Source organism: Mesorhizobium sp. LSJC285A00, assembly GCF_000503155.1.
Lineage (GTDB): Bacteria > Pseudomonadota > Alphaproteobacteria > Rhizobiales > Rhizobiaceae > Mesorhizobium.
Map to the genome: position 1 here is coordinate 1 of NZ_AYVK01000039.1, position 55,499 is coordinate 55,499.

55 protein-coding genes (1 of these 55 running past the window's edge) are annotated in these 55,499 nt (G+C 63.9%); 31 read left to right on the forward strand and 24 right to left on the reverse strand.

Translation table 11 applies throughout. From position 1 onward, the window contains the following. Positions 1-648: lytic transglycosylase domain-containing protein (locus X726_RS143820; protein WP_023672413.1), on the forward strand; the 648-nt coding region annotated here is incomplete at its 5' end. A 5-nt stretch (positions 649-653) separates the two neighbouring features. After that, the gene (locus X726_RS143815) at positions 654-1,055 is read left to right on the forward strand and encodes a GNAT family N-acetyltransferase (RefSeq protein ID WP_023672414.1); all 402 of its coding nucleotides are present in this window, start codon (positions 654-656) and stop codon (positions 1,053-1,055) included. 287 nt (positions 1,056-1,342) lie between these two features. Here the strand turns inward: X726_RS143815 and X726_RS143810 are convergent, their stop codons facing one another. After that, a complete protein-coding gene (locus tag X726_RS143810) occupies positions 1,343-1,681 on the reverse strand; it encodes a hypothetical protein (protein WP_023672415.1) in 339 nt (112 codons plus the stop codon). 329 nt (positions 1,682-2,010) lie between these two features. Between X726_RS143810 and X726_RS143805 the strand changes: the two genes are divergently transcribed. The 3 genes from X726_RS143805 (at position 2,011) to X726_RS143795 (ending at position 3,960) form a co-directional block, all read left to right on the forward strand. Then, positions 2,011-2,562 carry a DUF4142 domain-containing protein gene (locus X726_RS143805; RefSeq protein WP_023672417.1) on the forward strand — a complete coding sequence of 184 codons (552 nt, stop codon included), beginning with the start codon at positions 2,011-2,013 and terminating at the stop codon, positions 2,560-2,562. A gap of 302 nt (positions 2,563-2,864) precedes the next feature. Continuing rightward, positions 2,865-3,329, forward strand: a complete 465-nt coding sequence (locus tag X726_RS143800; RefSeq protein WP_023672418.1) for a cupin domain-containing protein — start codon at positions 2,865-2,867, stop codon at positions 3,327-3,329. Positions 3,330-3,567: 238 nt separating this feature from the next. Further along, on the forward strand, positions 3,568-3,960 hold the full coding sequence (locus X726_RS143795; protein ID WP_023672419.1) for a RidA family protein: 393 nt from the start codon (positions 3,568-3,570) through the stop codon (positions 3,958-3,960). Between the two features lie 332 nt (positions 3,961-4,292). Here X726_RS143795 and carB read toward each other — a convergent pair whose 3' ends face one another. The 3 genes from carB to X726_RS143780 all read right to left on the reverse strand — a co-directional run bounded on the left by carB (position 4,293) and on the right by X726_RS143780 (position 10,106). Further along, entirely contained in the window at positions 4,293-7,796 is a 3,504-nt protein-coding gene (carB, locus tag X726_RS143790; protein WP_023672420.1) for a carbamoyl-phosphate synthase large subunit, read from the reverse strand. Positions 7,797-8,031: 235 nt separating this feature from the next. After that, the gene (locus X726_RS143785; RefSeq protein WP_245272157.1) at positions 8,032-9,114 is read right to left on the reverse strand and encodes an SH3 domain-containing protein; all 1,083 of its coding nucleotides are present in this window, start codon (positions 9,112-9,114) and stop codon (positions 8,032-8,034) included. Between the two features lie 215 nt (positions 9,115-9,329). Further along, a complete protein-coding gene (locus X726_RS143780; protein ID WP_023672422.1) occupies positions 9,330-10,106 on the reverse strand; it encodes a metallophosphoesterase family protein in 777 nt (258 codons plus the stop codon). A gap of 179 nt (positions 10,107-10,285) precedes the next feature. Between X726_RS143780 and X726_RS143775 the strand changes: the two genes are divergently transcribed. Then, a complete protein-coding gene (locus X726_RS143775; protein ID WP_023672423.1) occupies positions 10,286-10,756 on the forward strand; it encodes a nucleoside deaminase in 471 nt (156 codons plus the stop codon). Positions 10,757-10,779: 23 nt separating this feature from the next. On the opposite strand, the gene X726_RS143770 is transcribed toward X726_RS143775, so the two are convergent. Next, positions 10,780-11,136 carry a helix-turn-helix transcriptional regulator gene (locus X726_RS143770; protein ID WP_023672424.1) on the reverse strand — a complete coding sequence of 119 codons (357 nt, stop codon included), beginning with the start codon at positions 11,134-11,136 and terminating at the stop codon, positions 10,780-10,782. A gap of 199 nt (positions 11,137-11,335) precedes the next feature. On the opposite strand from X726_RS143770, the gene X726_RS143765 reads away from it, so the two are divergent. Further along, positions 11,336-12,535, forward strand: coding sequence for an MFS transporter (locus tag X726_RS143765; protein ID WP_023672425.1), 1,200 nt, complete (start codon positions 11,336-11,338; stop codon positions 12,533-12,535). A gap of 28 nt (positions 12,536-12,563) precedes the next feature. Here the strand turns inward: X726_RS143765 and X726_RS143760 are convergent, their stop codons facing one another. Continuing rightward, a complete protein-coding gene (locus X726_RS143760) occupies positions 12,564-13,028 on the reverse strand; it encodes a MarR family winged helix-turn-helix transcriptional regulator (protein ID WP_023672426.1) in 465 nt (154 codons plus the stop codon). A gap of 181 nt (positions 13,029-13,209) precedes the next feature. On the opposite strand from X726_RS143760, the gene X726_RS143755 reads away from it, so the two are divergent. Further along, positions 13,210-14,004 (forward strand): SDR family oxidoreductase, encoded by a 795-nt coding sequence (locus X726_RS143755; RefSeq protein WP_023672427.1) that lies wholly within the window; start codon positions 13,210-13,212, stop codon positions 14,002-14,004. Between the two features lie 160 nt (positions 14,005-14,164). Here the strand turns inward: X726_RS143755 and X726_RS143750 are convergent, their stop codons facing one another. Next, positions 14,165-14,764, reverse strand: a complete 600-nt coding sequence (locus tag X726_RS143750) for a LysE family translocator (RefSeq protein ID WP_023672428.1) — start codon at positions 14,762-14,764, stop codon at positions 14,165-14,167. A 96-nt stretch (positions 14,765-14,860) separates the two neighbouring features. Here X726_RS143750 and X726_RS143745 point away from each other — a divergent pair, with 96 nt between their 5' ends. Next, entirely contained in the window at positions 14,861-15,730 is an 870-nt protein-coding gene (locus tag X726_RS143745; protein ID WP_023672429.1) for a LysR family transcriptional regulator, read from the forward strand. Between the two features lie 191 nt (positions 15,731-15,921). Here the strand turns inward: X726_RS143745 and X726_RS143740 are convergent, their stop codons facing one another. From X726_RS143740 to X726_RS143730, 3 genes are all read right to left on the reverse strand, one after another. After that, positions 15,922-16,572 carry a dihydrofolate reductase family protein gene (locus X726_RS143740; protein WP_023672430.1) on the reverse strand — a complete coding sequence of 217 codons (651 nt, stop codon included), beginning with the start codon at positions 16,570-16,572 and terminating at the stop codon, positions 15,922-15,924. A 117-nt stretch (positions 16,573-16,689) separates the two neighbouring features. After that, complete coding sequence (locus X726_RS143735) at positions 16,690-17,547, reverse strand: protein-L-isoaspartate O-methyltransferase (protein WP_023672431.1); 858 nt, start codon at positions 17,545-17,547, stop codon at positions 16,690-16,692. Positions 17,548-17,600: 53 nt separating this feature from the next. Continuing rightward, positions 17,601-18,959 carry an Nramp family divalent metal transporter gene (locus X726_RS143730; protein ID WP_023672432.1) on the reverse strand — a complete coding sequence of 453 codons (1,359 nt, stop codon included), beginning with the start codon at positions 18,957-18,959 and terminating at the stop codon, positions 17,601-17,603. Between the two features lie 257 nt (positions 18,960-19,216). Here X726_RS143730 and mntR point away from each other — a divergent pair, with 257 nt between their 5' ends. Continuing rightward, on the forward strand, positions 19,217-19,672 hold the full coding sequence (gene mntR, locus X726_RS143725; protein ID WP_023672433.1) for a manganese-binding transcriptional regulator MntR: 456 nt from the start codon (positions 19,217-19,219) through the stop codon (positions 19,670-19,672). A 91-nt stretch (positions 19,673-19,763) separates the two neighbouring features. Then, positions 19,764-19,952, forward strand: a complete 189-nt coding sequence (locus X726_RS143720) for a hypothetical protein (RefSeq protein WP_023672434.1) — start codon at positions 19,764-19,766, stop codon at positions 19,950-19,952. A gap of 28 nt (positions 19,953-19,980) precedes the next feature. Here X726_RS143720 and X726_RS143715 read toward each other — a convergent pair whose 3' ends face one another. Next, positions 19,981-22,047 (reverse strand): hypothetical protein, encoded by a 2,067-nt coding sequence (locus X726_RS143715; RefSeq protein WP_031215366.1) that lies wholly within the window; start codon positions 22,045-22,047, stop codon positions 19,981-19,983. A gap of 186 nt (positions 22,048-22,233) precedes the next feature. Between X726_RS143715 and X726_RS143710 the strand changes: the two genes are divergently transcribed. The 3 genes from X726_RS143710 (at position 22,234) to X726_RS143700 (ending at position 25,528) form a co-directional block, all read left to right on the forward strand. Beyond that, positions 22,234-23,169: a neutral zinc metallopeptidase gene (locus X726_RS143710; protein ID WP_023672436.1), complete on the forward strand. Its 936-nt coding sequence runs from the start codon at positions 22,234-22,236 to the stop codon at positions 23,167-23,169. 176 nt (positions 23,170-23,345) lie between these two features. Continuing rightward, positions 23,346-24,611 carry a tetracycline resistance MFS efflux pump gene (locus X726_RS143705; RefSeq protein WP_023672437.1) on the forward strand — a complete coding sequence of 422 codons (1,266 nt, stop codon included), beginning with the start codon at positions 23,346-23,348 and terminating at the stop codon, positions 24,609-24,611. Then, the gene (locus tag X726_RS143700) at positions 24,608-25,528 is read left to right on the forward strand and encodes an aldo/keto reductase (protein ID WP_023672438.1); all 921 of its coding nucleotides are present in this window, start codon (positions 24,608-24,610) and stop codon (positions 25,526-25,528) included. The genes X726_RS143705 and X726_RS143700 overlap by 4 nt, the downstream gene beginning before the upstream one ends. A gap of 9 nt (positions 25,529-25,537) precedes the next feature. On the opposite strand, the gene X726_RS1000000172490 is transcribed toward X726_RS143700, so the two are convergent. The 3 genes from X726_RS1000000172490 to carA all read right to left on the reverse strand — a co-directional run bounded on the left by X726_RS1000000172490 (position 25,538) and on the right by carA (position 27,465). Continuing rightward, entirely contained in the window at positions 25,538-25,735 is a 198-nt protein-coding gene (locus X726_RS1000000172490) for a helix-turn-helix transcriptional regulator (RefSeq protein ID WP_348524580.1), read from the reverse strand. Next, a complete protein-coding gene (locus tag X726_RS01000000167445; RefSeq protein ID WP_245260143.1) occupies positions 25,662-25,922 on the reverse strand; it encodes a hypothetical protein in 261 nt (86 codons plus the stop codon). The genes X726_RS1000000172490 and X726_RS01000000167445 overlap by 74 nt, the downstream gene beginning before the upstream one ends. A 325-nt stretch (positions 25,923-26,247) precedes the next feature. Then, entirely contained in the window at positions 26,248-27,465 is a 1,218-nt protein-coding gene (gene carA, locus X726_RS143695; protein WP_081726027.1) for a glutamine-hydrolyzing carbamoyl-phosphate synthase small subunit, read from the reverse strand. A gap of 260 nt (positions 27,466-27,725) precedes the next feature. On the opposite strand from carA, the gene X726_RS143690 reads away from it, so the two are divergent. Further along, positions 27,726-28,175, forward strand: coding sequence for a GatB/YqeY domain-containing protein (locus X726_RS143690; protein ID WP_031193012.1), 450 nt, complete (start codon positions 27,726-27,728; stop codon positions 28,173-28,175). A 110-nt stretch (positions 28,176-28,285) separates the two neighbouring features. Beyond that, positions 28,286-28,843, forward strand: coding sequence for a GNAT family N-acetyltransferase (locus X726_RS143685; RefSeq protein ID WP_023672441.1), 558 nt, complete (start codon positions 28,286-28,288; stop codon positions 28,841-28,843). 7 nt (positions 28,844-28,850) lie between these two features. On the opposite strand, the gene X726_RS143680 is transcribed toward X726_RS143685, so the two are convergent. Beyond that, a complete protein-coding gene (locus X726_RS143680) occupies positions 28,851-30,032 on the reverse strand; it encodes an MFS transporter (protein WP_023672442.1) in 1,182 nt (393 codons plus the stop codon). 95 nt (positions 30,033-30,127) lie between these two features. Next, positions 30,128-31,792 carry a Na/Pi cotransporter family protein gene (locus X726_RS143675; protein ID WP_023672443.1) on the reverse strand — a complete coding sequence of 555 codons (1,665 nt, stop codon included), beginning with the start codon at positions 31,790-31,792 and terminating at the stop codon, positions 30,128-30,130. A 388-nt stretch (positions 31,793-32,180) separates the two neighbouring features. On the opposite strand from X726_RS143675, the gene X726_RS143670 reads away from it, so the two are divergent. From X726_RS143670 to X726_RS143650, 5 genes are all read left to right on the forward strand, one after another. Further along, entirely contained in the window at positions 32,181-32,549 is a 369-nt protein-coding gene (locus X726_RS143670) for an RcnB family protein (RefSeq protein ID WP_023672444.1), read from the forward strand. A 170-nt stretch (positions 32,550-32,719) separates the two neighbouring features. After that, positions 32,720-34,660, forward strand: coding sequence for a DNA primase (dnaG, locus tag X726_RS143665; protein WP_023672445.1), 1,941 nt, complete (start codon positions 32,720-32,722; stop codon positions 34,658-34,660). Between the two features lie 412 nt (positions 34,661-35,072). After that, the gene (gene rpoD, locus X726_RS143660) at positions 35,073-37,097 is read left to right on the forward strand and encodes an RNA polymerase sigma factor RpoD (protein WP_023672446.1); all 2,025 of its coding nucleotides are present in this window, start codon (positions 35,073-35,075) and stop codon (positions 37,095-37,097) included. Positions 37,098-37,287: 190 nt separating this feature from the next. Continuing rightward, on the forward strand, positions 37,288-37,581 hold the full coding sequence (locus X726_RS143655) for a GYD domain-containing protein (RefSeq protein WP_023672447.1): 294 nt from the start codon (positions 37,288-37,290) through the stop codon (positions 37,579-37,581). A 69-nt stretch (positions 37,582-37,650) separates the two neighbouring features. Next, positions 37,651-38,031, forward strand: a complete 381-nt coding sequence (locus X726_RS143650; protein ID WP_023672448.1) for a DCC1-like thiol-disulfide oxidoreductase family protein — start codon at positions 37,651-37,653, stop codon at positions 38,029-38,031. A 45-nt stretch (positions 38,032-38,076) separates the two neighbouring features. Here the strand turns inward: X726_RS143650 and X726_RS143645 are convergent, their stop codons facing one another. Continuing rightward, positions 38,077-38,334 carry a DUF2798 domain-containing protein gene (locus X726_RS143645; RefSeq protein WP_023672449.1) on the reverse strand — a complete coding sequence of 86 codons (258 nt, stop codon included), beginning with the start codon at positions 38,332-38,334 and terminating at the stop codon, positions 38,077-38,079. A 272-nt stretch (positions 38,335-38,606) separates the two neighbouring features. On the opposite strand from X726_RS143645, the gene X726_RS143640 reads away from it, so the two are divergent. Beyond that, the gene (locus tag X726_RS143640; RefSeq protein ID WP_023672450.1) at positions 38,607-39,284 is read left to right on the forward strand and encodes a PadR family transcriptional regulator; all 678 of its coding nucleotides are present in this window, start codon (positions 38,607-38,609) and stop codon (positions 39,282-39,284) included. 101 nt (positions 39,285-39,385) lie between these two features. Further along, complete coding sequence (locus X726_RS143635; RefSeq protein WP_023672451.1) at positions 39,386-39,679, forward strand: HlyU family transcriptional regulator; 294 nt, start codon at positions 39,386-39,388, stop codon at positions 39,677-39,679. Position 39,680: 1 nt separating this feature from the next. On the opposite strand, the gene X726_RS143630 is transcribed toward X726_RS143635, so the two are convergent. The 3 genes from X726_RS143630 to X726_RS143620 all read right to left on the reverse strand — a co-directional run bounded on the left by X726_RS143630 (position 39,681) and on the right by X726_RS143620 (position 44,433). Next, positions 39,681-42,257, reverse strand: a complete 2,577-nt coding sequence (locus X726_RS143630; protein ID WP_023672452.1) for a polynucleotide kinase-phosphatase — start codon at positions 42,255-42,257, stop codon at positions 39,681-39,683. Further along, positions 42,254-43,687, reverse strand: a complete 1,434-nt coding sequence (locus tag X726_RS143625; RefSeq protein ID WP_245272158.1) for a 3' terminal RNA ribose 2'-O-methyltransferase Hen1 — start codon at positions 43,685-43,687, stop codon at positions 42,254-42,256. Before X726_RS143625 ends, X726_RS143630 begins: the two co-directional genes overlap by 4 nt. Before the next feature lie 110 nt (positions 43,688-43,797). Further along, on the reverse strand, positions 43,798-44,433 hold the full coding sequence (locus tag X726_RS143620; RefSeq protein WP_023672454.1) for an FMN-dependent NADH-azoreductase: 636 nt from the start codon (positions 44,431-44,433) through the stop codon (positions 43,798-43,800). A gap of 109 nt (positions 44,434-44,542) precedes the next feature. Here X726_RS143620 and X726_RS143615 point away from each other — a divergent pair, with 109 nt between their 5' ends. Further along, on the forward strand, positions 44,543-45,499 hold the full coding sequence (locus tag X726_RS143615) for a LysR family transcriptional regulator (protein ID WP_023672455.1): 957 nt from the start codon (positions 44,543-44,545) through the stop codon (positions 45,497-45,499). On the opposite strand, the gene X726_RS143610 is transcribed toward X726_RS143615, so the two are convergent. Further along, complete coding sequence (locus X726_RS143610) at positions 45,432-46,058, reverse strand: TetR/AcrR family transcriptional regulator (protein ID WP_023672456.1); 627 nt, start codon at positions 46,056-46,058, stop codon at positions 45,432-45,434. The genes X726_RS143615 and X726_RS143610 overlap by 68 nt on opposite strands. A 66-nt stretch (positions 46,059-46,124) precedes the next feature. Between X726_RS143610 and X726_RS143605 the strand changes: the two genes are divergently transcribed. Together X726_RS143605 and X726_RS143600 are read left to right on the forward strand one after the other, a co-directional pair. Further along, positions 46,125-46,550 carry a VOC family protein gene (locus X726_RS143605; RefSeq protein ID WP_023672457.1) on the forward strand — a complete coding sequence of 142 codons (426 nt, stop codon included), beginning with the start codon at positions 46,125-46,127 and terminating at the stop codon, positions 46,548-46,550. 94 nt (positions 46,551-46,644) lie between these two features. Next, a complete protein-coding gene (locus X726_RS143600) occupies positions 46,645-47,556 on the forward strand; it encodes an arginase family protein (protein ID WP_023672458.1) in 912 nt (303 codons plus the stop codon). A gap of 4 nt (positions 47,557-47,560) precedes the next feature. Here X726_RS143600 and X726_RS143595 read toward each other — a convergent pair whose 3' ends face one another. After that, entirely contained in the window at positions 47,561-48,511 is a 951-nt protein-coding gene (locus tag X726_RS143595) for a trypsin-like peptidase domain-containing protein (RefSeq protein ID WP_023672459.1), read from the reverse strand. A 169-nt stretch (positions 48,512-48,680) separates the two neighbouring features. On the opposite strand from X726_RS143595, the gene X726_RS143590 reads away from it, so the two are divergent. From X726_RS143590 to X726_RS143585, 3 genes are all read left to right on the forward strand, one after another. Beyond that, positions 48,681-49,535: a S1C family serine protease gene (locus tag X726_RS143590; RefSeq protein WP_023672460.1), complete on the forward strand. Its 855-nt coding sequence runs from the start codon at positions 48,681-48,683 to the stop codon at positions 49,533-49,535. 8 nt (positions 49,536-49,543) lie between these two features. Continuing rightward, positions 49,544-50,251 (forward strand): helix-turn-helix transcriptional regulator, encoded by a 708-nt coding sequence (locus X726_RS1000000170765; RefSeq protein ID WP_156933719.1) that lies wholly within the window; start codon positions 49,544-49,546, stop codon positions 50,249-50,251. 119 nt (positions 50,252-50,370) lie between these two features. Continuing rightward, positions 50,371-51,237 carry an NAD(P)-dependent oxidoreductase gene (locus X726_RS143585; RefSeq protein ID WP_023672462.1) on the forward strand — a complete coding sequence of 289 codons (867 nt, stop codon included), beginning with the start codon at positions 50,371-50,373 and terminating at the stop codon, positions 51,235-51,237. Between the two features lie 130 nt (positions 51,238-51,367). Here X726_RS143585 and X726_RS143580 read toward each other — a convergent pair whose 3' ends face one another. Both X726_RS143580 and X726_RS143575 read right to left on the reverse strand, forming a co-directional pair. Further along, positions 51,368-51,883, reverse strand: coding sequence for a TIGR00645 family protein (locus tag X726_RS143580; RefSeq protein WP_023672463.1), 516 nt, complete (start codon positions 51,881-51,883; stop codon positions 51,368-51,370). Positions 51,884-52,209: 326 nt separating this feature from the next. After that, positions 52,210-54,405 carry an OmpA family protein gene (locus X726_RS143575; RefSeq protein ID WP_023672464.1) on the reverse strand — a complete coding sequence of 732 codons (2,196 nt, stop codon included), beginning with the start codon at positions 54,403-54,405 and terminating at the stop codon, positions 52,210-52,212. Positions 54,406-54,607: 202 nt separating this feature from the next. On the opposite strand from X726_RS143575, the gene X726_RS143570 reads away from it, so the two are divergent. Further along, a complete protein-coding gene (locus X726_RS143570; RefSeq protein ID WP_023672465.1) occupies positions 54,608-55,054 on the forward strand; it encodes a YcgN family cysteine cluster protein in 447 nt (148 codons plus the stop codon). A gap of 220 nt (positions 55,055-55,274) precedes the next feature. Continuing rightward, a protein-coding gene (locus X726_RS01000000167450) for a hypothetical protein (RefSeq protein WP_023672466.1) crosses the window boundary here: on the forward strand, positions 55,275-55,499 show its 5' portion. The gene runs 120 nt beyond the window's last position; only the first 225 of its 345 coding nucleotides appear in the window; its start codon is at positions 55,275-55,277; its stop codon lies off the right edge, out of view.

The window sequence follows — 55,499 nt, forward strand, 5'->3', positions numbered from 1 at the left end:
GCGACGCCCACGGCCCCGGCCGTGCCTGCGGTGATGGCCGCCAATGCTTGGCAGGCGCCTGCGCCCGCCAACGCCGGACAGCCGGTCGCGGCGCAATATACGACCGCCAGCCTTGTCATGCCGGCGACCGCCAAGGGCGGCCAGAACGCCATGCCCGGCGTGCAGCAGGTAGCCTATGTCGTGCCGCAGAACCCGGCTTCCTTGGGCCTGTTCCCCGCCGCGCCGCTCGGTCTCCCGGAAGAAGAGCATGCGACCGGCATGCGCGGCGACGTCGACCGGCTGATCCAGAAATACGCCGCTCTCTACGAGGTGCCGGTCGATCTGGTGCGCCACGTCGTCAACCGCGAAAGCACCTACAATCCGAAGGCTTACAATAACGGCCATTGGGGCCTGATGCAGATCAAGCACGCGACGGCGCGCGGCATGGGCTATGACGGGCCGGCCAAGGGCTTGTTCGACGCCGAAACCAATCTGAAATACGCGGTCAAATATCTGCGTGGCGCCTGGCTGGTGGCGGGTGGCAACGCCAAGAAGGCCGATTGGCTCTACCAGACCGGCTATTATTTCGACGCCAAGCGCAAAGGCCTGCTCGAGGCCACCGGCCTCGGTGTCGACCGCAAGCGCCGCCGGCTGCAGCCCGACGCCTGAGCGCGATGCCTGAACCGCGCCCGCCGGCTCCAAACGACATCCGGCTGCGCAAGATCCGCGACGAGACGCTCGTTGCGCCGCACTGGCCGGACGGCTTTGCCATGCGCTGCTTCGAACATGGTGACGCGCAGCCCCTGCACGCGCTTTTGACCGAGGTGTTCGACGACGGCACCGACGGCCCGTTCGACGAATGGTGGCCGCGCATATCCAGCGATGCCGAATTCGACCCGGCGCTGTGTTTCCTGGTCATCGACGCCAAGGGACGGCTGGCGGCGGCAGCGCTGTGCTGGACGAGGGCCTTCGTCAAGGACCTCGCGGTCCATCCCGGAGCGCGCGGCAAAGAGAACGCCGCCGCGCTCCGGCTCTACGAGCGGCTGGGAATGATGCCTGTCGCCTGGGAAGGGTAAGGGCTTCTTTCTTGCCGCAATTCCCTGGGGAAAACGCTACGCGCTTTTCCCGGGAAAACCGGTTCCCACCTTTCCTGGAATTGCTCGAGCGCTGTTGAAAACCTCCGGATTGTGAACTGCTTCACATTGGCCGCCGCAACCGGATGCTACCTCACCATCCATGCCTTTCGACCGATGGCGGATCGACGACTGGCAGATGTGGAGGGGCTGCACCGGCATGTGTTCAGCCGCTCCTTGGCGGGTCCCAGGCGGGGGTTTGGGGCCCGCCAGTCGTTTTACGGTCGCCCTCAGATATCGGGCGCATTGCCGATCTTCTTTTTGAGCTCAATCGCCCAGGCGCGGCCCTCGTCGCCGCCCCACAACAGCCAGGCGATATGGCCGGCCGAAGGATTGTCTTCATTGCCGTAATTCTTGCCGCGCTTGTCGACCTCGTGGCGGGCGAAGTAGCTGACCATGCGGCGGATGGTGGATGGCGCCAGCTTTTCGCGGTTCTTGAGTTCCGTCGCCCGCGCGACGCCGATCTCGGTGCCGCCACGGCCGAACTGCTTGCGCAGCCTCAACCCCTTGGCGGCATTGTCGGCCACCACTTGCGGGCAGCGCAGATCGATCTCTTCATCCTCTTGCATGTGTCTCCCCAGCTCCGGAAGCCTAGCCTGCGGACCCAATGCGGGAAAAGCAACCGGTTCCCAATGCCGCGCCGTCCATCAGGACCAGGATCCGCGCGCCATCGGCGCGTGCGAGATCCTGTGGAACCTTATGGATGTCACGCCTGAGGTCGGCCGAACTGGACCGAACAGCTGCAATATGGCGAGGCGTGCTGTCCTGAGGTTTGTCCGCCAGGGGCTCGGGACGGCTCTTCGGCAGATGGTCGCTGACGAATAGTTCTCCGGACGCAACCCTGCCGCCAATGCCGCGTTTGATTAGCCGAGGGAAATTTTCAAATCGGAGAACTCAGATGAAAACGCTTCTCACCATTGCCGCCGTCGCCTTGTTCGCCGGTGCCCCTGCCGCCTTTGCGGCCAACTCGACTGCGGTCGCGCCTGCCATGGCCGCCAGCAAGGTCGATACCCCAACCTTCGTCAAGACGGTGCCTAGCTCCAACGAATTCGAAATCCAGTCGAGCAAGCTCGCCGAGGAAAAATCCAAGGCGGCTGACGTCAGGAAATTCGCCAAGCAGATGGTCAAGGACCACACCAAAGCCGGCAAGGAGTTCAAGGCGGCGCTGAGCCAGGGCCAGACCACCGGTTCGACCAAAGCCGCGGGCCCGGCCCTGCAGCCGAAGGAGCAGGCAATGCTCGACGAGTTGAAGAGCGCAAGCGGCAAGGATTTTGACGCCAAGTACATCCAGATGCAGACGGACGCGCACAAGGAGGCCGTAGCCCTGTTCAGCAGCTATGCCAACTCGGGCGACGACCCGGCGATGAAGGAATTCGCCAAGAAGACGCTGCCGACGCTGCAGATGCACGAGAAGCACGTGAAGGAACTCGCGGCCGCGCATCAGGGTTGAGGACGGGTGACTGGCCAGCAATAGCATTCTACGGCGCCCCCCTCTGTCCTGCCGGACATCTCCCCCACGAGTGGGGAGATCAGCAGCGTCGGCGCCGTGCTTTTCTTGCGACGGTGAAAATTGGCGAAGGCTGAGGCGACAGCCAATCTCCCTTCTTGTGGGGGAGATGTCCGGCAGGACAGAGGGGGGCGCCGTAGAGTGCGACGGCCGATGCCTGCCGTTGGCAAGGCATTGCGGCAAAGTGGCTCTGTGGCTGCGCCGGCAGTGACATACACTGCCGCCACCAATTCAATGGAGCTCCCATGCCCAAGATCGACCTGTCCACCGTGCCTGTCCGCAAGGGCTCCGGCTACCCCGCGCCCTTCGACGCCCCTTGCGCCGAGCGCACACGCCACCGCCTCGGCGATGCCGGCGGCCTCACCGATTTCGGCGTCAACCTGATGACATTGCCATCAGGCGGCTGGTCCAGCCAGCGCCACTGGCACAGCCATGAGGACGAGCTCGTCTATGTGCTGGAAGGCGAACTGGTGCTGGTCGAGGATGGCGGCGAGACGCTGCTCAAGGCCGGCGACTGCGCGACCTTTGCCAAGAACAGCGGCAACGGCCACCACATGATCAACCGCTCGTCCACAACGGCGCGCTATCTCGAAGTCGGCTCGCGCAATCCGGATGATCTCATCACTTGCTCCGACATCGACATGATGAGCCCGAGTTCGGATGGCAGGTTCCTGCACAAGGACGGCATGCCCTATCCGGGGCAGGGGTGAGGGCTGGACCATGGTTCGGCGCTGGCGTTCGCTGGGCGGGGGGATAAGCTCCTCACGATTAAAGGTGGCGCAGGCCCCCTCATCCGACCGCTTCGCGCCCACCTTCTCCCCGCTGGGGAGAAGAGGGAAGCGCTGGCGCTGACCGGCTCCTCTCCCCTCGGGGAGAGGTCAGCCGAGCGAAGCGGAGGCTGGGTGAGGGGGCCTTGGCGCCAGCTTGGCAAACAAGGGGAAGATCACAGTGAAAAAAGAAGTCATCGAAGTGCCCGTCATGTCGGCCAAGGTGCGGGCGCTCGGGCTGCCTTGCTCGACGGCAGTAAGGGCCAATGGCTTCGTGTTCATCTCGGCGACGCCGCCGGTGGACATGGTGACCGGCGAGATGGTGCGCGGCGACATCGAAACCCAGACCGAGGCGTCGCTGAAGGCGCTGAAACACTGTCTGGAAGCGGCGGGAACCTCGCTCGACAACGTGGTGATGGTGCGCATCTACGCCGTCAATTCCGGCTTCTACAACGCCATCAACCGGGTCTATGCTAGGTATTTCAGCGTCAACCCGCCGGCGCGGAGTTTCGTGCCGGTGGCGTCATGGCCGATGGAGTTCGACATCGAGATCGAGTGTGTGGCAGTGGGGTGAGTTTTCCTCCTCCCTTGTGAGGGAAGCTGGATCGGCGCATCGTCAGCCTTTGCCTTCCGCCGCCCTCATCAAGCCAACTGGGGTCGCTGTACAGAAATCGGTCCCAAATTTTGTAGGTGTTATTGAATCACTTAAGCAAATTCACCAGCCTACATTTTTGGAGTTTTCTAAGCAGGTTGAAATTGTAGGTTGATCTGGAGAATCAGGTGTTGCCAGGCGCCGATGGACGCGTGGGCTGGGCGCAAGGTTTCCACAGAGGCGCGATGTTTGCTGGACCTGTGCCGTCCTTCGGCCACCTTTTGTCTCCTCACAGTGAGAGATAGGCATATCGCCTACGCAAAATACTCCTGCAGCGGCCTGACCTCCAGGCTCCCCGCCTTCAACGCCGCAATCGCTTCCGCCACCGCAGCCGCCCCCGACAGCGTCGTGTAATACGGCACCTTCTGCATCAGCGTGGCGCGGCGCAGCGACTTGGAGTCCGACACCGCCTTCTGGCCGTCCGTGGTATTGAAGACGATCTGGACCTGGCGGTTGCGGATGGCGTCTTCGATGTGGGGGCGTCCCTCAAGCACCTTGTTGATCTTCTGGGCGTCGACGCCGTTTTCGGCGAGGAAGCGGGCGGTGCCGGATGTGGCGAGCACCTTGAAGCCCTGACCGGCGAGGCGCTTGACCGCCGGCAGGATGCCGGCCTTGTCCTCGTCGCGCACCGAGACGAACAGCGTGCCGGAGCGTGGCAGGTCGACGCCGGCGCCGAGCTGGCTCTTGGCGAAGGCGAGCGCAAAATCGCGGTCGAGGCCCATGACCTCGCCGGTCGAGCGCATTTCCGGGCCGAGCAGGATGTCGACGCCGGGGAAGCGGGCGAAGGGGAAGACGGCTTCCTTGACCGCGATATGGCCGGGGTTTCTCGGGTCAGGCATGGCGCCGTAATGGGCGAAGGCGTCTTCCAGTTTTTCGCCGGCCATGATGCGGGCGGCGATCTTGGCGATGGGACGGCCGATGGTCTTGGCCACGAATGGCACGGTGCGCGATGCCCGCGGATTGACCTCCAGCACATAGACCGTGCCGTCCTTGATCGCATACTGCACGTTCATCAGGCCGCCGACGTTGAGCGCGCGGGCAAGCGCCGCCGTCTGGCGCTCCAGCTCGTCGACCAGTTCGGAAGGCAGCGAGTGAACGGGGAGCGAGCAGGCACTGTCGCCCGAATGGATGCCGGCCTCTTCAATGTGTTCGAGAATGCCTGAGACGAAGGTCGACGTGCCGTCGCACAGGCAGTCGACATCGACCTCGATGGCGCCCGAGAGATAGGTGTCGAACAGCAGCGGGTTCTTGCCCAGCAGCGTGTTGATCTGGCCGGTCTTGTCGTTGGGGTATTTCTGCTTGATGTCCTCCGGCACCAGGCCGGGCACGGTGTCGAGCAGGTAGCTCTGCAGCATGCCCTCGTCATGGATGATCTGCATGGCGCGGCCGCCGAGCACATAGGAGGGGCGCACCACCAGCGGGAAGCCGAGTTCGCCGGCCACAAGGCGGGCCTGCTCGACAGAATAGGCGATGCCGTTCTTCGGCTGGCTGAGGTTGAGCTTGTGAAGCAGCTTCTGGAAGCGGTCGCGGTCTTCGGCGAGATCGATCATGTCGGGTGACGTGCCGAGGATCGGGATGCCGGCCTTCTCCAGCGCGTCGGCCAGCTTCAGCGGCGTCTGGCCGCCGAACTGGACGATGACGCCGACCAGTTCGCCCGAGGCCTGTTCGGCGCGCAGGATCTCCAGCACGTCCTCGGCCGTCAACGGCTCGAAGTAGAGCCGGTCCGACGTGTCGTAGTCGGTCGACACTGTCTCGGGATTGCAGTTGATCATGATCGCTTCATAGCCGGCGTCGCGCAGTGCGAAGGCGGCATGGCAGCAGCAATAGTCGAACTCGATGCCCTGGCCGATGCGGTTGGGACCGCCGCCGAGGATGACGACTTTTTTTCGCGACGACACTTGCGCTTCATTGGCCAGCGCGCCGGCGAAGGGCACTTCATAGGTCGAGTACATGTAGGCGGTGGGCGAGGCGAACTCGGCGGCGCACGTGTCGATGCGTTTATAAACCGGATGAACGTCGAGCTTTTCACGAATCTTCGCAATCACTTCGGCGTCGGTCTTCGTCAGCGACGCGAGGCGGGCGTCGGAGAAGCCCATCGCCTTCAGCATGCGCAGATTGACGGCGTCTTGCGGAATGCCGTGCTCGCGGATGCGGGCTTCCATGGAAACGATGCCGGCGATCTGTTCGAGGAACCACGGGTCGATCTTGCACATGGCGTGCACGTCTTCCAGCGAGGTGCCCATGCGGATCGCCTGCGCCACCATGCGCAGCCGGTCGGGCGTCGGCGTGCCGAGCGCGGCGCGGATGGCGTTGCGGTCGTCGGCGTGGTTGGCAGCCACGGCACCGTGGCCGAGGCCGGGGATTTCGATCTCGTCGAGGCCGGTCAGGCCGGTTTCCAGTCCACGCAGCGCCTTTTGCAAGGACTCCTGGAACGTGCGGCCGATGGCCATGACTTCACCGACCGACTTCATGGCGGTGGTCAGCACCGGCTCCGCGCCGGGAAATTTCTCGAAGGCAAAGCGCGGGATTTTGGTGACGACGTAATCGATGCTTGGCTCGAAGGAGGCGGGCGTGGCGCCGCCGGTGATGTCGTTCTCCAGCTCGTCCAGCGTGTAGCCGACGGCAAGCTTGGCCGCGATCTTGGCGATGGGGAAGCCGGTCGCCTTCGAAGCCAAGGCGGAACTGCGCGAGACGCGCGGGTTCATCTCGATGACGACGAGGCGGCCATCGGCCGGATTGACGGCGAACTGCACATTGGAGCCGCCGGTCTCGACGCCGATCTCGCGCAGCACCGCGATCGAGGCGTTGCGCATCATCTGGTATTCCTTGTCGGTCAGCGTCAGGGCAGGGGCGACGGTGATGGAATCGCCGGTGTGCACGCCCATCGGGTCGATGTTCTCGATCGAGCAGACGATGATGCAATTGTCCGCCTTGTCGCGGACGACCTCCATCTCATACTCCTTCCAGCCGAGCACGCTCTCCTCGATCAGCACTTCGGTGGTCGGCGAGGCGTCGAGGCCGGACTGGACAATGTCGTAGAATTCGGCGCGGTTGTAGGCGATGCCGCCGCCGGTGCCGCCCATGGTGAAGGACGGGCGGATGATGGCGGGCAGGCCGACATGGTCGAGCGCCTGCGCGGCGATCGCCATGCCATGGCTGATGTAGCGCTGCTTGCGGTCGCCTTCGCCGAGGTTCCAGCGGGTTTCCAGCGCGTCGAGCGCGGCATCGAGGTCGGCAGGCGCCTCGGCCTTGACGGCGGCGCGCTCGGCCTCGTGCGTCTTGCGGTCGGCATTCTTGACATCGGTGGCATTGGCCAGCATCGACTTCGGCGTTTCCAGGCCGATCTTCTTCATCGCCTCGCGAAACAGCGCCCGGTCCTCAGCCTTGTCGATCGCCGTGGCGTCGGCGCCGATCATCTCGACATTGTAGCGCTCGAGCACGCCCATGCGGCGCAGCGACAGAGCGGTGTTTAGCGCGGTCTGGCCGCCCATGGTCGGCAGCAGCGCGTCGGGCCGCTCCTTGGCGATGATCTTGGCGACGACTTCAGGCGTGATCGGCTCGATATAGGTGGCGTCGGCCAGTTCCGGGTCGGTCATTATGGTGGCCGGGTTGGAATTGACCAGGATGACGCGAAAGCCCTCCTCCTTCAGCGCCTTGCAGGCCTGTGTGCCGGAATAATCGAACTCGCAGGCCTGGCCGATGACGATGGGGCCGGCCCCGATGATCAGGATCGACTTGATGTCGGTGCGTCTTGGCATCGTTGTGAGTTCCGTTCGGCGAGCGGCTTGCACGAAAAACCGGGACGGGAAGACCCGGCCGGTTGTGCTTGCGATTCTGGTATCAGGCTAGGAGGGCCTTATAGGGAAGAGTTTTGGGAGATGTAACCCCGAAAATGAGGCTAGGCAGTAGGGATTAAGCAGTAGGGATCAGGCAGTGGGGATTAGGCAGGAGCGAGGTTAAGGCGCCTATTGCCCATTCCCTACTGCCTGACACCTAATCCCCCAGCGCGAGCTGATCCGTAATCTCAAACCGCTCTGATACCCCGACGCGGATCATGTTGAGGGCGCCTTCCCTTGTGAAGCGGAACTCGCTGGGCGAATCCGAGTTGGCCGGCATCCCGGCAGAGAAGGAGATGACGCGGGTGCCGCCGTCGGGCCAGGTCACGGTGATATCGGCCTTGTCAGTGCCCTTGTGGACGATGTTGACGGCGCAGCGGGTCATCGGCTGGCCGACATAGCGCGCGCAGGGGATGTCGGCGGTGGCGCCGGGGGCGGGCGGGGGTTCCAGCCGTGCAACGGTTTGCGTAGCGGTCGCAGCTTTGGCCTGGTCTGGCCGTGGCGTCGGGGATGGTACCCCCGGCGCGGACGCTGTATCCGGCGCTGCTCCCGCAGACGCGGCGGCGGCGAGTTCCGGCGTCCCTGTGGCCTCCGTTGCCGGAGCCTCTGTGGCAGGGATTTCGTCCGTCGGCGGACTTTCATTCGCTGCGAAGGCAAGGCCGTAAGCATCCTGCATGGCGGTCCTGCCGATCTCGGCGGCGGACTTCGGCGCGCCTGGATCCGTACCGCCAAGGCGCTCCGTCAGGTCGAGTGGAGCCGGCGCGGGTGCAGCCGGGGTGGGTGGAGCCTGAGTGGGTGCAGCCGGAGCGGCAGAGGCGGCAGGTGCAGTTGCTGGGGGTGTTGCGGCCACGTCGGCCGGCTGCGTCGACATGTCGGGCGCGAGCGTCGGGCCGCCGGCTTCAGCGCTGGCGGTCACCTGGGGCGGCGCGGCGTCAACTTCGACCACGGTCGGGTTGTCGGGGATAAGATAGCGCGCGGGCGCCCAGCCTTTGACCAGTGGATTGTCGATCTCCTCGACCTTGCACCAGCGGTGGCCGTCCACTTCGCTGCAGCCGAAATTCCTGACGCTCGAGCCGATCGGCAGGCGCGCCTGGGTTCTGCCGACCGGCGACGGCGTGGCGCGGATGTTGAGGAGATCGCCTGGGCCGAGCTCGGTCACTATGGAAACGATGTCGGCAGGCGCGTCCTCGGCATTCGCCGGCATGCTCACCAGCAACGGGCCCATGAGCAACAGCCCCATGAGCAACGGGGCCCGCAGGAGCGGAGCGCCAGTCAGTCGATGCAAAATGGTTCGGATTGTGCGCCTCATCATTTGGCCGTGCGCCGATTACCCTTGCGGCAGCAGTCCTGCCGTATGCCAAGGCGGTTTTATAAGGGACGATACGCGGCCATGTAAGTCTGAAAATGCGTCCGATGTTTGGTGCCGCGAGGCGGAAGCAGGGCGCAGCCGTGCGGTCAAGCGGAGCCTTGCCAAGAGGGTTTGGGCATGAAGCCGGTCCTCAGCGCATGCGCCCATTCCGGTCGGCCCGCCTGTGCGGCCTGTCTCGCCGCCGCTTCGTGGTCGTAGTCGACGGCGATGGTCTCGAAACGGTCTGGACCATCGCCATCCAAGGTGAGGATGCCGTAGCGCGCATGCGGGCTGCCTTGCTCCGAAACATGCGCCGGGGGCGTGTCATCTTCATAGGCGGGGGCGCCGACGCTGCCGGGATTGAAGAGCAAGGGGCCGCCGGGGATACGGACCAGTTCCGCGCGGTGGCTGTGGCCGCACAGCACGATGCGGCAGGCCGGGTCCAGCGCCTGCAACCGCCGCTGAATAGCGGCAAGCGGCGCGCGCACCAGTTGGCCATCGACGATCGCGTCGAGCAGGTATTTCTCGTCATGGTCGGGCCGCGCATGGAAAGCGACCACGCCGGGAACAATCTCCAGCGTGAAGGGCAGGGCGAGCAGGGCTTCGCGCTGCGCTGATGTCAGCCGTTCCTGCGCATAGCGGTCTGAAGCCCACATCATATCGTCGGCCGGATCGACCGCGACCCGGCGGTCATGGTTGCCGCGCACCGTCGGCAGGTCGAGCGCTTCGAGCCGCTCGAACGTCTCGCGCGGCCAGAGCGGGCCGGAGACACAGTCGCCAAGGTTGACGGTGAGATCGGCGCCGCCGCGCCGCGCTAGATCGGCGAGCACGGCATCCAGCGCCAGCACATTGCCATGGATGTCGGCGAGAACGGCAATGCGCATGCGGCGGGCTCCTTGGTGCAGCCCGTTGAGGCTTGCGGCCCGTCTTCGTTATCAAGCCCCTGCCTTCATTATCAAGCCCTTGAGATCGTTCGAGACAGCCGGGAGCCCCGCCTATCGCGGAAGCACTCCATCTGCTAGCGTCCATGCCGTTCCGAAGTTCATCCGGGGGAAGACAGGCGATGACCCGCGACCAGATGGTTGCCCACCTTCGCGCCGCCAATGATGTCGCGCGCGAGACTGCCGCGCACGGGCACCATCCTTTCGGCTGCGTGCTCGTCGGCCCCGACGATCGCATCCTGATGCGGCAAGGCAACATCAACACCGTGCGCCACGCCGAAACCGAGCTCTCCCGGCGTGCCGCCGACACCTATCCGCCGGATTTCCTCTGGTCCTGCACGCTGGTCACAACCGGCGAGCCCTGTGCGATGTGCACGGGAACGCTGTACTGGGCGAATATCGGCCGGCTGGTCTACGGCTTCGAGGAAACCAAGCTTCTCGCGCTGACCGGCAATCACGCAGAGAACCCGACGATGAACCTCTCGTCGCGCACAGTCCTCGGCTCCGGGCAGAAGCCGGTCGAGGTCCACGGCCCTTTCCCCGAGATGGACGAGGAACTCCTCGCCCCGCATATCGGTTTTTGGCAGCGCTAGGAGCGGCCTGACTTCGGCACCAGCTACGCCGGAATTTCGATGTCGTGGCCGCCGACGATGGGTAGAGCCGGGTCATCTCCGGCCGCCGCAATCACGCTGTCGAGCAGGCCGGGGAAGCGGGCGTCGAGGTCGGCGCGGCGCAGCGTGATCATCCGGTTGGTGCCGGCCACTTCGGCGCGGGTGACGCCGGCCTCGCGCAGTTTGGCCAGGTGATAGCTGAGATTGGTCTTGGAGCCGAGGTCGAGGAACCGGCTGCAGTTCAGCGGCACGCCTTCCTTGCTGGCGAGATAGCGCACGATGGCGAGTCGGGTCGGGTCGCCAAGCACGCCGAGCACGACCGGCAGGCTGATCTGGTCTGTATTGGGGTGCGGCAAAGTCATGGCCCGAAACTAAGCACAGTCGGTGGCGATTTCAACGCGTCCATGTTTCGCGGGCATGCACAGTCCGCTTCGCGATTGGCCCAATGGCTGTCCTGACACAGGGCTGTCAGCAGGCTTCAGCTATTTTCGTCTGGCTTCATTGACATCACGCCCTGTTATGTCCAATTGTTCAATAACTTTTGAACTAAGGACACGCCCTATGGACAAGCGCCTCTTTTGGCTTGCGCTCGGATCGTTCACGATCTCGACCGAAGGCTTCGTCATCTCCAGCCTGCTGCCTGACATCGCCACCGACGCCCGCATTTCCATTCCGCTCGCCGGCACGCTGATCACCGCCTTCGCGCTGGCTTACGCCATCGGCACGCCGATCCTGGCAACGCTGACCGGCGAATGGGACCGGCGCCGCGTCATCTTGTGGACGCTGGCGTTCTTCGTCATCGGCAATGTGGTGGCGGCGCTGAGCTCGTCCTTCGAGCTGCTGCTCATTGCCCGCATCATCATGGCGCTGTCGTCAGGCCTGTTTGCCGCTACCGCTCAAGGCACGGCGGTGGCGCTGGTCGATGACCACCACCGGGCGCGGGCCATTGCCGTCGTCGTCGGCGGAACCACGGTGGCGGTTGCGCTCGGTGCACCGCTCGGCGCGCTGGTTGCCACGATAGCCGGCTGGCGCGGGACCTTCTTTGCCATTGCCGGGCTCGGCGCGCTGGTCGGCGCCATCCTGTGGTACCGGCTGCCGCGCGGCATTGTCGGTACCAAGCTGCCGCTCAGTCGGCGGCTGGCTGCGGCGCTGCGCCCCGGCGTCATGCCGATCCTGCTGACCACCGCTCTTGCCCTGATCGGCNCCGCTCTTGCCCTGATCGGCGCCTTCTCGGTGTTTTCCTATATCGCGCCGCTGGCCATCCAGAGCGGCGGCCTCAGGCCGATTGCGCTCCCCGGCATGCTGCTCGCCTTCGGTGTCGGCGCCGTCATCGGCAACATAGCCGGCGGCCAGGCGGCCGACCGTTTTGGTGCGACGCGCACCGTCGGCTGGTCTCTGGCGCTGAGCGCCGTCATGCTGGTGATGCTCTCGGTCATCCCGACCTTCCTGCCGCAGCATCTCGCCGGGCCGGCATTGATGGCCATGATGGTGCCGTGGGGCATGGTCGGCTGGGCATTTCCGCCGGCGCAGGCCAGCCGCATCATCAAGCTGGCGCCCGACGCCGCCCCGATCGTGCTGTCGCTCAACGCTTCGGCCCTCTATCTCGGCGTGGCGCTGGGTGCTGTGGTCGGCGGCGCCGTGCTGCGCTACGGCGTGCCGGCCGATCTCGGCCTGGTCGCCGCCATCTTCCCGCTGATCGGGCTTGGCGTGGTGCTGGCCGGCCGCTGGGCGGCCCGGCCGGTCGCCATGCCGGCGGAATAGACCTTTGCAGTGACTGGCGGCCGCTCTTTCAGCTTGAAGGGGCGGCCGCGGGCACGTCGTAGTCCAGCGCCGCGACTTCATCCAGCATAGCGCGCAGATCTGCCGCTCGTTGCGGGCCGACCAGCGCCTCGAAGCGCTGCTGGGCAATGGTCCACAATTTCGTCGTCTCCTCGAGCTTGGCCAGGCCTTGGTCGGTCAGCCGCACCCGCTTGACGCGGCGATCGTCCTTGTCAGCGAAGGTGTCGACATAGCCGTCGCGGATCAGCGGCTTCAGCGTGTGGCCGAGCGCCGAGAGATCCATGACCATCGCTTCGGCTATCGTGCCCATCGCCGGCTCGTTGCTGACATGGATCTGGTAGAGCAGGCCGTACTGCGTGCCCTTCAGACCCGAAGGCGAGATTACATCGTCATAGAAGCGGCCGAGCTTGCGCGCGGCCCGCCGCAGCGTGGCGTTGTTGCAAAGGCTAAATCCCGGCAGCGCGGTCTTGCTCATCACGACTCCTTGCCGGCAAAACCGCTGCCGGCCTGCCGCAGAAATAGTTTCTGCCGCCTCCGTTGACAAGATGGTGGTATATGCCTACTTCCCGGAAAGTGGTATATGCCACTAATTGGAGATCAGGGCGGGATGAGGGTTCATCGACCTGTCTCGCCGGGCAGAAAAAAGGAACAGGACAATGAGTGGACAGGACAACAAGGGTACCGCAGTCGTCACCGGCGCATCGGCCGGCATAGGTGCTGTCTATGCCGACCGGCTGGCCGGGCAGGGCTACGATCTGGTGCTGGTGGCGCGGCGCGCCGACCGGCTGCAGGAACTGGCTGAAAAGCTGCGATATGCTTACAAGCGCAAGGTCAGCGTGATATCAGCCGATCTTGCCGAGGACAATGATGTGCGCCGCGTCGAGCAAGCGATCGCAGCCGACGACAGCGTCACGCTGCTGGTCAACAATGCCGGCATTGGTGGCCAGGCCGTGGTGGCAACGGCCGACGCCGACGAGGCCGAGCGCATGATCAAGGTCAACGTCATCGCCTTGACCCGCCTGACCCGCGCCGTTCTGCCGGGGCTTCTTGCGCGCAACCGCGGCGCCATCGTCAACATCGCCTCTGTGCTCGCCTATGATACCTCGTTCGGCGGCATCTACAGCGGCACCAAGGCCTATGTCGTCAACTTCACCGAGGCCCTGCACCGCGAAGTCGCCGGCACCAATGTGAAGGTGCAGGCGGTGCTGCCGGGCGCGACCCGCACCGATTTCTGGGAGCTTGCCGGCGGCGACATCGACAATCTGCCGAAGGAGATCATCATGTCCGCCGACGATATGGTCGATGCCGCGCTTGTGGGCCTATCCAGGGGCGAAGCCGTCACCGTGCCGGCACTTGCCGATGCGACCAAGCTCGACACCTTCCTCGGCGCAAGGCAAGTCTTCTACGGCAGCCTGCACGCCGACAAGCCTGCTGCCCGCTATGCTGCTTGAGAGTAGCTGGTTCGCTTCGCGAACCAGGACCCCCACCCCGCTCACTTCGTTCGCGGCCCTCCCCACAAGGGGGAGGGTAAAGTGCGCGCTCCCCTACCTCCCCTTTGTGGGGAGGTCGGACCGCAGGTCCGGGTGGGGGTACTGGCGCCGACCTCTGCGTTTACGCTCCCCGCCACATCGGTATGATCGATGCAGCCAGCACCAGCGCCAGCACGATGTTGAGCGCGCGCCATTGCCATTCGGTCTCGAGCAGCCGTGCCAGCACCATGCCCGCCACGCACCAGATCGACAGCGAGACGGCTGCAGTGAGGCCGAAGGTCGAGCCGAGCAGCAGCGCGAGTTGTCCCGGCCCGTCGGCAAGGGCTGCGAACGAGGCCGCCGCCCCCAGTCCCATCGCCCAGCCCTTCGGGTTCATCCATTGAATGCCGGCGCCGCCGAAGAAGCTGTTGGGTTTTGCCATCGCCACATCGAGATTAGGCGGCCCGGCGCGGCCGATCTTGATTGCCAGCCAGATGAGATAGAGCGAGCCGATGATTTTCATCGCCAGTTGCAGCGAAGGCATAGCCAGCAGCAGACCGGCGAGCCCGGCGGCGGCAGCAGCGGTCACGGTGGCGAGGCCGGCAGCGCTGCCGATCAATAGGGGAACGGAACGGCGAAAGCCGAACTGCGCACCTGAAGCAGTCGACAGGGTGGTGGCGATTCCCGGCGTGACGGTGGCCACGAAGGCAAACAGGATGAGCGGAAAGATGGGCTGCAACATGAGGCGTCCTCCATCGAAGGCCCTACGGTAGACTTCTGCATACTTCAGTAAATGCAATGTTTGCGATGGTTGGCATTAGCAGATATAATGCCAACCATGATCCGTAACCTCGACACAGCGCTGATCCGCACCTTCGTCACTGTCGCCGACAAAGCCAGCATGACAGCGGCGGCGAACGCGCTGCATCTGACGCAAGGCGCCGTCAGCCAGCAGATCAAAAGGCTGGAGGAGGCGCTGGGCTGCAGCCTGTTCGAGCGCGACCGGCGTGGCTTGCGGCTGACGCGGCCCGGCGAGCGGCTGTTCGGCAAGGGCAAACGGTTGCTTGGCCTCAATGACGAGATCTGGGCCGAGATGGCGGGCACCGAGGTCGCCGGCCAGGTGCGGCTCGGTGTTCCCTATGACCTTGTCGGCACCTTGCTGGCGCCGGTGCTGAAAGCCTATGCCGAGACCTATCCGAAGATCGAGATATCCCTACTCTGCGCCGCCTCGCCGGATCTTGCCGCGGCCCTTGCGGCCGGCACCATCGATCTTGCCGTCATCGAGGAACGGGTTGGCCCGTCGGCCGGCGAATGCCTGGCCATTGACCGGCTGGTCTGGGTCGGGGCCAAGGGCGGAGTCGCCCGTGCCAAGCGGCCGCTGCCGGTGTCGATCGTCGCCGACACCTGCGCCTTCCGACCGGTGGTGCTGTCGGCGCTGAACGAGCACGGGCTGGAATGGCGCACCGTGTTCGAGAACGGCAACATCGACGCGACGACCGCGACAGTGCGCTCCGACCTTGCCGTCACCGCCTGGCTGGCCTCCACCGTGCCTGCCGATCTTGACATCCTGGCTTTTGATGCCGGGCTGCCGCCGCTGCCGAATTTTTCCATCAATCTGCATTTGCCGAAGTACGGCACGGCGCCGGCAGCGCAGGAGTTCGCGCGGTATATCCGGGGTGGGTTGGCACGGCGGGCTGTGGCGGCTTAACAGAACTTGGATTTGCTCTCCCCCGTCGATCGGGGGAGAGGTGTCGAGCGAAGCTCGACGGAGTGGGGGTCGCCCTTTAACTCGGTGCGGGAAGATTCTTGCGCCTTGGTGGTTCCCCCACTCCGTCGCTGCTTCGCAGCGCCACCTCTCCCGCCTCCGGAGGGAGAGGAAAGGTGCCAAGCCTGTCCCTGTCACTTCCAGTTCTTACGGCGCTCGAGCTCGGCCTCTGACGGCTCTTGCGTGGCGAACGACCCGACCTTGACCTCACCCCCGCGTTCGTAGGTCGCCATGATGACGCCGGTGGTGGTAGCCTGCGACTTGACGAGCTTGAAAGCGGCCGGCATCGCACCACCATCGAACAGCCGCTTGCCCTTGCCCAGCAGCAGCGGGAAGATCATCAGCCGGATTTCGTCGATCAGACCGTTGGCCAGCAAGGTCTGGATCAGTTCGCTCGAACCCTGGATGAGCAGGTCAGGCCCATCTTCCTTCTTGAGGCGGCGCAACGCCGCGACGATATCTTCTCCAAGCCATTTCGTATTTTCCCAGGTGAGCGAATCCGGCCGATGCGTCGCCACATATTTAGTCGCAGGGTTGAAGGCATCTCCGATGGCATCTTTCTGATACGGCCAGTAAGCGGCGAAGATGTCGTAGGTTCTGCGGCCGAGCAGCAGGGCGAAGGGTTTGGAGAACAATTCCTCCATGGCCACCCCCGCCACCTCGTCGAAGTAGTGGAACGTCCAACCGCCGAATTCGAAGCCGCCAACCGGGTCTTCTTCCGGGCCGCCTGGCGCCTGCATGACGCCGTCGAGGCTGACGAAGGTGGCTGCGATGATCTTTCGCATTGGATTTTCCTTTTCCAGGATCCGCGCCGTCAGGGCCGGATTTCGATCTAAGGACGGACAGGCCGGCGGCCGCCCGACAGGCGTTGGCAAAAAAACGCTGCCGGCCGACAAGGGTACCTACCGCCGTCGCTCGCCGCCAAGCGCCTGCGGCGAAAACCAGACATCGCCGATGATGGCGGTGGCGGTCCGGTCCGGCGCCCTGTCTGATGTCAGCCAGATCGAACGGCTGCGCGCGGCCTTCTGGAGGTCGGGGATTTTGGCCGCCGGTCCGGCCGCCGAGGCGCCGACGCAGGGGATGAACGACGAGCGCATGAAGGGGTCGCAGGCAAAGCCCTTGTCGGTGCGGGTTACCATCACGGCCAGGCCGACGCCCTGAGACGGACGCCAGGGAAAGATCATGCGGCCACCGGGTTTCAGCGCCCGCAGCCAGGCAGCCGGCGGTGCGACGACACCGGCATTGACATAGATGATGTCGGACGGCGGCAGATCGCCGGTGACGGCATCGCCGTGGATGACGCTTACATTGCCGTAGGTCTCGAGATTCTTTGTCGCTCTGGCAGCAAGATCGGCCTCCATTTCGAAGGCGGTCACCGGGCCGGGCGCAACCAGCCGGGCCAGCAAGGCGGTGTAGTAGCCGGTGCCGGCGCCGATATGGGTGACGGCCTCGTCCAGTCTGGGGGCGATCCTGCCTATCCACATGGCGTGCAGGGAGGGTTCGCCATTGTTGATGCCCTTGTCGGCATCGAGCGCCACCAGCACGTCCTGATAGATGTGAACAGGATCGGCGCTCGGCGTCATGATCTTGCCGTTGCCGGTGGCGAGCGCCCTGCCGGCGACTACCGCCCAGGGTCCGGCCCCGAGAAAGGCCTCGCGCGGCACGGTGGCAAACGCCTCTTCGAGGCGCGGGTCGGCCGAGCCGGCATTGGCCGCCATCAGTTGCGCGTAAAATTTCCTGGCGTCTTCGACACTTGTCATGATGGCGATCAAGATAGCGCAAGCGGCCGGTTTGTCGCGGTCGGGAATGAAACTCAGCCGACGCCGAAGACGGTGTCGTAGAGCAGCTTGAAGTTGAGCACCAGGATGACCGCCGCGACGACCCAGGCGAGGACCGCCACGCCGCGGGGAATGGCAAGGTTGCCCATCTTCTTCTTGTCGGAGACGAACTGCACCAGCGGGATGACTGCGAAGGGCAGCTGCATCGACAGTACCACCTGGCTGAAGACCAGCAACTGGCCGGTGCCCTTTTCGCCATAGAGCGCGGTGACGACCACCACCGGGACGATGGCGATGCCGCGCGTCAGCAGCCGGCGCGCCCATTGCGGAATGCGCAGGCGCAAAAAGCCTTCCATGACGATCTGGCCGGCAAGCGTTGCCGTAACCGTCGAGTTGAGGCCGGAGGCCAGCAGCGCCACCGCAAACAGGATGGAGGCGATGCCGAGGCCGAGCAGTGGCGACAAGAGCTCGAAGGCTTGGCCGATCTCGGCGACATCCTGATGGCCGGTGCCATGGAAGGCCACCGCCGAGACGATCAGGATCGAGGCGTTGACGAACAGCGCCAGGACGAGCGCGATGGTCGAGTCCGTCGTCGCCCATTTAATGGCGTCGCGCTTGCCTTTTTCGGTCCGTTCATAGGCGCGTGTCTGTACGATCGAGGAGTGCAGGTAGAGATTGTGCGGCATCACCGTGGCGCCGATGATGCCGATGGCGATGTAGAGCATCGCCGGATTGGTGACGATCTCCGTCGACGGCACGAACATCGAATGCAGGATCGAGCCGACCGGAGGGGCAGCGGCAAAGATCTGGATGGCGAAACAGCCGAAGATGATGATCAAAAGCGCGATGACGAAGGCTTCGAGATAGCGGAAACCCTTGTTCATCAAGAGCAGCACGATGAAGGCGTCGAGCGCCGTCAGCAACGCGCCGCCGATCAGCGGAATGCCGAACAGAAGCTGCAGCGCGATCGCCGTGCCGATCACCTCGGCGAGGTCGCAGGCGATGATGGCGAGTTCGCAGGCGATCCACAGCACGAAACTGACGGGACGCGGATAATAGGCGCGGCAGGCCTGGGCGAGGTCGCGGCCGGTGGCGATGCCAAGCCGGGCGGCAAGCGCCTGCAGCAGGATCGCCATCAGGTTGGACAGCATGATGATGAACAATAGCGTGTAGCCGAACTGGGCGCCGCCGGCGAGGTCGGTGGCCCAGTTGCCCGGATCCATATAGCCGACCGAGACCATGTAGCCCGGTCCCATGAAGGCGAACAGGCGACGGAACCAGACGCCGGACTGCGGCACCGCGATCGTGGAGTTCACCTCGCGCAGGCTGGGAGGATTGTCCTCCGGCCTGTCAAATCGCCAGGATGATCCCAAGGTAGCGTCAGCTTCGGACATGGAGGGCTTTCCACTGGGTGGATCGGTTGACGTCATCCTATCTATGCCAGGGCTCAACATTATGCAATAGGCTATATTTCATTGTATGTGCTTCCTGTTGCGCCGACCGGCAGGCCGGCCGGGGATCGCAAACGCCGGTTGCGCCTACCATGGAATGGAAATAAACGGCTGGAACAGTTAAGCCCGTGCTATGAATGGCAAAGGGCGATTGCTTTGCCCAAAGCCGATTCTTGTCAAAAGATAGGAAGGAGCGCGTGTTGGCGCTGAAGCACAGACCGGTTGGACGCGAGGAGCCGCTGCCTGACGCCGAGATTCATTCGAAAGGGTTCCGGCAGCAGCGCGAAGCGCGCCGCGGCGCGCTGGTCGAGGATTATGTCGAGCTGATCGCCGACCTGATCGAGGACGGCAATGAGGCGCGTCAGGTCGATATTGCTGCGCGGCTCGGTGTCGCCCAGCCGACGGTGGCCAAGATGCTGACCAGGCTGTGCGCCGACGGGCTCGTTTCCAGAAAACCCTATCGCGGTGTGTTCCTGACCGACGCCGGGCGCAAGGTGGCGGAAGAGAGCCGCATCCGCCACCAGACGGTAGAAGCGTTTTTGCGTTCGCTCGGTGTCAGCGCCGAGACGGCGCGCATCGATGCCGAGGGCATCGAGCATCATGTCAGCGCCGAGACGCTGGAAGCCTTTCGCAAGGCGATGATCGCGCCGCGCTGAGGGGTGCCGGGGCCGCACCACTGGAACCTCCGCACGTCAGGCTCGTTGCTCCTGACGTTGCGCGTGATTGTCGCGCGCCAAGGAGGAAAACATGGGCGTCGAACAGGCACCGACCGCGAAGGGCAAGCAGGCGGCCGAGGGTTTGAGGCAGGCAGCGGCAAAGGACGAACGCAAGACCGAGGTCGAAACCGGCCATGCGCTGAAAAAGGGCGCCGCGCGTTTCGAGGAACGCTCCAAAAGCTCGGACGGCAAAAGCGCCGGCACCAAGCAGAAGATCTGAGTTCTGTTCGCAAGCGGCAACCTGCCGCTCATTCCTCGGTGTCCTGCACCCAACTGCGCGGATGGCCGTCGACGCGGAACTGGAATATGAAATAGGGCGGAATGCAGGAGCCCTTGCCAGGCTTGGCTGCGGCCAGATCGTCGTAGCCGGCGGTGCAGATATAGTCCTCGCGGCAGGGATGCGCCTTGTCGCAGGCGCGCAGGCCGGCGGTCTTGGTGAATTCCTTGGTGCAGAATTTGTGGTCCTTGCCCGACGCGATGCAGTCGTTGAAACCGGTCTTGGCGAGGCGGCCGCAAGTCGCCTCGTCGGGAAGCTTGTCGCAGCTTGCCTTGCGCAGCATGCCCCCGGGAAAGCCACCGGTCTTCTGCTCGGGGTTGTCGTAGCGTTGGCGCGCCGCGCCATAGCCGGCGAGCTTGATTACCGGTTTCTTGTCGCGCGCCGGATCGATAGCGCAGGCTTTTGCGGTGGCCGGCGACAGGCGGCAATATTTGTCGCTGCCCCAGCTCGACATCTTAATCTCGCCGAACTCGACGGGGTCGCCGACTGCGGTGGCCGCCTCGCTGACGCAGGTGCCGAAGCCCGGATGGATGTCGCTTTCATGGACGCCGGCGCAGCGCAGGCTTTCGCCGCAGCTCCAGTCCTTGAAGCTGGCATCCTTGCCGCTGTAGCAGATCGAGCCCCAGCCATTGTAGAGATCGGTGCCTTTCAGCGCTTCGGCGAGTTTGGCGTCCGGACGGGCGGCGAAGCCGCGTGAGAAATCCGGATGGCCGCCGGCGGCGAAGTCCTCGACGATGGCGCGGCGGCGAGGCAGGTCGGCGAAGAACACCGCCGAGCCGGGGACGAAGACGGCGTTGCGGCGCGGCTCGCTGGCCGGATCGGCGCCGGTGTAATGGAAGCCGGCAATGCCGTGCGTCTGGTGGCAGCCGGTGCAGGTCATTTCGTTGAGACGCAGATTGAAGCCGGCCACCGATTTCACGCTGCGCAGCTCGTTGCCCTTGGCGACATAGTCCTGCAGTGCCTTGTCGATGTCGGCATCGTCGAGCAGCCCATAGGCGATATTGTTTTGCGACCTGGCCATGCCGCCGGGTGCGACCGAGACGGCGCTGGTCGCCAGGAACTTGTCGTCGATGACCAACCGGCCGCGATCGAGGTCGTAGAGGTTGCGGTCGGTGAGCAGCCATTTGGCGAAGGCCGGCCGGTCGGCCAGAACCACTTTCCGGTCGATCTGGTTCTCCATCTTCGATTCCTGGAAGGTGGACGTCGTTGGGTCCCATTTGAAAATCTTGAGGAGATATTCGGCGTGGCCACCGAAGTCGCGGCGGCTCGAGGCCGACAGCCGGAGAACCTGCATGTTCAGCTCAAGCCGCATGATCTGCGACGAATTCAGCATGGCGTTGGAGAGCGGCCCTTCGTCGGAGCGCAGCCAGGCTGCCAGTTGCTCGGGCGCAAGGTTCTTCTGGCCGGCGGCGAGCCAGCGCTTGGCGATTTCGGCACAGGAAACGGCGGTGGCGCTTGGACGGTCTCTCGAAGCGCGGGGGCGAGCCTCGCCGGGCCTGGCGTTGAAGACCAGACCCATGGTCAGCGGCAGCCGCGACGAGATGCGTTGCGCTGTCTTTCCCTTCGTGGGCTTCTCCGCCACCGAATAGTGGAAGCGGTAGATCAGCCTGATCTCGCCGCATTCGGTGTGGCCGAGATAGCCGCGGTCCATGCGGTTGACGACGCCGGTCAGGTCGAGCGTCGAGCCGTCATCGTCGATGTATTTCGGGTTGAATTTCTGGCTGGTGTCCTTCGACTTGGCCATGGCCGCAACGTAAGGATCGGGGCTATTGGCAGGCTCGTCGGCGATCTCCTGCTTGACGGCGTTGCGCACAGGGGTCAGCGCGCGCACCGAAAACAGGCCCCGATTGTCGACCTCGCGCGTGAGACCCAGCGCCGGGCCGAGCAGGCGGCTGATCGAGAGGCCGCCACGCTCAAGCGCCTGCAATGTCTCGGGATCGGTTACGGCGACGCTGGAATCGAGCGTCACGGCGCGCGCCGGCGACGGGCCGAGGCATAGCACCACCGCCAGCAGCAGAAATCGACCGATTGTCCGCAAGTCCCCGACACCCCCGTTCGAACCGGATGCTACAGCGCGCATGCCGCCTCGACCAGAGTGCGAACACGATGCCGCTGCCACGAAAAATACTGTGACTTGGCGCAACCATTGCGATAATTGTCTGTTGGGTCGGACTGGGCCACGACATCGGCCACGCCAGCCGAAATTTGCATACGGGGAGTTGCCATGCTCTGGAAGGGCCGCCGTCAGAGTGACAATGTCGAGGACGAGCGCAGCGACAGCGGCGGCGGTGGTGGTTTCGGCGGCGGCAGCCCTGGCCAGTTCCGCATCCCGATCGGCGGCCGCACCGGCGGCGGCGGCAGCATATTGCTGGTCGTCCTCGTGGTGCTGGCCGGATGGTATTTCGGCTTCGACCCGTCGCAGATCCTGGGCAGCGGCGACGGCGGCGGCGTGCTGCCGGGTGGCGGTGGCCAGATTACCGACAACAGCGGCGGCCAGGACGACGGCGCCGGCACGCCTGCTTCCGACGAGATGAAGCAGTTCGTGGCGACCGTGCTGGCCGAGACCGAAGAGACCTGGACCGGCATCTTCCAGTCGCAGGGCCTGAAATACGAGGACCCGAAGCTTGTGCTGTTCAGCGGCCAGATCCGCTCGGCCTGCGGCTCCGCCTCGACGGCAGCCGGACCGTTCTATTGTCCCGGCGACCACAAGGTCTACCTCGACACCACCTTCTTCCAGCAGCTCGACCAGCAGTTCGGCGCCTCGGGGGATTTCGCCCAGGCATATGTGATCGCCCATGAAGTCGGTCACCATGTGCAGAACCTCACCGGCATCCTGCCCAAGTTCAACCAGATGCGGCAGTCGATGGGTGAGGCGGAAGCCAACCAGATGTCGGTGCGCATCGAGCTGCAGGCCGACTGCTTCGCCGGCGTTTGGGCGCATTTCACCGCGCAGAAGGGCATTCTGGAACAGGGCGACATCGAAGAGGCGCTCAACGCCGCCAAGCAGATCGGCGACGATACGCTGCAGAAGAAGATGCAGGGCTATGTCGTTCCGGAAAGCTTCAACCACGGGACGTCGCAGCAAAGGCAGACCTGGCTGGCGCGCGGCTACAAGAGCGGCAAGCTGTCGGATTGCAACACGCTGACCGGTCCGGTTTGAGGCGCTCGCAAGTTCCAGCCGACCGCGGTTCAAAGCGCATCCGTCGGCGGGCCGATTCACCACCGGCAACAGATGTCAGGAGGAGAACGCCTGAGGCGTTCTCCTATTGTTCCAAAGTGGCGCCTCGCCTATAACGGGCGCCCGCCCAAGGGCGGTCTCAGGGAGCAGACGCCATCATGATCGACCCCAAAACCGCCAGGCGGGGCCTTGCGCTCGTCTTCACCACGCTGCTGCTCGACATTATCGGCTTCGGCATGATCATGCCGGTGTTGCCGGCCTTTCTCAGGGAGCTTTCCGGCGTCGGCATCAGCGAAGCGGCGATCGAAGGCGGCTGGCTGTTCTTCGTCTATGCGGCGATGCAGTTCTTCTTCGCGCCAATCATGGGTGGATTGAGCGACCGCTTCGGGCGGCGGCCGATCCTGCTTGCCTCGGTGCTTACATTCTCGATCGACAATCTGATCTGCGCCATCGCCTGGTCCTATCCGATGCTGTTCATCGGCCGCGTGCTGGCCGGCGTTTCGGGCGCCAGCTATTCGACGACGTCGGCCTTCATTGCCGACATCTCGAACGACGACAACTGGGCGAAGAATTTCGGTCTGCTCGGCATCGCCTTCGGCGTCGGCTTCGTCATTGGGCCGGTGCTGGGCGGGCTGCTCGGCACGTTCGGGCCGCGAGTGCCGTTTTACTTTGCCGCCGGGCTTGCCTTCGTGAACTTCCTCATCGCCATGTTCTTCCTGCCTGAAACGCTCGATGAAAAGCACCGCCGCCGCTTCGAGTGGAAACGCGCCAACCCGGTCGGCACGCTGCTGCAGATGCGCCAATATCAGGGCATCGGCTGGATCGGGCTCGCCTTCTTCCTGATGACGCTCGGCCACATGATGTATCCTGCGGTGTGGTCGTTCGTGTCCAATTATCGTTATGGCTGGAGCGAGCAGCAGATCGGCTTCTCGCTCGGCGCCTTCGGCCTGTGTGGGGCGATCGTCATGGCGACGGTGCTGCCGCGCGTGATCCCCAAACTTGGCGAATGGAGGACGGCGGTGATCGGCCTGACATTTACTGCGGCCAGCGCCTTCGGCTACGCCTTCGCCTCGCAAGGCTGGATGATCTATGCGGTGATCGTCGTCGGCTGCCTCGAAGCACTGGCCGATCCGCCGCTGAGAAGCCTTGCCGCCGCCAAGGTGCCGCCATCGGCGCAAGGCGAATTGCAGGGTGCGATGACGTCGATCTTCTCGATCACCTCGATCATCACGCCGCTGCTCTACACCGCGATCTTTTCCTGGTTCACCGGACCGAATGCGCCCGTAGTGTTCGGCGGCGCCCCCTATCTGGTTGGCGCGTGCTTCCTGACGCTTGCCGTCATTGTCTTTGTGACGAAAGTTGCGAGGCCGACGGCGGTGAGAAGCGTTGCCACCGGCGCTGCGGAAGATGGAGCCCAGATATGAGCCATGACAGCCGCATAGAGCTGACCAAGGACGGTTTGTCGCTGTCGCGGCTGGTGTTCGGCGCCTGGCGCCTGCTCGACAGCGCCGCGCGCCCGGACGCCGACCAGATCGCGCGGCTGATCGGCACTGCGGTCGATCTCGGCCTTACCAGCTTCGACCATGCCGATATTTACGGGCATTACCAGGTGGAAGCTGCCTTTGGCGCCGGCTTGTCGCGCTGGAAGGGCAAGCGCGATAGCATCGAGCTGATCTCGAAATGCGACATCATTCTGGCATCGGCCAACCGGCCTCAGAACCGGCTGAAGCATTACGACACCAGTGCGGCCCACATTGCCGCCTCGGTCGACCGTTCGCTCGCCAATCTCGGCACCGACTATCTCGACCTGTTGCTGCTGCACCGACCGGATCCGCTGATGGATGCCGACGAGACGGCGGCGGCCCTTGCCGGGCTGGTCAAGTCGGGCAAGGTGAGAGCGGTCGGGGTCTCCAATTTCACGCCGTCGCAGTTCGACCTTCTGGCTTCGCGGCTGCCGTTTGCCTTGGCCACCAACCAGATCGAGATGTCGGTGCTGAAAACCAATGCGCTGGTGGATGGCAGCCTCGATCACGCGCAACGCCTCGGCTATGCGCCGATGATCTGGTCGCCGCTCGGCGGCGGCTTGCTGTTCACCGGCAAGGAAGGGCGCGAGGCGCGGGTCAGGGCGGCAATCGCGGCGGTGGCTGCCGAGATCGGCGCCGGCGATCTCGCCGCCGTCGCCATCGCCTGGCTGCTGCGTCATCCGGCGCGGCTGGCGCCGGTGCTCGGCACGATGAAGCCCGAGCGGCTGGCCGTCATGGTCAAGGCGCTGGAGATCGACCTCGACCGCCAGCAATGGTTTGCCATACTGGAGGCCAGCGAAGGCCGGCCGGTGGCGTAAGGTTAGATACTAGGCTTCGATCCATTCGCTGGGCACGTCCAATGCCTTCGACAGCATGGTGCTGGTTTGCGCCGATGGCTTGCGGCGATTGGATTCAAGGTCCGACAGGAAGCCCTGGCTGACACCGATGGCATCAGCGAACTCGCCCTGCGTCAGCTTGCGCCAGTTGCGCAGCGCCTTGAGCCCGGCTGGAACCTCGCAAAATATCCATGGTCACCTCGGCGGGCAGAGGCTTTTCCGTTTTGAACTCGGCCTTCCGCTCATCGTAGATCGCCACATCCGCAGCGTCTTCTCTGGCTTCTTCGGCGGCATGCAGCAATGCCTCGTAGTCAGCCTTCGGGATGACGACCAGTTCTTCCCCGGTTGAAGTCCTTATGATTTGCGGAGCGTTCATGATGTGCTGTCCTATGGCCGGCTGTAGGTCGTCGTTTCGCGCTTGCCGATGTAGATCGCGAGGATTGTCGTGCGATCTTCATCAATATAACGCGGTAGCAACCGATCCGAAGTCTGTAACCGTCTCGGCCGGCAAGACGTTCTACATCCCCACGCCCGCTGATGGCATAAGTGTTCAAACCCTCAGAGACCTGCTCGCGGACATCGGCCGGCAGGTTGTCGAGATCGCGAGCTGCCGACACCGAGAGGATGATCGTCTTCACTCGCGCAATACCGCAGATTTATCGCTCGAGGCTAAGCGATATTATCGCTGCTACACAGAGGGCTCAGGCCCGTTCGGCCAGCAGTTCCTCGCCGCGCTTTTCGCGGATCAGGTTGACGAAGCGGCGGAACAGATAGTGCGAGTCCTGCGGGCCGGGCGAGGCCTCGGGGTGGTGCTGGACCGAGAACACCGGACGTCCGGTCAGCGCGATGCCGCAGTTCGAGCCATCGAACAGCGAGACATGGGTTTCCTCGACGCCCTCGGGCAAGGAGTCGGCATCGACGGCAAAGCCGTGGTTCATCGAGACGATCTCGACCTTGCCGGTGGTATGATCCTTGACGGGGTGGTTGGCGCCGTGATGGCCCTGGTGCATCTTGGCGGTCTTGCCGCCCAGCGCCAGGGCCAGCATCTGGTGGCCGAGGCAGATGCCGAACACCGGAATATCGGTCTTGAGCAGGTCCTGGATGACCGGCACCGCGTATTCGCCGGTGGCTTCCGGGTCGCCGGGGCCGTTGGAGAGGAAGATGCCGTCGGGCTGCATGGCCAGGATTTCTTCCGAACCGGTACCGGCCGGAACCACGGTGACCTTGGCGCCGAGGCCGGAAAGCAGGCGAAGGATGTTACGCTTGACGCCGTAGTCGATGGCGACGACGTGCATCGACGGCTCGGCCTGTTCGCCAAAGCCTTCGTTCCACACCCAGGGCGTTCCACGCCAGACCGAGGACTGGCCGGAGGTGACTTCCTTGGCGAGGTCAAGCCCGATCAGGCCCGACCAGGCGGCGGCCCGCCGCTTCAAATCGTCGAGGTCGAAGATGCCGTCGGGCGCGTGCGCAATGACGGCATTGGGCATGCCCTTTTCGCGGATCAGCGCGGTCAGCGCCCGGGTGTCGATGCCCGACAGCGCGACGATGCCGCGCTTCTTCAGCCACTGGTCCAGCCCGGTGTCGGCGCGGTAGTTGGACGGGTTGGTGACATCGGCCTTGAACACCGCGCCAACGGCGCCTGCACGGGCGACCGGGTTCAAGTCCTCGATGTCTTCGTCATTGGTGCCGATGTTGCCGATATGCGGGAAGGTGAAGGTGACGATCTGGCCGGCATAGGACGGGTCGGTGAGAATTTCCTGGTAGCCGGTGAGCGCGGTGTTGAAGCAGACTTCGGCAACGGCGGAACCGGTGGCGCCGAGGCCGCGACCCTCGATGACGGTGCCGTCGGCCAGCACCAGGACGGCGGTCGGCTTTTCGGTTGCCCAAGGCGGGGTCAGTTCGGGGGTCATCTCGGCCATGGCGACGCTCCTGTCACGCTGCGCGCTTCGATGGCGGGCCATCTGCGCAGCAAACGGCGCGGCCGATCTCTCGAGCCTGCGCGCATCAATTCTTTGTCTTGTGCAAGGCCGAGTACATAGGGGAAGGCGCCAGAGCGGTCAATGATGCCCGTGCCAAAAACGGCGAGCATTTGTTTCGTCGAACGATATCAGGGCTTTGGCGCGTTTGCTTTGCGGATGGGCCGCGGTTATTGTCCGCGCCGTTCGAAGGAGAAAGCATCATGCGCGCAAAAATCGCCGAATCCCTGAAAAGCGCGATGAAGGCGCAGGACAAGCACCGGCTGCCGACGCTCAGGCTGATCCAGGCCGCCATCCACGACCGCGACATCGCCAATCGCGGCTCGACCAAGGACCCCGCCAGCGACGAGGAGATCCTGCAGATCCTGGCCAAGATGGTGAAGCAGCGCGAGGAATCGGCCAAGGCGTTCGAGGACGGCAAGCGCCCGGATCTGGCCACGCAGGAGCGTGGCGAGATGGAGATCATCCGCGGCTTCCTGCCGACGCAGCTGGACGACGCCGCCGTAACAGCTGCGGCGCGCGAGGCGATCACTGCTACCGGTGCCGCCAGCCAAAAGGACATGGGCAAGGTGATCGCTGTGCTGAAGCAGAAATATGCCGGCCAGATGGATTTCGGCAAGGCCAGCGGCATCGTCAAAGGCCTGCTGCAGTAGGAGCCGACACCACTTCAATGGCGAAGGAGAGCAGGGGCATTACCTCTGGGCAAGAAACGGTCCGCACCGGCTTAAGCGAGCCAAGCCTTGACCTGCCGGAGAGACCCACCATAATCGAAATCGTCAAACCCACGCTCGAACATCTGCCCTCCTACAAGGCGGCGCTCGAGCGCGGCTGGTCGCCGGACAATGTCCGGCTGATGGAAGCGACGCGCGAGCAACTTGCGGCGATCGACGAGGATCCCGCGGCGTTCCTTGCCAGCCTCGACGATCCCGAGGCCAAAGGAGGCCCGATTACCTTGCCGGACGGCACGACAGTGCCGCGGCTGCCGGGCTTCCGGCGCTGGATCTGGGACGGCGAGGCCGCCGGCTCGATCGGCTTTCGCTGGCAGCCCGGTACGGCCGCACTGCCGTCGCATGTGCTCGGCCATATCGGCTATGCCGTGGTGCCGTGGAAGCGCGGACGAGGCTATGCGACCGAGGCGCTGCGGCTGATGCTGGACGAGGCGAGGGCTGTTGGTTTGCCATATGTCGAGCTCACCACCGACCTCGACAATCCGGCCTCGCAGAAGGTGGTGCTGGCCAATGGCGGCCGTGTGGTCGGTCCGTTCATCAAGGACGCCGCGTATGGCGGCGCCGAGAGTTTGTTGTTCCGGATCGATTTGTAGTCCGACGCTATTCGGCCGGTGCCGGCAGCGGCGGCGCTGCCCGGCTGCGCCCCTCCCAGATGTAGGAGGCAAGTGCCACCACCACCGCCACCAGCATGGCGGCAGCGCCCACAACCGGCAGGCTGCGATAGCCGTAGCCGGCATTGAGCATGGCAGCGCCCAGCGACGCGGCGAGCGCGATGCCGACATTGAAGCCGGAGGGGATGAGCGAGGAGGCGAGGTTGGAGGCGTCCGCCGTCCAGGCCAGGATGCGGGTCTGGATCGGCGTGCCTATGGCGAAGTTGAGGCCACCCCAGATAACGATGGCGATGACCATCGGCACGGGGTAGGGGCTGACGGCATAGATCACGCCCAACATCACCGCCTGCAGCGCAAGCATGGTGATCAGCGACGGCATCAGCTTCCAATCGGAAAGCTTGCCGCCGAGAAACACACCGACGGTGGCGCCGACGCCGTTGAGCAGCAGCACCCAGGGGATCAGGCTCTCGTCGAGATGGGTCACCTCAAGCAGTGTCGGGGTGATGTAGGTGAACAGGCCGAACTGGCCGATCATCAACGTCAGCATCAGGATCAGCGAGGTCCAGACTTGCTGGCGCGCCAGCACGCGAACCTCGCTGCCAAGACTGGCGGATGGCCTTGATGCGCCTGTCGTGCGCGGCAAAAGCGCAGCCATGGCGGCAAAGGCTACCACGCCCAGCGCGCACATCACCCAGAAGGTGGCGCGCCAGCCCCAGAGATTGCCGATTGCGGTGCCGGCCGGCACGCCGATGACATTGGAAACGGTGAGGCCGGAGAGGATCACAGCCACGGCCATGCCGCGCTTGTCCTCGGGCACGAGGCCGACAGCCACTACCATGGCGACGCCGAAATAGGCGCCGTGTGCGACGGCGACCGCAATGCGCAAGAGCAGCATCGAGGTAAAATCGGGCGCCAGCGCGCAAGCGGCCTGGCCGATGGTGAAGGCGACGGTCAGGCAAAGCAGCAGCGTCTTGCGGGAAATGCCCTTGGTGGCGAGCGCCAGCAATGGCCCACCAACGGCGATGCCGCCGGCGTAGCCGGAGACGAGATAGCCGGAAGTCGGGATCGAAACGCCAAGGCCGTCGGCCACTTGCGGCAGCACGCCGGCAATGACGAATTCGGTGGTGCCGAAAGCGAAGGCGGCGATGAACAGGGCAATGAGCGGAAGCATGGCGCGGAAGCGATCCTTGAACGAGTTGGCCTCAAATCATGGATGGCGCTTGCCGGCAATGCAGAAATTTTTGCGGCCGGTTTAGGTTTTCTTGATCAGCTCGCCTTCAACCTGGAGCCGCCGAGCAGGCCGCGCTCTTCCAGCACCGGGTAGGCCATCGACGCCAGCAGCGAGTTGATCTGCTTCAGGTCGCGGATGGTGTCGAGGTGGATGGAGCTGGTCTCGACGCTCTTGGCGGTGCCGTCGCGCAGGCGCACGAAATGGCTGGCGCTGGTTTCCTTTTCGCGGTCGCGCAGCCGGTCCTTTTCCAGCACCAGCTGGCGGGCAGTCTCAGGGTCGCGCGACACCAGCACGTTGAAGGCAAGCCTGGCATTGGCCAGCACCGAGGTGTGAAAGGCGAGCAGCTCGCTCCAGCCCTCGGGCGTGAACTCCAGCCCGCGCTCGAACTTCTTCTTCACATGCACCAGCATGTTGCGCACGATGATGTCGCCGACCTGCTCAAGCTTGACGCAGGCGCCTATCAGCTCCTGGCAGCGCAGCGCCTCGTCCTCTGTGAGCGAGTTCCTGGTCAATTTGGCCAGATAGAGCTTGATCGCCGCGTGCTTCCTGTCGACGCGGTCGTCAAGGGCGGCCAGCGCCTTGATCTTGTCGCCGTCGGCGCTTTCATACAGCTCGATGATACGCTTGAGCATGATCTCGACCGTCTCGCAGACGCGGACCACCTCGCGGGTGGCGTTGGCCAGCGCCTGGCTCGGAACGTCGAGCGCGCCGTCGTTGAGGGCGGAGAGTTCGACCACATCGAGCTCTGTAGCCGGCGCCGGCTTGGTGCCCATTGCGACGATCTTCTCGGAAGCACGATAGATCAGGCTGGCAAGCGGCAGGCCGGCGAGCAGGATCAGCACATTGAACAGTATGTGGGCGTTGACGATCTGGTCGGGCACGGTGGCGCCGAGGAAGGCGACCGGTGGCTTCAGCGTCATGAACAGGATCAGCATCACCAGCGAGCCCATGCCGCGCATCAACAGATTGCCGATCGGCACGACGCGCACGCCAGGTTCGGCACTTCGGGTGAGCAGCGGCGCGATGATCGACGAGCCGAGATTGACGCCGAGCACCAGCACGATGCCGAGTTCGGGCGGGATGAAGCCGCGCCCGGCCAGCGTGACCATCAAAAGCACGGCGGCGATTGAGGAGTGGAAGAGCCAGGTAACGAGCGCGGCGAGCAGATAGGCGGTGACGTAGTCGCTGGAGAAATATTCGATGATGAGCGGCATCAGCGTGCTCTGGCGCAGCGGCTCCGAGGCCTGGCCGATCATCTCCAGCGACAGTACCAAAAGGCCGATGCCGACCAGGATGCGGCCGAACTGGCGCCAGTCGCGCCGCTCGGTGGCCATGAACATGACCGTGCCGGCGACGAGGCAGATCGGCACCAGCAGCGTCAGATCGAAGGTCAAGAGCTTGACCACCAGCGCCGAGCCGATCTCGGCGCCGCGCACAGCCAATTGGCCCGACATGCCCGAGACGATGCCGGCGCCGGCGAAGGAGCCGACGAGAAGCGTGACGGCGGTCGAGCTCTGCAGCGCGATGGACAGGCCGCAGCCGGCCAGCACCGCCATGATCGGATTGCGCATGGTGGAGCGCAGCCGGTGACGCAGCACGTCGCCATAGGCGCGCTCGACGCCTGTCTTGACCATGCGGGTGGCAAACAGCATCAGCGCCACCGCGCCCGCCAGATGCAGCAGGACGACGGAGCCGCTCATTTCGAAACCCGCACGCAGACAGCTACCGCGACGCGGAGGGCGCGCAGTGCAGGGATGAAAACGGGGCTGCGAATCATGGTCATGACAGTCTTGAACAATATCCGGAATATTTTAGCCGGGTAATAAAATCTTGTCGATTTCAAGAGCCGTCGCGGCGCGACAGGGCGTGTCGGAAAATGGACGGATGCGCAAATGGTTGCATGGCGGATCCCTGGTGATGGCAGCGGATCGTCCCGGTTTGCCGGACTCCCGGCAATCGCCTTTGCGATGATGTTCAAATATCCAGGATAAGCGCCGGATTTCATTGCGTAAATGTAATGCTAGTGTTCAGTTTCGGTTCATCCTTCGGGCGCTATTCCCTAGGCATCGACAACCAAGGAGCCCCGCTATGAAACGTGTTGTTCTTTCCGCCCTCGCTTTCTCGATGCTGGCCGCCACTTCGCTTACCGGCCAGGCCGCACCGGTGAACGCACCGGTCGCACCGCAGTCGAATTACACGCGGGTCGACTGGCAGAGGCCCGGCAAGCATGTCGATGTCAGGAAGCGCGTCGTGAAGAAGACGGTGGTCGTCAAGCGCAGCCATTGGCGCAATGGCCAGAAATATTCCAGCTGGAAGCGGCACCAGCCGATCCGCGATTATGGCCGCTACGGCCTGCATCGCCCCGGCCGCGGCCAGGAATGGATCCGCGTCGGCAACGACTATGTGCTGGTCAGCGTCCTGTCCGGCATCATCTTCGGCGCCATTGCCGCGCATTAAGCCCGGCCTCGCCGGCGCAATGCAGAGACTTGAAAGGAGGCGGCCCGAAAGGGCCGCCTTTCTTTTGGCTGTAGAACCGGGCTTTTTGGCTGTGGAAACCGGGTATGGTCCGCAATAAGGGTCGTCGGATTCCGCGAGCATGATTATATGAGGGACAAACGAGTTCCCCAATGCGCTTTCCGCCCGCCTTTCTCGATGAGATACGCGACCGTGTGCCGATTTCATCGGTCATCGGCCAGCGCGTCGCATGGGACAGGAAGAAGACCAACGCCTCGCGCGGCGACTATTGGGCCTGTTGTCCGTTCCATGGCGAAAAGAGCCCCTCCTTCCACTGCGAGGACAAGAAGGGCCGCTATCACTGTTTCGGCTGTTCGGTGTCGGGCGATCATTTCAAGTTCCTGACCGAGCTCGACGGATTAAGCTTTCCCGAAGCGGTCGAGAAGATCGCCGACATGGCCGGCGTGCCGATGCCGGTGCGCGACGAGCGGGAAGAACAGCGTGAGAACGAACGCGCCAGTCTGACCGACGTCATGGAGATGGCGACTGCCTTCTTCCAGGAGCGGCTGCAAGGACCGGAGGGTGCAAAAGCCCGCGCCTATCTCAGGGATCGCGGGCTGACGCCGGCGACGCAGCAATCGTTCCGGCTGGGCTTTGCGCCCGACAGCCGCAATGCGCTGAAGGAACATCTTGCCGCCAAGGGTGTGCCCAAGGCCGACATCGAGGCCTGCGGGCTGGTGCGTCATGGCGACGACATCCCGGTCTCCTATGACTGGTTCCGCGATCGCATCATGTTCCCGATCCCGGATTCGCGCGGCAAGATCATCGCCTTTGGCGGCCGCGCACTGGCGCCCGATGCGCTGGCCAAATACATGAATTCGCCCGACACGGAGCTCTTCCACAAGGGCAACGTGCTCTACAATTTCGCCCGCGCCCGCAAAGCGCTGGCGAAAGGCGGCACGGTGATTGCCGTCGAAGGTTATATGGACGTGATTGCGCTGGCGCAGGCCGGCTTCGAGAATGCCGTGGCGCCGCTCGGCACCGCGCTCACCGAAAACCAGCTCGAACTTCTGTGGCGCATGGCGCCTGAGCCGATGCTGTGCTTCGACGGCGACCAGGCCGGGCTGAAGGCGGCGTGGCGGGCCGCGGATCTCGCGCTGCCGTCGGTGCAGGCCGGGCGGTCGGTGCGCTTTGCGCTGTTGCCGGAGGGCAAGGATCCCGACGATCTGGTCAAGGCAGAAGGGCCGGACGCGTTTCGTGCCGTGCTGGCGGAAGCGCGGCCTCTCGCTGATTTGTTGTGGATGCGTGAGACATCCGGTGGCGTCTTCGACACGCCGGAGCGGCGGGCGGGGCTGACAAAGACGCTGCGCGAACTGACCAGCCGCATCCGCGATGAGAGCCAGCGCTACCACTACCAGCAGTGGATGCGCGAGCGGGAGCTGACCTTCTTCAGCGCCCAGCGCGAAGTGCGGCAAGGTCGCCAGGACTGGAAACCGGGGCAGGGCAAAACGCCCGCACCCGGCGGACAGTTCGCCAAAGGCAGCGGGGCAGGCGCGCGCGCCGCGATCACCGAAAGCCTCGGCCGCTCCGCCATGGTCAAACGCGGTGGCGAGATGATGTCGGTGCGCGAGGCGACGATCATCGTAGCCCTCGTCAACCATCCGGCGCTGATCGACGAGAACTTCGCCCATGTCGAGTTCCTCGATCTCGCCAACACCGATCTGCAGCGGCTGCACGCCGCCATCCTCGATGCGATGGCGCACGACATGGCCAATGACCGTAGCGCGGTGATCGCCACCATCGAACGTGCCGGCTGCAGCGATATCTGGGGGCGCGCCGTGGCGCTCATCCAACGGGCCAGGCAATGGCCCGCGCTGGAAACCGCAGCGCTTGACGATGCCCGCGACGCCTTCAACCAGGCGCTGCACTTGCAGCGCAGCGCGCGCACCTTACATAAGGAGCTGAAACAGGCGGAAGCAGCGCTCGCCAGCGATCCCACTGACGAAAACTACCGGCACCTCATCGAGATTCAGGCGCAGTTCCGTGATGTACAAGCAACGGAAGCGCTGATCGAAGGCTTCGGTGTGTCCTCGGGCAGGGGTGGGCGCGTGTAGGTCGAAACCTGCGCAAGAATGGATGATGTACGTGCTGCGCGTCGAATCGACGCCTCTAAGTCGGGTAATTGATTCGCTTTTTTGATGCGAATCATGCGAGAGGCGCTTGACCTTCTGGCAGAATGACGGAATCAGGACGATTCGAAACCTTAACCCGTGCCGGCGTCGATGGAAATGCACTGACGCGAGGTGCTGATCACTGGACAGGCTGTCAGCCTGCCACAGATATCAGGGTTAATCTGGACTTAATGCATATCGCCCAAAAGTGAAAACCGGTTTTGGGGGCACGATATGAACAAACAAAAGAGTTGATTCGGTTACCGGCCCGGTTAAGCGCCACCAGCGCATGTAGTTTGACCGGTGCGGCAGCTACGCGGCTTCGATGCTCGGCCGCTAGGAGAAGATAAAGACTATGGCGACAAAGGAAAAGGAAGAGGTCGAGACCGAACGTGAAGGCGCCACCGATGGGCCTCTGCTCGACCTTTCCGATGATGCTGTCAAGAAGATGATCAAGGCCGCCAAGAAGCGCGGCTATGTGACTCTCGACGAACTGAACGCGGTGCTGCCGTCGGAAGAGACCGATCCGGATCGCATCGAAGACATCAATGCGATGCTGTCCGACATGGGCATCAACGTGGTCGAGGACGACGATCAGAGCGAGGAGCCCGAGGCCGCCGACAGCAATGCCGACGCCGAGGAAGACGCCAACGAGCTGGCCGAGCAGACCGGCACCGCCGTCGCCGCCACGACCACCAAGAAAGAGCCGACCGACCGCACCGATGACCCGGTGCGCATGTATCTGCGCGAGATGGGCTCGGTCGAGCTCCTGTCGCGCGAGGGCGAAATCGCGATCGCCAAGCGCATCGAGGCCGGCCGCGAGACGATGATTGCGGGCCTCTGCGAAAGCCCGCTGACCTTCCAGGCCATCATCATCTGGCGTGACGAGCTCAACGAATCCAAGATCCTGCTGCGCGAGATCATCGACCTCGAAGCCACCTATGCCGGCCCCGAAGCCAAGCAGGCGCCGGTGGTCGAGCGCATCGAGGAGGCGCCCAAGGCCGAGGACAAGCCGAGGCGTGGACGCGACGAGGAAGACGACATCACCAATGTCGGCGCCGACACGCGCGGCCTGGTCGATGACGACGAGGAAGACGAGGACGAGGCGAGCCTGTCGCTGGCGGCGATGGAAGCGGAACTGCGCCCGCAGGTGATGGAGACGCTCGACGTCATCGCCGACACCTACAAGAAGCTGCGCAAGCTGCAGGACCAGCAGGTCGAGAACCGTCTGGCCGCGACCGGCACGCTGTCGCCAAGCCAGGACCGCCGCCTGAAGGAGCTGAAGGACCAGCTGATCAAGGCGGTGAAGTCGCTGTCGCTCAACACGGCGCGCATCGAGGCGCTGGTCGAGCAGCTCTACGACATCAACAAGCGGCTGGTGCAGAACGAAGGCAAGCTGCTGCGCCTGGCCGAAAGCTATGGCGTGCGCCGCGAGGAGTTCCTCAAGGAATATCAGGGCTCCGAGCTCGACCCGAACTGGACACGCTCGATCGGCAATCTCACCTCGCGCGGCTGGAAGGAATTCACCAAGAACGAGAAGGACGCGATCAAGGATCTGCGTTCGGAAATCCAGAACCTCGCCACCGAGACGGCGATCTCGATCCTGGAATTCCGCAAGATCGTCAACCAGGTGCAGAAGGGCGAGCGCGAAGCCGCTATCGCCAAGAAGGAAATGGTCGAGGCCAACCTGCGCCTCGTCATTTCCATCGCTAAGAAATACACCAATCGCGGCCTGCAGTTCCTCGACCTGATCCAGGAAGGCAATATCGGCTTGATGAAGGCGGTCGACAAATTCGAATACCGCCGCGGCTACAAGTTCTCGACCTATGCGACATGGTGGATCCGGCAGGCGATCACGCGTTCGATTGCCGACCAGGCGCGCACCATCCGCATCCCGGTGCACATGATCGAAACGATCAACAAGATCGTGCGCACGTCGCGCCAGATGCTGCATGAAATCGGCCGCGAGCCGACGCCGGAGGAACTGGCAGAAAAGCTCGCAATGCCGCTCGAAAAAGTGCGCAAGGTCTTGAAGATCGCCAAGGAGCCGATCTCGCTCGAAACCCCTGTGGGTGACGAAGAGGATTCGCATCTGGGCGATTTCATCGAGGACAAGATGGCGATCCTGCCGATCGATGCGGCGATCCAAGCCAATCTGCGCGAGACCACCACGCGGGTGCTCGCCTCGCTGACGCCGCGCGAGGAGCGGGTGCTGCGCATGCGCTTCGGCATCGGCATGAACACCGACCACACGCTGGAAGAAGTCGGCCAGCAGTTCTCGGTGACGCGCGAGCGTATCCGCCAGATCGAAGCCAAGGCGCTGCGCAAGCTCAAGCACCCGAGCCGGAGCCGCAAGCTGAGGAGCTTCCTCGACAGTTGATACCGGCAACAGACCAGCATTCGAAAAGGGCGCCGATGGCGCCCTTTTTGTTGCCGGGTGAAGGCTCTTGTCGCCCATCTCCGTCGGGAGGATACTTGCCTGGTCGGATGCATGTTCTGGGCGAAAAACCGGATGTCCGCCCCGGCTGATGTCCTCAGCCGTGCTCCGTGGCGCCGGAGGGAGGTGTGTGATGACAACCTACATCCTGCTGATGAACTGGACGGAACAGGGCGCCAGAAATATCCGAGAGTCGCCGAAGCGGCTCGATGCCGCCAAGAAGCAACTGGCCGACATGGGCGGCTCGTTCAAGGCGTTTTACCTGACTATGGGCGAATACGACATGGTGGCGATTATCGAGGCGCCCGACGATGCTGTGCTTGCTCGTTTCGCCCTGATGCTGGCAACGGGTGGCAGCGTCAAGACGCGAACGCTCAAGGCTTTCCCGGAATTTGCCTATCGCGAGATCGTCACTTCGCTTGGATAGCGCTGGGCGCGGGTCCGTGCGGCTCGGCGTCATATTGCGGGGCCGTGCCGTCAGGGTGATAGTCGCGCCATGTCCAAGCCTGCGCTGACCGTCTGGTACAACACACGCTGCCCGGTTTGCGATGGCGGCATCACCCGGCAGAAACGGCGGCTGATCGAGGCGATCAAGGCCGGGCGGATCGAATTCCGCGACATCAACCTCGAACCGGCGGCGCTCTCTGGCTACAGCGCCTCGCTGGAGGACATACGCCGCCGGCTGCATGCCACCGATGCCGAAGGCAGGCTGCTGGTCGGCGCCGATGTCGCGGTTGCCGTCTGGCGGGCGACGCCGGGCGACGGCTGGCTGGCGACGCTCTTCGGCAATCCGGTCGCGCTGCCGCTGACGCGCTTGGCCTATGATCGTTTCGCCGATCTTCTCTATGTCTGGAACCGGCGCAAGGGCCGCTGGTAGCGAGGCAAGGCCCGAAGATATCTGCGGGCCTTACCGTCATGGGCGTTACCGGGACGCCGGCTCGCAAAGCCAGCCGACAATGCGGCGCACCGCCGGCAGCACCATGAGCAACGTTGGGAACGCTACCAGCCAGGACAGGCCCCAGGCAGTGAGCCAGACAGCCGGCAAATCAGGTTGCAGTCCAAGGCTTTTCAGCGTCGATATGAACGAGACTATGAAGGTCATCAGCAGCGACAGCACCAGCGGACTGACGATCGCGGCATAGCGCGCCGGCAGCTTGCCGCGCTTACGGGTCGTGGTCATTTTTGGATTTTCCTGAAACATCCGGTCCGTCGCATTTGGCATCCATTGCGCCGGGTTTCCGGCGGAACTGCCCGGAAAGACCGGGGTGGATGCGTTGCTTGACGTCAGACGCTTACGGAGAGGTTTTGGCCCTCACGCGCTTTCTAGCTGCCGGCGGCGGCGAAATCAACCTTCTGGCGCCGCCTTTAGATGCATCGTAAGATATATCTTGACTCGTCGGCGGGGTAAGCCTAATTAAGATGTATCGTAAGATATAACTCAAGGAGCAATTCATGCACAGACATCATCCCTTTGGCGAGCGCGCCGAGCGCGCATTCCTGCACATGGCAGGCAAATTTGGTGGAAGAGGGGGCGGCGGCTTTGGTCCGTTCGGCCACGGCGGACGTGGCGGTGGACGCGGCGGCCCGGGCGACATGTTTCGTGCCGGGCGCATGCTGGCCGACGGCGATCTCAAGCTGATCACGCTGTCGCTGCTGGCCGAGGCGCCTCGCCACGGCTACGACATCATCAAGGCGCTGGAAGAGCGCACCAGCGGCATCTACAGCCCGAGCCCGGGCGTCGTCTATCCGACGCTGACCTTCCTGGAAGAGGCCGGCTATGCGGCTTCAGCCGCCGACGGCAACAAGAAGGTGTTTTCGATCACCGAGGCGGGCCAGGCGCATCTCGCCGAGAACCGCGAGATGATCGACGGCGTGCTCGAGCATCTCGAGCGCTTCGGCCGCAAGATGGCCAAGGCGCGGGACTGGTTCGGCTGGAACGACGACGGCGAGGAAGGCGGACGGCGTGGTGGACGGGGTCGCTCGGAAGCCCGCGACGAGTTCCGCGCCGTGCGCCACCGGCTGCGTGCCGCGCTCGGCGATCTCGTCGACGCGCCGGCTGAAAAGCAGGCCGAGGCGATTGCAGTCCTGGAAGCCGCCGCTGAAGCCCTGGAAGCGCTATCGCGCGGTTGACCCCTGGCGAGAACGCTTGCCCGTTCGACTGAGGAACGGTACTGAAAATCATCCTGCACCGCGAGACGTGGTGCAGGATGATTGCCGTTGGAGGAAGCCCCATGTCTTTTCTGAAGCGTCTTTTCGGTGGTGGCGGTGAGGGGGGCGAGCCCAAGAGCGCGGCACCGGCAAAGCAGGTTGAGCACAAGGGATTTTTGATCAGCGCCACGCCCTACAAGGCGGAGGGCGGCCAGTACCAAACTTGCGGCGTGGTTTCGAAGGAAGTCGACGGCGTGATGAAGGAACACAAATTCATCCGCGCCGATCGCTTTGCCGGACTGGACGACGCCGTCGACATCTCGATCAAGAAGGGCATGCAGTTGGTCGACGAGCAAGGCGAGAGGATGTTCGGGTAGCCTACAGCCTCGGATCGATTGGCTCGCTCTCCAGCGCCAGGACGCCGAAAACACACTCGTGAACACGTCGCAGCGGTTCCTTGGCGACAAACCGCTTCAGTGCCTCGTGACCGAGCGCGAACTCTCTGAGCGCCAGGCTGCGCTTGCCACCCAAGCCTCGTTCGCGCAGGCGCACGAGATTGTCCGGCGCATCGTATTCGGGGCCATAGATAATGCGAAGATACTCCTGGCCGCGCACTTTCAGCGCCGGTTGCATGAGCCCCTTCTTGTTTCGGCTGACGAAGTCGTGCGGCTTCACTACCATCCCTTCGCCGCCTGAGTCGGTCAGCGTCTCCCACCAGGCGACGGCCTCCGCACAAGAACCGGCATCGGCCAGGTCAACCATCCGCCATTGCGTTCGCGTTACCACGCCGCCCCCGGCAGCCAGACGGTCCGCAAGCGTCATGTGCCAAACGTGGTTCTGGTCGTACCAGACGCATCCCTCACTTGCCAGCAGGTGGAACGGCGCGACCTTCAGGTCGTCGACGCCCGAGACCGGCCACACGTAAGGCGCCCAGGCAGTGGCGTATCTGGCGGCACGCGCGGCGCGGTCCTCAATGCGAGCCTTGAGCGCGGCCGTATCCACGCCGCGTGCCATCGCACGGGCCAGCGCTTCGCGGCTGGCCTGGAGCCCAGCGGCCGCAGACGTTGCCACTGGGGCGTACTGGCTTTCAATCAGGCTGCTTGCCTTGGCCGACCATGGCATGATCTCGGTGTCCAGCAGCAACCAGTCGCTGTTCAATTCCTGCCATAGATCCGCAGCGTCGACGCTGGCGCGCAGGCGATTGAGCAGGCGCTCCGTCATGCCGCTGTCGCTGAAAAAGGAGCGTCCGGTCCGGGTCCAGATCGCGCCTGTCTCGTCGCCAGATACCCCGAACCGGTCGCGCGCCGTCTGCGCGTTTCGGCACAGAGCGATGACTGCCCGCGAACCCATGTGCTTCTCTTCGCACAGGATTTGGGTGACGCCACGCTCGCGGAAATGACTGAAAGCTTCCTCGGGGCGTTCCAGCCAGCCGGCTTGGCTGCTGGTCTCGGATGGCGACATTGTCGGCGGCAGATATACCAGCCACTGCGGCGACAGCGCGAAGCGGCTCATCACCTCAAGTGCCGCCGACGCGTTCTCCTCGGCCACGACAACCCTGCCTTTCAGTTCGGTCTCGATCCAGCGTCGCCCAGAGACATCCTGATAGTCGAGCACGCCGTCGGCATCGGCCTGTGCCGATTTGCCAAGGCCCGGTCCACCGAGGGGACGCACGGGTTCGGACCAGGTCTCGACTGCCGGCACGTCGACCAGTTCGCGTTCCGGCCAGCGCAAGGCAGTCAGCTTGCCGCCGAACACGCAGCCGGTGTCGATGCAAAGCGTGTTGTTGACCCACTCAGCCGACAGCACCGGCGTGTGCCCGTATACTACGCTGGTTTTGCCCCGATAGGCGGCTGCCCAGTCGGCACGGACGGGCAGGCCAAATTCGTCGATTTCGCCCGTGGTTTCGCCATAGAGGGCGAACTCGCGCACCGCGCCGGAACCGCGCCCGATCATCTCTTCCTTGAGTCCGGCATGTGCCACGGCGAGGCGTCCGCCGTCCAGCCAGACGTGGCTGCGCAGGCTGTCGAGGAAGGCCGGCAAAGCCTCTCGCAGGCCGCGATCCTGAGCGGCCAACTGGTCGATGGTTTGCTGCAGGCCGTGGGCGATCGTGACCTTGCGGCCTTCCAGCCAGCGGCTGAGTTTGCGTTCGTGATTGCCCTGGACACAGTAGGCGGTTCCCGCCGCGACCATGCTCATGGCGATGCGCAAGACGTCGGGCACGTTGGGACCACGATCGACGAGGTCGCCGACAAAGACGATCTTGCGGCCTTCTGGCGGCGTTACAGTGACGGTCCGATCACCATGGCCGTCGGACCAGGCGATGCTGTAACCGAGCTGACAGAACAAGGTCTGAAGTTCGTCGGCGCAACCATGGACATCACCTATGACGTCGAAAGGACCACAATCGTCGCGCTTGTCGGTCCATAATGGCTGACGCGAGACCTTGGCCGCGTCGATACTGGCCTCGCCGGTGAGCTTCCAGACCTGACGGAAACCTTCGCGTTGCAGGCCGCCGAGGCCCTTGCGAATTTCGTTCGTCATGCGCTGGGCAACGCCGGCGCCGAAGGGACGATCGGCTCGTAGCGCGTTGCGGGCGACGCAAACATCAACACCCGGATCGATGACCACGGCGACCGGCAAAGCGTGCCATTTGCGCGCCAGCTCGACCCACGCCTTGCGATCAGCGGGTCGCACATTGGTCGCGTCGATGACGGCCAGCTTTCGATGCTTGAGCCGTTTGCCGGCGATTTCGCGCACCAAATCAAAAGCGTCGGCCGAGACATCCTGATCAGTCTCGTTGTCGCTGACGAACGCGCGGCAGCGATCCGACGAGATGATTTCGGTCGGCAGGAAGTGCCTGGCGGCGAAGGTCGACTTGCCCGATCCCGTCGAGCCGATCAGCACGACGAGGGCGAAGTCAGGGATGGTGAGGTCGGTCTTGTCTGGCTCTCTCATCGGGTGAACACCGCCATCTGCGTCGGCGCGCCGAGCACGGGGTCCACGGCTCCGATGCCACTTAAGGCGGCGCTATAGCCATAGATCTCGCCGATCCTGGCCGCCCAGGCTTCAAACCGAACCCGGCCCCATTCGAAACGGTGATCCGGATGGCGAAAAGCGCCGGCGGCCAGACTGGGGAACAAGGGGTTGTAGTCAGCGTTCGGCGTAGTCACGATCACGAATTTTGGCGCTGTCTCGCCGAAGATAATACGCTCGATCATTGGCAGCCGGTCTTCGTCGAGATGTTCGATGACCTCGACCAGCACCGCGACGTCGGCTTCCGCCCATCGGCTGTCGCGATATGTCAGCGATCCGTGCAGCAGCGTGACCCGGTCTTCAGGCGGTCCCCCGAACTCGTTCAGTTTGAGACGCTTGGCGGCCCATTCCAGTTCACGAATAGCGGGGTCGAGCCCGAACAGCTTGTGGACCCATTTTTCGCGCACGAGTCGATAGAGCAGCTTGCCTTCGCCACACCCCAAATCTGCAACACTGGTCCCTCCGGTCGCCCGAATGGCTTGCACCACGGCGTCCATGCGCAGGTCGTTCAGCCGGATGGGCGCCTCCAGCGCTTGCTCAGGTGCAGCCCGGGCTTCGGGGGGTAGGACCTCATTGGCCGTCTCCGGAGCCAGCCGCTCCAGGGCGATGCGGGCCAACGCACCTCGGTTGCGCAGATAACGGCGCACGATCAGGTCTTTGGCTGGGTGGTTTTCCAGCCAGCCCTCGCCCTTGGACAGCAGCTTGTCAATCTCGGCCTCGCCAACCCAGTAGTGCTTGGTGTCGTCCATCACCGGGATCAGGACATAAAGGTGGTTGAGCAGGCTGCTTAGGCGGCCGGTGCCAGTCAGCCTCAGATGACCGTATCGTGGTCCACCCGCGCCAGATCCGACAGTTTCGACCGGCGCCAGGTTGACGGTCCATCCCAGCGGTTCGAATAGATCTCGAACCAGGGCCTCGCCGCCACGCATCGGCAGCGGGGTCACCACAGCTTCGAGCGGGAGGTCGCTATCGGCCAGTTGCTGGCGCTCCTTCGAGATGCCGGTCATCGCTGTCCGCAGTACCTTGTTCAAAGCCACAGACAGAAAAGACGATGCCGTATAAGGTCGGTCGTTTACATATTGATCCAGCAAGCCCTCTGCTTGGCCTTTGCCCCGAACGAGCCCTATCGGATCGACATCGAGCAGAAGCACAGCCTCACAACGCTCATCGGTCGCCTCCGGATAGAACAGCCAGGCCTTGCCGAAGGATAGGTCAGTCTCGTGCAGACGTTCGGGATGCTTGTGCAGCAAGAAGCCGAGATCTGTGGCTGGATGATGGGTTGTCGCGACGGAAAGGAACATCAGCGACCGATAACGCAGACAGGCCGAATAACCAATGGCGTTGCGCGGCAATCTAGTAACGCGATAGATCCGTTTTCGACACGCAACCTATCGCGCCGCCTGACAAGGAAAAAGGCAGGCACCGAAGCGCCTGCCTTTTCAATGCGAATGACGGGGTGTGCTTACGCGGCGATTTGCGCGCTCGCGGTCTTGGCCACCACGGCATCGACCTTGGCGGTCGCATTGGCGAGCGCGGCGGTCACGGCGTCGGGACCCATGCCGACGCCTTCGATCCGGATGACGTCGACGTCGGTCATGCCGAGAAAGCCGAGCACGCCGCGCAGATAGGGGATGGCGTGATCGAACTGCACGGCCGCACCTTCGGAATAGATGCCGCCCGAGGCGAGTACGATATAGACCTTCTTGCCGGTGACGAGGCCCTTGGGACCACCCTCGCCATAAGAGAAGCTCTTGCCGGAGCGGGAGATGTGATCGACCCAGGACTTCAGGGTTGAGGAGATGTTGAAGTTGATGAAGCCGGTGGCCAGGATCACGGTGTCGGCTGCGAACAGTTCGTCAAGCACGATGTCGGAGACGCCGACGACTTCGGCCTGGCGCGGCGTGCGGGCTTCAACGGGGGTGTAGATGCCGGTCGCATAATCGGTGTCGATATGCGGCAGCGGGTTGGCCACGAGGTCGCGTACGACGAGCGTATTCGACGGGTCGGCGGCGACGAGCTTTTCAGCGAATTCGGTAGCGATACGGGTCGAGTGCGAGGCAGCGCCGCGCGGGCTCGAGGTTACAAGCAGGATAGACATAGCGGTTCTCTCCAGTGGGAATTGATTTCTCCCGCCTGATATGGGCCTACCGACCCATTCAAAAAACTGGTATATTTTCTATACGATCCATCCATAAAGTAGGTATGCCGTGCAACCCAATCCGACGCTCGACCAATTGCAGATCCTGGTTGCGGTCGCCGACACCGGCAGCTTCTCAGCCGCCGGCCGCAAGCTTAACCGCGCGCAGTCCGTCATCAGCTACGGCATCGCCAATCTTGAAGCGCAGCTTGGCCTGAAACTGTTCGAGCGCGAGGGCACGCGCGAGCCGCAGCTGACCGAAATCGGCCGGGCGATGCTGGAGGACGCCCGGCGCATGGTCGGCGTGCTGCAGCGCATCCGTTCGCGTGCCGACGGTCACCATCAGGGGCTGGAGGCTGAAGTTGCGCTATCGGTTGACGCGGCGCTGCCCTCGCCGGTGCTGGTGCGGGTGCTGAAGGCGTTCGAGGCGCAGTTCCCGACCGTGATGATGCGACTGCATATCGGCACGCTCGGTCTGATCCCCGACCATGTCGTCAGCGGACAGTCGGATCTTGGCATCGGTGGCTTGCTGGGCGAGGTCGACGTGCATCTCGTGCGCATCGGCTTCATGTCGATCGTACTGGCTGCCGCCCCCACCCACCCTCTGGCACTGCTGCCGAAACCGGTGGCGCTCGAGGATGCGCGAGAGCACACCCAGCTGGTTGTCAGCGACCAGTCGGAACGCACCAAGGGACGCGACTTCGGCGTCTTTGCCTATCGTACATGGCGGCTGACAGATGTGCGTATCAAGCATACGTTGATGCGCGAGGGGCTGGGCTGGGGCGGGTTGCCGCGCTGGCTGATCGCGGACGATTTGGCCAGCGGCAGGCTGGTCGAACTCGACCTTGAACCCTTTAGCGAGGTGCGCTCATCGCTCTATGCCATGCACCGCGCCGACCGCAGCCCGAAACCGGCGGCGGCCTGGCTGATCTACCAGTTCAAACGCCAGCTCGGCTGCTTCAACGAGTTCGACCCGGACGACCTGCCTGAGGATGAGCCGGAGACAGCCCATCGATCAGAGCCATGAGCACGGCGCGATAGTCTTCGGCCGAGGCGCCGGCCTCGACGGCAAGTGCTGCGCGGTCGAAGGCAGCGGCGAGCAAAGCGGTCAGCGCATCGGCCGGCAGTCTGGTCATCGACTGTTCGCGCATTGCCGCAACCAGGCCTTCGCGCAGCGACCGGTTGCCGTGGCGATTGTCGATCGCATCCATGGCGGCGCGGCCAAGCACGGCCGGCCCGTCGAGCAGCAAAAGCCGCGTGCGGCCGGGCGCGCGCATGGCGGCGAGATAGGCGTCCGAGCCGGCAATCAGCGCATTGCGGGCAAACAAAGAAGGCGGCGAGGCGCGCTCGATCTCTTGCGCCACCGCCGCCGCCTCCTGCTCGACCACGGCGGCAAACAGCGCCTGCTTGTCGGCAAAGTGGTGATAGAGCGCGCCGCGGGTGACGCCGGCGGCCGCAACGATCTCCGGCGTGCCGGTCTCGGCATAGGACTTTTCGATGAACAGTTTGCGCGCCGCAGCGATCAGGTCGGCGCGCGTCGCTTCGGTGCGGTCGCGGTTGGAGCGGCGCGGGGTTTCTCGTTGCATACATGCAGCCTGTATGTTATTTCGAATTACATGCAAACTGTATGTTGGCTAACGGGAGAAAGAAAGATGAAGACGACGAGCTATTATCCGGTGCTGATGACGGGCGACGTAGCCGGCACAAAAGCCTTCTATATCAATCACTTCCGCTTCAAGCCGCTGTTTGCGAGCAACTGGTATGTGCATCTGCAGTCTGCCGAGGATCGCCGGGTCAATCTCGGTATCGTCCAGGGCGACCACGAGACGATCCCCGAGGGGGGGCGCGGCCGCACATCGGGGCTCCTGATCAATTTCGAGGTGAGGGATCCTGATGCTGTCTATGAACGGATCGTTGCGGCCGGCCTGCCGATCCTGTGCCCGCTGCGCGACGAACCCTTCGGCCAGCGCCATTTCATCACCAGGGATCCCAATGGCGTGCTGATCGACGTCATCAAGCCGATCCCGCTCAGCCCGGAATTTCAGGCGCAATTCGCGGCGGGCGCGGCGGGCGCCTGAACAATGGCAGCAAATGTCGGCAGCGGCTCCGGCCGCTGTGGCCGGACCCGCACCATGCGGTCTATGTTGGTGATGTTGAAGCTGGGCCTGCCGCATGCGTGACATCTGCCTTGTTCGTGCGCCATCCAATCTCGGCCTTCGGCCCTTGGAGCCGGGCCATGTGCCCGGCACCTGGCGTGCGCCGCAGGCGCTGAGCGAAGCTGGTTTGATCGAGTCGCTGGCGCCGGGGCGGGTGGTCGATCTCGACAGACCCGCTTACAGTACCGAACCGCAACCGGGCACTAGGCTGCGTAATGGTCCGGCGATCCGCTGCTTCAACCTCGATCTTGCCGAGATCGTCACCGGTGCGCTTGGGCAAGGCGAGTTCCCGCTGATCATCGGCGGCGACTGCTCGATCCTGCTTGGCGCACTGGTCGCCGCGCGGCGCTCGGGCGCGGTCGCCCTGGTCCATGTCGATGGCCACAGCGATTTCCGCCATCCCGGCAACTACGATGTCAATGCCTCACTCGGCTCGGTTGCCGGCATGGATCTGGCACTTGCCACCGGACGCGGCGAGGCTTTGCTGGCGCAATGGCCAGGTGTTGTCGGTCCGCTCGTCGCCGACGAGGCGGTGGTTCAGATCGGCGAACGCGAGAGCCGCGATGCCGATTTTGCCTGGCCCGACATCAATGCGACCGCCGTGACGCGCATCGACGTCTTTGCCGCGCAGGAACTCGGCGCGGCTGGAGTGTTGCAAAAGACAAGAGCGACGCTGGCGCGCGCCGGCTGTCCCTACTGGCTGCATCTCGATGTCGATGTGCTCGACCAGACGGTGATGCCGGCGGTGGATTCGCCCGGCAGCCCCGGCATCGACCCCGATGAACTCGTTGCCATTCTGTCGGCGCTGACAGCGGACCAGCGCTGCACCGGCTTGGACATGACGATCTACGATCCCGACCTCGACCCGACCGGTGACCTTGCGCGACTGCTGGTGTCGCTGCTCGGGCGGGTGCTCAACCCTCGATAAGGGCTCAACTCGCCCTTGCTACCGGCGTCACCGTCACCTGGCTGACGCCGGTGCGGCGCACCACGGTGCACAGCGTCTCGCGGCCGATGCGTTCGGCGTCGAGCATGCGCACGAGGTCGTCGACGCCGGTGACCGGGCGACCGTCTATTGACGCGATGATGTCGCCTTCCCTGAGGCCGGCCTTCGCCGCGGGTCCGTCTTTCTCGACGCTGCGCAGCCGTACCGCCGTACTGGTGGTCACTTGCGACAGAAGGGCGGCGCGGCGCGGCAGGTTGGTGGTGTCGGCGGAGATGCCGATGAAGGCACGGCGCACGCGGCCGAAGCGGATGATCTCCGAAATGACGAAATTGGCGGTGTTGGAAGCGACCGCGAAGGCGATGCCTTGCGCGCCGTGGATCATGGCGGTGTTGACGCCGATGACCTCGCCTGCCGACGACACCAGCGGTCCGCCGGAATTGCCGGGATTGAGCGCGGCATCGGTCTGGATGACATCGTCGATCAGCCGCCCGGTCGAGGCGCGCATCGAACGGCCAAGTGCGGAGACCACGCCTGACGTTACGGTCCATTCGAAGCCGAGCGGATTGCCGATGGCAATGGCGATCTGGCCGCGCCGCAGCCGCTTGGAATCGCCGAGCGGCGCGACTTCGGTGAAGCTGCCATCGGCGCGCACCAGCGCGATGTCGGTGTCGGGGTCGCGGCCTAGCACACGGCCTTCGCTGGAGGCGCCGTCGGGCATAGAGACGCGCACCGTTTTGGCATCGCCAACGACATGGAAATTGGTGACGACCAGCCCGTCCGGGGTGATGACGAAGCCGGAGCCATGGCCACCTTGGCCACCGACGCGCTCGATGCGGCAGACGGCTGGGCCGATGCGGTCGACGGCGTCGGCGACTGTCGTCGAATAGGCGTCGAGCAGTGTGTCGTCGGTTTCGAATTTGTGGGCGGCGAGGGCCATTGGCGGGGCTCCGTGTTTTCAGGCGCGATGATGACTATATGTGCGGAGTGGCTCGAACTGCCGCGACCTGACCAGATGGCCAGTCAAACCAGTAACTAGCCGTCAGACGAGTACCTCCGGGCGCACTGCCGAGCGATATCTGGGGCATGAGAAAACCCAGGAGATCATCATGAGTGACTTCAACCTTAATGCATTTTCCGAGGCCATCGCCGATCTCGCCGCCAAGGCTGCGCCGGCAACGGCAAGTTTCGCCACCCATCACCATCGCACCGCCAGCGCCTTCCACTGGCGTGACGGCTATTTCGTCACCGCCGAGGAAGCTGTCGAGGCCGGTGAGGAGATCGAATTGACATTGGCTTCGGGCGAAGCGGTGAAGGCCGAACTGGTCGGTCGCGATCCGTCGACCGGCGTAGCGCTTCTGAAGCCGGCCGGCGCGGTCGCGGCGCCTGCGCTCGCCAAGGCTGACGCGGTACGGCCCGGCAATCTTGCCATCGCCATCGGCAGCAGTCAGGGTTCGGCGCTGGCCGTCTCGGGTTCGGTCGGCGAGGTCGGCCCCGCCTGGCGCTCGATGCGCGGCGGCAGCATCGATCGGCGCATCAATCTCGCCGTNGAGGGCGGGCCGGTGCTTGACGCCAAGGGCGCGCTGATCGGCATGCTGCTGTTCGGGCCGCGTGGTCGTGCGCTGGTCATGCCTTATGAGACGGTCGAGCGGGCCGTGGCGACGCTGCGGGAAAAGGGCCATGTCGCGCGCGGCTATCTCGGCGCCGGCCTGCACCCGATCCGTGACGGCGCGGCGCGCGGCGCCATGGTCATGAGCCTCGACGACAATGGTCCGGCCAAGGCCGCCGGCCTTGCGCTGGGCGACATCATCGTGGCGTGGAATGGCGAGGCCGTGCACGGCCCGCGCGAACTGATCCGAAAGCTTGGGCCGGATAGCGCGGGCGCCGCGGTGACGCTCGGCGTGGTGCGCGGCGGCGAGCAGCGCGATGTCGCGCTGACCGTCGGTGAAAAGCCGCTGAGCTGAGAGGGCCGATGGAAAGCGACACGCTGACAAGGCCGGAGCCGGGTGGGCCGGAGGTGGGTGGGCCGGAGGTGGCGGGCGGCGGACGCCAGCTCGTGGTGCTGATCGCGCTGCACGATGCCGCGCGTGCCGAGCGCCTGTCGGCTTCGCTTGCCATGGCGGACGATCTGCTTCCGGTCGTGGCCGGCAGCGGGATTGCCGACGTCGCTGTCGTCGATGACGCTGTTGCGAACAGTGCGGCCTGGCTCGATCGGGCCGATGGTGGCAACAGCGCAATCCCACGGGTGCTGCTATCCGCGAGCGCTGGCCGGCCGGAAAACCGGGTGCTTGCCGTGCTGCCTTTGGCGTCGGATGCGAATCTGATCGCGGCTGCCGTCAGACTAGCGGCGGCCGGCTACCGGGTGTCCAGGGATGGGCGTTCGACGCCCGCTCGCCACGACGATTTCGATGGCGCCGCCAACGGCGGAAGCCATAGCGGGCTGTTCGGCGAGGAGCCGTTGGACGATGGCGCTACCGCCCGTCCGGCGCTGTCGCCGCGCGAGGCCGAAGTGCTGGCGCTGCTGGCCGAAGGCGCGCCCAACAAGGTGATCGCGCGGCGGCTGAACATCTCCGTGCACACGGCAAAGTTCCACGTCGCCGCGATCCTGATCAAGCTGGGTGCTGCGAACCGCACGGATGCCATCGCGATCGCGATGCGGCAGGGCCTGGTGCTGGTCTAACCCCCTTATCCATTTGAGCCTACGTTGCGTAACCCGTTGCAGGCTGCCGAGGCCTTGCGCAGTGCATTGCCGCCGCGCAATGGTTCGCGTCAGTGATGTAGCAAGGGAGGTGCCAAGACATGTCGCTCAAGGGAAAAACGCTGTTCATCTCCGGCGGGTCGCGCGGCATCGGTCTTTCGATCGCGCTGCGAGCTGCGCGCGACGGCGCCAATGTGACGATCGCGGCCAAGACCGCCGAGCCGCATCCGAAGCTGCCGGGCACGATCTACTCGGCAGCTGAGGAGATCGAGCAGGCCGGCGGCAAGGCGCTGCCTGTTTTGTGCGACATCCGCGAGGAGGCGCAGGTGGCTGAGGCGGTTGCCAAGACCGTCGAAAAGTTCGGCGGCATCGATATCTGCGTCAACAATGCCAGCGCCATCCAGCTCACCGGCACGCTGGAGACGGACATGAAGCGCTACGATCTGATGCACCAGATCAACACGCGCGGCACCTTCCTGGTGTCGAAAATGTGCATTCCGCACCTGAAGTTGGCAAGCAATCCTCACATCTTGAATCTGGCGCCGCCGCTCGACATGAAGGCCAAATGGTTCAAGAACCATGTCGCCTACACCATGGCCAAGTTCGGCATGTCGATGTGCACGCTGGGGATGAGCGCCGAGTTTGCCAAGGACGGCATCGCGGTCAATTCGCTGTGGCCGATCTCGACCATCGACACGGCTGCGGTGCGCAATCTGCTCGGCGGCGCGACGGTGGCGGCGATGAGCCGCTTACCCGACATCATGGCCGATGCCGCACACGCCATCTTCATGCGCTCATCGCGCGAGACATCAGGCAATTTCTACATCGATGAAGAGGTGCTGCGGGCCGAGGGCGTGACCGATTTCGCGGTCTATGCGCCGGGCGCGACCGGGCCGCTGGCCGGCGACTTTTTCGTGCCGGACGCGGTATTTGCCAATTCGCCGACGAACGTCAAAAGCATCTACTGACGGAAATCACGGGCCGACGGCGCTGCTTCCTCATCCACCTGCCGGCGTTTTTCGAAAAACCAAGCAATTGGCTTTTCGCCCGCTGTGCGGACCAGCCTCACCTCCCCATGAACGGGGAGAAAGGGGCTCATCACTCCTCGCCCTTCTTGCCTTTGCTCAGTCCCATCAGCCGGTCGATATAGGCCAGCATCAGCGCCGAGACGACGAAAGCGAGGTGGATGATGGTCAGCCACATCAGCTGGTCGATCGTATAGGAAGACGAATTCAGGAACACCTGCAACAGGTGGATCGAGGAAATAGCGACGATGGTCGAGGCGACCTTGACCTTCAGCGAACCGACATCGATCGTACCCAGCCAGTGCACACCGCCATCCTGGTCGTCGAAGCGGCTGACGAAATTCTCGTAGCCGGAGATGATCACCATCACCACCAGCGAGGCGACAAGTGCGGCGTCGATGAGGCCGAGCATCTTCAGGATGGTGTCGGTGTCGTCGAGTGTGAAGGCGACCATGACGAACTCGTAGAGTTTTTTGCCGAAGGACAGCGCATAGACGGCGAGCGCCAGGGCCAGCCCGATGTAGAAAACCACCAGCAGCCAGCGTGAGGCGAGGATGATCGATTCGATGGCGAGTTCGAGACGTTTCATGCAGCGGTTCCGGTCAGCTTTCTGAGGTCGACTGGGGTATTTCGATCAGCTTGCCGCAGTTTGCAAGGCAAATTGCGACGCAAAAAAACCCCGCCGGGAGGGCCGGCGGGGTTCAATGCATCCCGCTGGAGTCGGGACGGGGCAGGGAACGCCCAGGCTTGAATCTGGGGAGGGCGGCCGCTCTATTCAATGAGCCGGTTCTAATACCAGTACAATTCTTGCTGAACCGGGATTGCTGTCCGCAGCTCGACCCATCCCGATCTGCCGGGATGGGTCCTTGTTGTCGATCTGATTCCAGAAAGCTGCTCAAGCCATTGGAAAGCAGATCAATTGTTACTCGCCACCGGTGCCACCAGCGAGGTGATGCGACGGATGCCGACACGGCGGTTCTCGCGGTTGGGCGCCGTGGTGTTGACCTTCAGGTATTCCTCGCCATAGCCCTGAGTGGTCAGGTTTTCCGGCGGGATCCCGAAGGCATTGGTCAGCGCTTCGGCGACAGACTCAGCGCGCCGGTCGGACAGAGCAAGGTTTGCTTCCGGCGTGCCAACCGCATCGGTGTGGCCTTCGATCAGGAAGGTTTCGGCCGGGTTCTTCTTCAACAGTTTCTCCATGGCCGTGGCGACGCCTTCCAGTTTCTGCACTTCGGTGTCGGATATCGAGGCCGAGCCGAACTCGAAGTTCAATGTATCGAGGTCGACGCGACGGGCAATGTCGCGCACGCGCGCCGAACGCTTCACTTCGTCGATGGAATAGAGGCGCTGGACCTTCTCCACCGGCGGTTGTTCGAGGAACTCGTAATAATCGTCCGGGCTTTCGACATCTTCCGAATCGAGGATGTACTCGCGGCGCGGGATGGTGAGCCGCATCGGCGGCAGGTCGTCACCGGGATCGCGCCAGTCATTGTCGTCGTCATAGCTGCGCTCGTCGACATAGCTCAGCACATATTCGTGCCCATCCGGCGTGATGCGCGATCGCCTGATGACGTCGCCATTGCGGTTGCGGATGGTGACGATCTGGATGCCATTGTCGCGCTCGACGATTTCCCGAGAGCGATCGCCCGACAGTTCCTCATAGTAAACATTCCTGGCGCCGCGGTGCATGCGCGGAGCGTCATTGCTTTCCACGATCGTCTGGTTGTTGAACTGCAGGATGACGCGGTCGCCGAGTTCCTTGACGACGTCGACGCCTTTCGGACGCCGGCGGTCGCGGACGTTCTCATCGGGTGCGCGCTCGACGCGTTTGCCTTTTTCCTCCGTCACCGGGGCGATCTTTTCTGGCTGAATTGCCTGCTGAGCTGACCTGTCGTCGGTGGGCGGCGGTCCCTGGTCGACCGGAGCCGGCTTCGGGGCTTGCGCCTCGGTGCCGCCCTGCGCGGGCTGCTCGCCCGTCTGGCCGCCAGCATTCTGGCCGTTCCCATTTTGGCCGTCGCCATTCTGGCTGTTGCCGCCCTGGTCCTTGCGGTGCTTGCGCCTGGCATCCTTCTGGCTGTCCAGGATGGGTGCTTCGTCGGGGTTGGCCGTGGCTTCGCCTTGCGCCGGCGTCTCACGTTGCGCGGGCTGCTCGGCATTGGCCGGTTGCTCCGCAGGCTGTGGTTCACCGGTCGCAGGCTGCTGTTCGCCCGTCACCGGCTGTTCGCCGACAGTTTTTTTGCCGTGCTTTTTCGCCTGATCCTTCGGCTGTTCACCTTCGGCGGGAGCCGCTTGCTGATCGGCCGGGGGCTGAATCGGCTCGGCCTGCGGCGCGGGCTCTCCGGCAGGCGCAACTTTGACGTCTGGCGCTTTGTCGGCAGGCGCGGCCTCAATCTGCTGATCCTGCTTGCGCTTTTTCTTGCCCGACTTGTTGTCGTTTGCCGGCGCCACCTGTTCGGTGGGCGCTGCCTGCTCGGCAGGCTGCTGGGCCGGCTGTTCAGCGGGCGCCGCTTCGATCTGCTGTTGGTCGCGCTTCTTCTTGCGTGGCTTTAGCGGCTGTTCTTCATTTGCCGGAGCTACCTGTTCGGCCGGTTGTTCAGCCGGTGCTGCCTCGATCTGCTGCTGGTCACGCTTCTTCTTGCGTGGCTTGAGCGGCTGCTCATCGGTCGCCGGCGCTGCCTGGGCGCCGCCCTCATCCGCAGGCGCCGCCTCGATCTGCTGCTGTTGATTGCGCTTCTTTTTGCGCGGCTGCTGTTCCTCGGCGGCAGGTGCGGCCTGTTCGGCCGGGGCCTGCTCGGTCTGCTGCTGATCCCGCTTCTTCCTGCGCGGCTGTTGTTCCTCGGCGGCAGGGGCGGGTTGCTCTGCAGCCGGTGCAGGCTGCTCGGCGGCCGGCGCTGCCTGTTCGGCCTGCTGGCGTTTCTTTTTGCGCGGCAGTTCCTGGTCGGTCTGCTGACCATCTGCAGCAGGGTCGTCCTGGACCAGGATCAGTGGCGCGGCCGTGTGCTGCAAGGGGCCGAAAACGGCGTTGCCCTGCAACGGGGATGCGCCCAACGGCGCGGATGCCATAAGCAGGCCAAGTGCCGTACCTGCCAGTACCCGTGGTTGGCGTTTCATCTTAAATTCTCCTTGTGGGGTCCCATCCCTGCCCAAACTGTCCTTGACCGGATTGGTTCCGGTTTGCAGGCATTACCCGCACCCAAGGACGATTGACCGGCGTTTTGAAGGCAACTTCATGTTTTTCCTATGGTGCGGCCGGAACTTGAAGTCACACAACAGCTTGACCTTGCCGCATGCGGAGGCCACATCTCGACCCATAATGGAAACGCCGTTCTGGAAGACCAAGACGCTGGAAGCGATGACGCCCACCGAGTGGGAATCGCTGTGCGACGGCTGCGGAAAATGCTGCCTGTCTAAACTCGAGGACGAGGATACCGGCGAGATCTACTGGACATCAGTCGGCTGCCGGCTGTTCGATGGGCAAAGCTGCCGCTGTTCGGACTATGCCAACCGGCTGGCGCGCGTGCCGGACTGTGTCGGGCTGACGCCGCAGAATGTGCGCACCATCACGTGGCTGCCGAAAACCTGTGCCTACCGGCTGGTTGCCGAGGGGCACGACCTCTATTGGTGGCACAGGCTGGTGTCGGGAAGTGCCGAGACCGTTCATGATGCCGGCATCTCCATGCGCGGCCGCGTCCGCGCCAGTGAGACCGATCTGGCCGAGCCGGACGATTATTTCGACTATATGCTCGACGACGAGCCCTGAGCATTCTGGAACGGACGTTGCCATAGGGCGTTCCGCGCCATTGGACGTTTTTGACGGTCAGGATCGTTTGCAGCGGTGGAAGGGGCGGTTGCTTTTGACCTGTCGGGCAGATTAACCGAAAATGAACGGCCGGTTCGCGAAGAGTTCAGATTGCAAGGAGCATTCTCCCCCCATCGGTTCGACCAAGACGGGCGCAAGCCCTCAACAAGGAGAGAAGACAATGTTCAACTCATTCAAGACGGCAGCCCTTTCGGGTCTCGTAGCTCTCGGCACCCTTGCCGCAGTGCCCGCCCAGGCGGACTCGATCTATCTCGGCTTCGGCAACAACCATGACCGCCGCGTCGGCGTCTACACCGGCGACGATGAGGACGGCTTTCGCCGTGACCGCAATTGGCGCCGCTGCTCGCCGGACCGCGCCCTCGACAAGGCCGAGCGCATGGGCCTG

Excerpts from the sequence above, each read along its gene's own strand:
- X726_RS143745 (WP_023672429.1), top strand. The coding sequence starts at position 14,861 with ATGATCCGTAACCTCGACACAGCGCTGATCCGCACCTTCGTCACTGTC.
- X726_RS143640 (WP_023672450.1), top strand. The coding sequence starts at position 38,607 with ATGCACAGACATCATCCCTTTGGCGAGCGCGCCGAGCGCGCATTCCTG.
- X726_RS143730 (WP_023672432.1), bottom strand. The coding sequence starts at position 18,959 with ATGTCCGAAGCTGACGCTACCTTGGGATCATCCTGGCGATTTGACAGG.
- X726_RS143735 (WP_023672431.1), bottom strand. The coding sequence starts at position 17,547 with ATGACAAGTGTCGAAGACGCCAGGAAATTTTACGCGCAACTGATGGCG.
- X726_RS143780 (WP_023672422.1), bottom strand. The coding sequence starts at position 10,106 with ATGCGCATTGCCGTTCTCGCCGACATCCATGGCAATGTGCTGGCGCTG.
- X726_RS143585 (WP_023672462.1), top strand. The coding sequence starts at position 50,371 with ATGTCGCTCAAGGGAAAAACGCTGTTCATCTCCGGCGGGTCGCGCGGC.
- X726_RS143680 (WP_023672442.1), bottom strand. The coding sequence starts at position 30,032 with ATGCTTCCGCTCATTGCCCTGTTCATCGCCGCCTTCGCTTTCGGCACC.
- X726_RS143655 (WP_023672447.1), top strand. The coding sequence starts at position 37,288 with ATGACAACCTACATCCTGCTGATGAACTGGACGGAACAGGGCGCCAGA.
- X726_RS143775 (WP_023672423.1), top strand. The coding sequence starts at position 10,286 with ATGACCCGCGACCAGATGGTTGCCCACCTTCGCGCCGCCAATGATGTC.
- X726_RS143635 (WP_023672451.1), top strand. The coding sequence starts at position 39,386 with ATGTCTTTTCTGAAGCGTCTTTTCGGTGGTGGCGGTGAGGGGGGCGAG.
- X726_RS143740 (WP_023672430.1), bottom strand. The coding sequence starts at position 16,572 with ATGCGAAAGATCATCGCAGCCACCTTCGTCAGCCTCGACGGCGTCATG.
- X726_RS143800 (WP_023672418.1), top strand. The coding sequence starts at position 2,865 with ATGCCCAAGATCGACCTGTCCACCGTGCCTGTCCGCAAGGGCTCCGGC.
- X726_RS143710 (WP_023672436.1), top strand. The coding sequence starts at position 22,234 with ATGCTCTGGAAGGGCCGCCGTCAGAGTGACAATGTCGAGGACGAGCGC.
- X726_RS143720 (WP_023672434.1), top strand. The coding sequence starts at position 19,764 with ATGGGCGTCGAACAGGCACCGACCGCGAAGGGCAAGCAGGCGGCCGAG.
- X726_RS143650 (WP_023672448.1), top strand. The coding sequence starts at position 37,651 with ATGTCCAAGCCTGCGCTGACCGTCTGGTACAACACACGCTGCCCGGTT.
- X726_RS143815 (WP_023672414.1), top strand. The coding sequence starts at position 654 with ATGCCTGAACCGCGCCCGCCGGCTCCAAACGACATCCGGCTGCGCAAG.
- X726_RS143600 (WP_023672458.1), top strand. The coding sequence starts at position 46,645 with ATGCGTGACATCTGCCTTGTTCGTGCGCCATCCAATCTCGGCCTTCGG.
- X726_RS143700 (WP_023672438.1), top strand. The coding sequence starts at position 24,608 with ATGAGCCATGACAGCCGCATAGAGCTGACCAAGGACGGTTTGTCGCTG.
- X726_RS143760 (WP_023672426.1), bottom strand. The coding sequence starts at position 13,028 with ATGAGCAAGACCGCGCTGCCGGGATTTAGCCTTTGCAACAACGCCACG.
- X726_RS143770 (WP_023672424.1), bottom strand. The coding sequence starts at position 11,136 with ATGACTTTGCCGCACCCCAATACAGACCAGATCAGCCTGCCGGTCGTG.
- X726_RS143575 (WP_023672464.1), bottom strand. The coding sequence starts at position 54,405 with ATGAAACGCCAACCACGGGTACTGGCAGGTACGGCACTTGGCCTGCTT.
- X726_RS01000000167445 (WP_245260143.1), bottom strand. The coding sequence starts at position 25,922 with ATGAACGCTCCGCAAATCATAAGGACTTCAACCGGGGAAGAACTGGTC.
- carA (WP_081726027.1), bottom strand. The coding sequence starts at position 27,465 with ATGGCCGAGATGACCCCCGAACTGACCCCGCCTTGGGCAACCGAAAAG.
- X726_RS143570 (WP_023672465.1), top strand. The coding sequence starts at position 54,608 with ATGGAAACGCCGTTCTGGAAGACCAAGACGCTGGAAGCGATGACGCCC.
- X726_RS143675 (WP_023672443.1), bottom strand. The coding sequence starts at position 31,792 with ATGAGCGGCTCCGTCGTCCTGCTGCATCTGGCGGGCGCGGTGGCGCTG.
- X726_RS143580 (WP_023672463.1), bottom strand. The coding sequence starts at position 51,883 with ATGAAACGTCTCGAACTCGCCATCGAATCGATCATCCTCGCCTCACGC.
- X726_RS143705 (WP_023672437.1), top strand. The coding sequence starts at position 23,346 with ATGATCGACCCCAAAACCGCCAGGCGGGGCCTTGCGCTCGTCTTCACC.
- X726_RS143750 (WP_023672428.1), bottom strand. The coding sequence starts at position 14,764 with ATGTTGCAGCCCATCTTTCCGCTCATCCTGTTTGCCTTCGTGGCCACC.
- X726_RS143605 (WP_023672457.1), top strand. The coding sequence starts at position 46,125 with ATGAAGACGACGAGCTATTATCCGGTGCTGATGACGGGCGACGTAGCC.
- X726_RS1000000170765 (WP_156933719.1), top strand. The coding sequence starts at position 49,544 with ATGGAAAGCGACACGCTGACAAGGCCGGAGCCGGGTGGGCCGGAGGTG.
- X726_RS143805 (WP_023672417.1), top strand. The coding sequence starts at position 2,011 with ATGAAAACGCTTCTCACCATTGCCGCCGTCGCCTTGTTCGCCGGTGCC.
- X726_RS143645 (WP_023672449.1), bottom strand. The coding sequence starts at position 38,334 with ATGACCACGACCCGTAAGCGCGGCAAGCTGCCGGCGCGCTATGCCGCG.
- X726_RS143755 (WP_023672427.1), top strand. The coding sequence starts at position 13,210 with ATGAGTGGACAGGACAACAAGGGTACCGCAGTCGTCACCGGCGCATCG.
- X726_RS143595 (WP_023672459.1), bottom strand. The coding sequence starts at position 48,511 with ATGGCCCTCGCCGCCCACAAATTCGAAACCGACGACACACTGCTCGAC.
- X726_RS143610 (WP_023672456.1), bottom strand. The coding sequence starts at position 46,058 with ATGCAACGAGAAACCCCGCGCCGCTCCAACCGCGACCGCACCGAAGCG.
- X726_RS143630 (WP_023672452.1), bottom strand. The coding sequence starts at position 42,257 with ATGAGAGAGCCAGACAAGACCGACCTCACCATCCCTGACTTCGCCCTC.
- X726_RS143670 (WP_023672444.1), top strand. The coding sequence starts at position 32,181 with ATGAAACGTGTTGTTCTTTCCGCCCTCGCTTTCTCGATGCTGGCCGCC.
- X726_RS143620 (WP_023672454.1), bottom strand. The coding sequence starts at position 44,433 with ATGTCTATCCTGCTTGTAACCTCGAGCCCGCGCGGCGCTGCCTCGCAC.
- carB (WP_023672420.1), bottom strand. The coding sequence starts at position 7,796 with ATGCCAAGACGCACCGACATCAAGTCGATCCTGATCATCGGGGCCGGC.
- X726_RS143785 (WP_245272157.1), bottom strand. The coding sequence starts at position 9,114 with ATGGGGCTGTTGCTCATGGGCCCGTTGCTGGTGAGCATGCCGGCGAAT.
- X726_RS143690 (WP_031193012.1), top strand. The coding sequence starts at position 27,726 with ATGCGCGCAAAAATCGCCGAATCCCTGAAAAGCGCGATGAAGGCGCAG.
- rpoD (WP_023672446.1), top strand. The coding sequence starts at position 35,073 with ATGGCGACAAAGGAAAAGGAAGAGGTCGAGACCGAACGTGAAGGCGCC.
- dnaG (WP_023672445.1), top strand. The coding sequence starts at position 32,720 with ATGCGCTTTCCGCCCGCCTTTCTCGATGAGATACGCGACCGTGTGCCG.
- X726_RS143810 (WP_023672415.1), bottom strand. The coding sequence starts at position 1,681 with ATGCAAGAGGATGAAGAGATCGATCTGCGCTGCCCGCAAGTGGTGGCC.